Origin of the sequence: Janthinobacterium agaricidamnosum NBRC 102515 = DSM 9628, assembly GCF_000723165.1 — a bacterium.
Lineage (GTDB): Bacteria > Pseudomonadota > Gammaproteobacteria > Burkholderiales > Burkholderiaceae_D > Janthinobacterium > Janthinobacterium agaricidamnosum.
Window position 1 is genome coordinate 567,549 of the sequence record NZ_HG322949.1, and the last position, 56,901, is coordinate 624,449.

Sequence of the window (56,901 nt, forward strand, 5' to 3'; positions counted from 1 at the left end):
CTTACACAGAGGACAATAAACGATCCAGGCCGACAACGACTGAGTTATTGTCCGCTTTCAAAAATTCTTGCTGTTCGTCGGCAAAGTAGTTGCGGACGGGCGAATGCCTGGTTCTGGCCGAAATAATATATTCCCCCACATCCCTTGCAACGGTAGTGGGGGCTTTGCCCTGCAAGCCATTGGCAATCTGCTGAAGTTGATCGATGACGGTTTTTTGGGATGGGTCCGATGGCGGAATCAGCGGGGTGAACATCCAGTTCCAGCTCATATGAGGCTGGCCGAGCAATTTTCCGATGTTATTCGTATTCGCCCCCTCGTACACCGGGGGCATGGTACTTTCCCGAATTAACTCATGAAATACTTTTTTTGGTGCGCCGCCCAAGCGCAGCACCAAAAGCTGGCCTTTTGCCAGCGAGCGGATCTGTGCGATAGCGTTGTCGCTATCGTGCGCCGACACAATTTTGGTGGATGCTGGCAAGTCTGTCAGCGCTGAATCCTTGCAGTTGCCGGTGATCAGTAAAACCGTTCCCAGTGTATTGCTGTGTTTTTGCGCATATTGAATCCCTGCCGCCAGCGCCGTGATGGCGACTTTAAAGTCTGCGCCGTAAGTCGTCATCATATCGACTTTACCTTTGCGAACGCCGGTTAACAGGGTATTGAGCGTTTCGCCGCAAGCCGTCCTGTCGAATGCTTTTTTGCGCAACAGGGAAGCTTCTTGCGGGTGTCCGGATGCCGACAACTTTGCGGCTTGCGCATTTAAGGTGTCGGCTTCCTTTTGGTATTCCAGCGTCACCAGGAAATTCAAATTTTCCGGTTTTGCAACCAGCTGGGAAAAATAAGTCAGGCGGCTTTGACTTAGCGTTGCGGGATCCGGTCTTTGTGAGGAATGCGAGCGGCCTTGGCTTGAGTTTTCCGCGCCTAATGTTTTTGAGATAAAGTCTTGTGAAATCTTGTCAACACCTTGGATCTTGGGCCGTGTACTACCAACCCCGACATGATTCAGCAATTTTTTCTTCGGCACGATGCTGACAAAGCGCGGCGAATGCCATTGGTGGGGTTGTAAAACGAGGACTTTGCTGGCATTCAGATTCTTGTGTAAATCGACATTGAGCGGGTTATCAAGCGCCGCGTAAATGCCTAATTCTGTTTTCTCATGTGATTCGATATTCTGTAGGACGCGTATTCTTTTATCCAGCAGTTCCTGTACGGCTTCGCCATTATCGATATAGCCAGGCAGCAGCGTCTCCAATTTTTTCGATGTCGCCTTATCATTGTTTTCGGGAATAAGTTCAATTATTTTATTAAACCCCAAATCGCGTAGCTCTTGCACCATGGTCAAGGTCGCTGCCTGATGTCCTAAACCCGGTGCTTTGGGTACGCCAATACGAATCTTGTCCAATGTCCCCAAATATTGTCGCACCTTGGCGATGCGGGCCTTGTCAGCCTCATTTAATGCGATGCCGGCATTCGGCAATCTCGCACGCGTGACGGTATTTTCGGCAGACGATGGCGTGTTGTTAATGACATGACGCATGGTATTGGAACCTTGCGCAAGCGCCAGGTTTGATGAGCGAGACTTGTTGCCGCCAGTTACGGAAGCTTTGCCAGCATCGCGCTCATTTGTTCTGATTGTTCGTTCAAGATCCTGAGGATTGTGATGGCCAGAGATTTGCTGGTTGGGCATTGTATTTGTGTAATTATATTTATACATATTTTAATAATATTCAAGGAAATAATTAATATTGTTGAAAAATATATTTCACAATTGACGGACAATTCGTGAAATGATGTGATGTCATTGCTGTGAAACGTACTGAAGAAGAAACGCATCAGTTATTTTTGGTGCGTGCGGTAGGGAATTGGTTCCTATTTGGGTGTAAAGGAATTTCCAGCGATCTTATAAAATCGCATCTAATTGGTTCTGTGTTTCCAATTAAAAATAGCTATTTCCCCAAATGCTGTACAGTAAGGCATGGCTTAATTGAGATTGGTGCAAGATTGGTGCATATGCTGGTCCCAATTCCAGGCACCATCACTGAACGGAGATAAATCATGCGCCGTCCCATTGTTATTGTTCCCGCCTGCGCTAAGCCGATCGGCGCGCATGCGTATCACACGGCGCAAGACAAATATGTGCAGGCGGTCGTCAACGGCGCGCGCTGCATGCCGCTGGTCTTGCCGGCGCTGGGCCGCGACACCGACCTGGAAGCGGTGCTGGCCACCGCCGACGGCGTGATGCTGACCGGTTCGGCATCGAATCTGCACGCCGGCCTGTACGGCGAAGAAGTGCGCGATGCCAGCCTGCCTCTGGACCCGGCGCGCGACGCCACCACCTTGCCGCTGATCCGCGCGGCGCTGCGGCGCGGCATCCCGCTGCTGGCGATTTGCCGCGGTTTCCAGGAGGTCAATGTGGCGCTGGGCGGCAGCTTGCACCAGGCGGTGCACGACGTGGCCGGCATGCACGACCACCGTGAAAACGAAGAGTTCGACCTCGAGCGCCAGTACGCTCCGGTCCACCGCGTATCGCTGCGGGAGGACGGACGCATGGCGCAGATCCTCGATGGCGCGGCCGAGATGATGGTCAATTCGCTGCATGGCCAAGGCATCGCCCGGCTGGCGCCGGGATTGGCGATCGAAGCGGTGGCCGACGACGGTTTGGTCGAAGCGTACCGCGTGGCCGATGCGCCCGGCTTCAGCCTGGCGCTGCAATGGCATCCGGAATGGCGCATCGCCGACAACCCGCAATCGATGAAATTGTTTGGCGCATTCGGCCAGGCATGCCGTGTTTACCAAGGTAAAAGAAAGGGAGGACTATGACTACCTACGAACGGTGGGCGCGGCGGGTTCCTTAGTTATCCCGCGCCACGCAGCACTCCCCACAGCACCTTCGGCGCGCCAGCGAGCCCAGAGCCCGGCGCTTGATCAAGACTTAAGAGAGAAGTACATGGCAATTCGCGAAAATTTTACCTATACCGACATGGATTTGTGGCTCAATGAAAAACGGGTCACCGAAATAGAATGCCTGGTGCCGGACTTGACCGGCGTTGCGCGCGGCAAGATCCTGCCACGCGGTAAATTCACCCAGGAGCGCGGCATGCGCATCCCGGAAGCGGTGCTCGGCATGACCGTCACCGGCAATTATCCGGTCGACGACGGCGGTTACGACCGGGCCATTTCCAGCACCGACCGCGACATGATCTTGAAGGCCGATCCAACCACCATCACGATGGTGCCGTGGGCCACCGATCCGACCGCGCAAGTGATACACGACTGTTATTTCGCCGATGGCATGCTGGTCGATTTCGCGCCCCGTTCGGTGTTGCGGCGGGTGTTGAAACTGTATGCCGACAAGGGCTGGAAACCGGTGGTGGCGCCCGAGCTGGAGTTTTACCTGACCGCGAAGAACACCGATCCCGACTTGCCGCTGCGGCCGCCGGTCGGCCGTAGCGGGCGCGCCGAAACCAGCCGCCAGGTGTACAGCATCGACGCCGTCAACGAGTTCGATCCGCTGTTCGAGGATATCTACGATTACTGCGAGCTGATGAACCTCGACGTCGATACGCTGATCCATGAAATCGGCGCCGGCCAGATGGAAATCAACTTCCTGCATGGCGACCCGCTGGGCCTGGCCGACAAGGTATTTTTCTTCAAGCGCACGCTGCGCGAAGCGGCGCTGAAGCACGATATGTACGCCACCTTCATGGCCAAGCCGATGGCCGGCGAACCGGGTTCGGCGATGCATGTGCACCAGAGCGTGGTCGACGCCAGGACCGGCTTGAATATCTTCAGCAATGAAGACGGTTCGGCGGCGGCGATCTTCAAGCATTACATCGGCGGCTTGCAGCGCTATATGCCGGCGGCGATGGCGATCGTCGCGCCGTACGTCAATTCCTACCGCCGCATCGTGCGCCATACGGCCGCGCCGATCAATATCCAGTGGGGCGTGGATAACCGCACCGTCGGTTTCCGGGTGCCGGAATCGGGCGTGCAAGACCGCCGCATCGAAAACCGCATCATCGGCGCCGACGCCAATCCCTACCTGGCGCTGGCGGTGACGCTGGCCTGCGGCTACCTCGGCATGGTGGAACAGCTGGAACCGACGCCGATGATGGGCGGCAGCGCCTACGACATGAAGTTCGAACTGCCGCAAGGCTTGCCGGAAGCGCTGCAGGCGCTGCGCGCCGAAGACAAATTGCGCACCGTGCTGGGCGAGCGCTTCATCGATGTCTATGCCGCGATCAAGGACCTGGAACACCAGGAATTCATGACCGTCATCAGCCCCTGGGAACGCGAACATCTTTTGCTGCACGTCTGAGAGAAAGGAAGACCATGTCGAATAATCCATTGGCGCCCAGCGCCTCTTTAGTCGCGTCGGTGCGCCACAGCGCCAGCCATCAGCAGCTGTACGATACTGCCGCGATCCAGCAGCTCGACTCGGCGCATTATCTGCATCCGTTCACCGATTTCCAGGAATTGAACGCCAGGGGCGCACGCGTGATGGTGCGCGGCGACGGCATTTATTTGTGGGATTCGCACGGCAAGAAAATCCTCGACGGCATGTCCGGCCTGTGGTGCGTCAACGTCGGCTACGGCCGCACCAGCATTTCGGAAGCGGTCTACCGGCAGATGGAAACGCTGCCGTTCTATAACAGCTTTTTCAACACCACCAACCTGCCGGCGGTGCAACTGGCGGCCAAGCTGGCGCAGATCTCGCCGCCGCAATTCCAGCACGTGTTCTTCACCAGTTCCGGTTCGGAAGCGAACGACACCAATCTGCGCATGGTGCGCCGCTACTGGGATTTGCTCGGTTATACGGAGCGCCACACCGTCATCAGCCGCCACAACGCGTATCACGGCAGCACCGTGGCCGGCGCATCGCTGGGCGGCATGGATGGCATGCATGCGCAGGGCGGCTTGCCGATCCCCGGCATCGAACATATCGGCCAGCCGAATTACCTGGAGGCGGGACACGGCATGACGCCGGAGGCATTCGGCTTGAAGGCGGCCTCGTGGCTGGAAGATAAAATCCTCGAAATCGGCGCCGACAAGGTCGCCGCCTTCATCGGCGAACCGGTGCAGGGCGCCGGCGGCGTGGTGATTCCGCCGGCCACCTACTGGCCGGAAATCCAGCGCATCTGCGACAAATATGGCGTCTTGCTGATCGCCGACGAAGTCATTTGCGGTTTCGGCCGCCTCGGCACCTGGTTCGCGTCCGAACTGTTCGGCATCAAGCCCGACCTGATCACGTTCGCCAAGGGCGTCACGTCCGGTTACGTGCCGCTGGGCGGGGTGCTGGTCGGCGACCGGGTGGCGAACGTGCTGATCAGGCAGGGCGGCGAATTCGCCCACGGTTTTACGTACTCCGGCCACCCGGTGGCGTGCGCCGCCGCGCTGGAAAACATCCGCATCATCGAAGATGAAAAGCTGGTGCACAAGGTGGCCGACGATACTGGCCCCTACCTGAAGCAGCGCTTCGCCACGCTGGCCGACCATCCGCTGGTCGGTGATGCCGACAGTTGCGGCTTCGTGGCCGGCCTGAACCTGGTGCGGCGCAAGGGGGCGACGCTGCACGACCATGTGCCGTTCAGCGACGAGCAGAATATCGGCATGATTTGCCGCGGCCATATGTTCGACAACGGCATGATCATGCGCGCCGTCGGGCCGCGCATGATCGTCGCGCCGCCGCTGGTGATGAGCCGGGCGCAAATCGATGAAATGGTGGCGCTGATCCGGCTGTGCCTGGACCAGACTTATGACGATGTCAAGGCGCGCGGCTGGTTATAAACGGCGCGAAAACAGCGGGCGGAACTTGTGTTGGATTCAGCCGACAAACCCGGATCGGGACAAGTTTTGGACCGGATCGCGGACACATCCGCTAAACTTCGGGGTTTGGCCGGTTTTTAAGCTGATGCCGCCCGCTTTTTTCGATCAATTTTTATTTGCACAACCATGACGACTGCACCATCCGCCGCACCGGCCAGTGAGAACAGCCCGCCTATTCCGCCGATTGCCCCCTTCCTGTCGATCAGTCACCTGGTCAAGGCGTTCGACGGCGTGCGCGCCGTCGACGATATTTCCGTGACCATCAACAAGGGTGAGATTTTTGCGCTGCTGGGCAGTTCCGGGTGCGGCAAGTCGACCTTGCTGCGCATGCTGGCCGGCTTCGAAACGCCGACCTCCGGCCAGATCACGCTGGCCGGCCAGGATATCGTCAACGTGCCGCCGTACCAGCGGCCGATCAATATGATGTTCCAGTCGTACGCGCTGTTTCCGCACCTGACGGTGTGGGACAATATCGCCTTCGGCTTGAAGCGCGACGGCTTGCCGAAAGATCAAGTGGCGGCCCAGGTCGACAAGATGCTGGAGCTGGTGCAATTGTCGAGCTATGCCAGGCGCAAGCCGCACCAGCTGTCGGGCGGCCAGCAGCAGCGCGTGGCGCTGGCGCGCAGCCTGGCCAAGCGGCCGCAATTGCTGCTGCTGGACGAGCCGCTGGGCGCGCTCGACAAGAAGCTGCGCGAACGCACGCAGATGGAGCTGGTCAACATCATCGAGCAGGTCGGCGTGACCTGCGTGATGGTGACCCACGACCAGGACGAGGCGATGAGCATGGCGACGCGCATCGCGGTGATGAGCGAAGGGCGCATCCTGCAAGTGGGCGCGCCGGGCGAAATCTATGAAACCCCGAATTGCCGCTTCGTCGCCGACTTCATCGGCAGCGTCAACCTGTTCGACGGCCATATCACCGTCGACGAGCCGGACCATGTGGTGATCGATACGCCGCAAGGCCAGTGTTATGTCGCGCACGGCATCACCGGCACCATGGGCATGCCGGTGTCGGTCGCGGTGCGGCCTGAAAAAATGGCGCTGCAAGTCGCGCCGCCGGCGGCCGGGGAACGCGCTTCGCCGGCCGAGCATGGCTACAATTGCGCGCCCGGCGTGATCACCGCGATGGCGTATTTTGGCAATGAAACGCTGTACCACGTGCGGCTCGACAGCGGCATGCAGGTCAAGGTGTCGCGCACCAACGCGGCGCGCCACGAAAGCGCGCGCCTGGAACGCGAGCAGCGCGTCCACGTGTGGTGGGACGGCGCCGACATGGTCGTGCTGACCAGCTAAGGAAATCATCGATGAAATCCTTGCCGCTCCCGTTGCGAAATTTGGTGGCCCTGCGCTGGGCCAGTGGCCGCAACGTCGTCATCGCCGTGCCGTTCCTGTGGCTGGCCATCGCCTTCCTGGTGCCGTTCCTGATCGTGCTGCGCATCAGCCTGTCCGACCTGGACGGCGGCAGCCCGCTGGGCGGCTTGCTCAGCTACGCCGACGGCGTGCTGCAACTGAAGGTCAAGGTGGCCAATTACCTGACCATCTTCAGCGACGACTTGTATGTGCTCACTTACCTCAGTTCGCTGAAATACGCCGCCGTCACCACCGCCATCTGCCTGTGCATCGGCTACCCGTTCGCGTATGCGATGGCGCGCGCGAAACCCGCCGTGCGGCCGGTGCTGATGATGCTGGTGATGCTGCCGTTCTGGACCTCGTTCCTGCTGCGCGTGTATGCGTGGAAGGGCATCCTGGCCAACCACGGCTTGCTGAACGACTTGCTGCTGACGCTGGGTGTGATACAAGAGCCGCTGCACATGATGAATACCGCGTTTTCGCTGGTGGTCGGCATGGTCTACGCGTATCTGCCGTTCATGATACTGCCGCTGTACGCCAACCTGGTGAAGATGGACATACGCTTCCTGGAAGCGGCGGCCGATCTCGGCGCCACGCCGCTGCAGGCGTTCTGGCGCATCACGGTGCCGCTGTCGAAGTCCGGCATCATCGCCGGCTCGATGCTGGTGTTTATCCCGGCGGTCGGCGAATACGTGATCCCGGAATTGCTGGGCGGCCCGGAAACGCTGATGATAGGCCGGGTGCTGTGGGATGAATATTTCACCAATAACGACTGGGCCATGGCGTCGTCGGTGACGGTGCTGGTGATCTTGCTGATCCTGGTGCCGATGGCGATCTTTAACAAATACAAGGCTGGCCAGGAAGTAGGAGCGCGCGCATGAACGGAGCCACTTTCCTGCAACGCTGGTTCGGCCGCGGCTGGCTGTCGCTGGGTTATCTGTTCCTGTACCTGCCGATCGTCGTGCTGATCGTTTTTTCCTTTAACGAGTCGCGCCAGGACATGGTGTGGAGCGGCTTTTCGCTGCGCTGGTACCATGAGCTGATGAACGACACCGAAATCATTTCCGGTTTCGGCCTGTCGCTGAAAATCGCCTTCATGTCGGCCACCTCGTCGGTGATCCTGGGCCTGTTCGCCGCGTTCGCGCTGACCAGCTACCAGCGCTTCAAGGGCCGCACGGTGTTTTCGGCGATGGTCAGCGCGCCGCTGGTGATGCCGGAAGTGATTATCGGCCTGTCGCTGCTGCTGATGCTGGTGTCGATGCAAAAAGTGTTCGGCTTCCCGGAGCGCGGCACGTTCACGATCTGGATCGGCCATACCTTGCTGGGCATGGCCTACGCCGCCGTGGTGGTGCAGTCGCGCCTGCAGGAAATGGGCAAGTCGCTGGCGGAAGCGGCGATGGACCTCGGCTGCCGGCCGCACCAGGTGTTTTTCCTGGTCACGCTGCCGAATATCACGCAAGCGCTGGCGTCGGCCTGGCTGCTGACTTTTACGCTGTCGCTGGACGACGTGGTGCTGTCCGCGTTCCTGTCCGGCCCCGGTTCGACCACCATGCCGCTGGTGATTTTCTCGCGCGCCCGGCTTGGCCTGGACCCGCGCGTGAATGCGATCGCCGCGCTGACCATATTGGTGGTGACGATCGCGGTGATCGTATCGAGCGTGATGCTGGCGCGCGCCGAACGGCGCCGCCGCAAGCAGATTTCCGCAGCGTTTTCCGCTGACGGTTCGGAGTAAAAACAACCTTTGAGGAGACGATAATGACAACGGCGACATGGCATGAACGCGCGCGGGAACTGACAATCGACGGCCGCGCCGTGATCAACGGTCAGCGGGTGTGGGCCCAATCAGGACAGCAGTTCGACGACCTGTCGCCGATCGACGGCCGCAAGCTGGGCCTGGTGGCGCGCTGCGACGGCGCCGATGTCGATGCCGCGGTGGTGTCCGCGCGGGCCGCGTTCGACGACCGGCGCTGGGCCGGCAAGTCGCCGGCGCAGCGCAAGCGCGTGCTGCTCAAGTTCGCCGACCTGGTGCAGCAATACGGCGCCGAGCTGGCGCTGCTGGAAACGCTGGACATGGGCAAGCCGATCAAATACAGCCAGAGCGTCGACGTGGCCGCGACCGCCAACTGCCTGCGCTGGTATGGCGAGGCGATCGACAAGATCTACGATGAAATCGCGCCGACCGCGGCCAGCAGCCTGGCGCTGATCACCCGCGAACCGGTCGGCGTGGTGGCCGCCATCGTGCCGTGGAATTACCCGATGATCATGGCGGCGTGGAAGATCGCCCCGGCGCTCGCGGCCGGCAACAGCGTGATCTTGAAACCGTCCGAAAAGTCGCCGCTGACGGCCTTGCGGCTGGCCGAGATCGCCCTCGAAGCGGGCTTGCCGCCGGGCGTATTGAATGTCTTGCCGGGCTACGGCCACGAAGCGGGCGCCGCGCTGGCGCTGCACATGGATGTCGATTGCATCGGTTTCACGGGCTCGACCCGGACCGGCAAGCTGATCCTGCAAATGGCCGGCCAGTCGAACCTGAAGCGGGCCTGGACCGAGTTGGGCGGCAAGTCGGCCAATATCGTGTGCGCCGATTGTCCCGACCTGGACCAGGCGGTGGCGGCGGCGATCGGCTCGATTTATTTCAACCAGGGCGAAAGCTGCAATGCGCCGTCGCGGCTGTTTGTCGAAGAATCGGTCAAGGAACAATTCCTGGAAAAGGCGCTGGCCATGATGCCGGCATTCCAGCCCGGCGATCCGCTGGCCGAAGCGACCGTGATGGGCGCCATCGTCGATGCGACGCAGATGAACACTGTGATGGGCTATATCGAAGCCGGCAAGGCCGATGGCGCCAGGCTGCTGTCGGGCGGCGCCCAGGCGCGTGGCGACAGCGGCGGCTTTTATGTGCAGCCGACCTTGTTCGACGGCGTACATGGCGGCATGCGCATCGCCCGCGAAGAGATTTTCGGGCCGGTGTTGTCGGTGTTCGGTTTCAGCGATATCCACGACGCGGTCAGGCAAGCCAACAGCACGCCGTACGGCTTGCAGGCGGCGGTGTGGACCTCGAATATCAGCAAGGCGATCCAGACCGCGCGTGCGCTGCGGGCCGGCACGGTGCACGTCAACCAGTACGACGGCGACGATATCACGGTGCCGTTCGGCGGCTACAAACAATCCGGCAATGGCCGCGATAAATCCTTGCATGCGTTCGATAAATATACTGAACTGAAAACTACCTGGATCCAGATCGCTTAGAGCCTATCGCAGTAGTGAGCGTCTTGTTCTGGCCGCGCATCAGGAGCGCGGACCAGGCGTGAGGAGCAAGCGTGGCGAGCCACGCGACGACGATCAACGCAGTCCCCGTTCCTGAGGGGCGCCAGAAGAGGGCGTATTCATCTACTGGGATAGGCTCTTAATACGACAACTTCGGATACCAGTCCTCGCCGCGTTCGCCCGGCGTCAAGTCCAGCAGATTCCATAACGGCGCCGGGTCGGGCGCGCCGCGCGGATCCTGGCCTGGATCCTGGGTGCCGCCCAGTTCCGCGCCGCAGAAATGGCAGACCTTGCCGCCGCTGCCAGCGTGGCGGCGGATTGTAGAGTGCTCATGCTGTGCTCCCTGTCTGAGTGGTTCAAGCAAATGACACGCTACGCCGTTCGCCACGCGCCGGATGTGCGCTGTTTCACGCATGCGCCGGGCTTCTTAATTTTCTGATATTTTGCTCTGTGGATACTTTTTCCATGTAGAATTATTTTCTTTATAGCAATCTTATAATTTGGGAGAAACGGCATGAAGGTCAGGTTTCATCACGTAAAAAAAATGGTATTGGCATTATTGATGGCAAGCAGCATTCCGGCGCTGGCCCAGTCCAGCGCCGCGGCAGTGCCATGGACCGGCACGTGGGCGGTCACGCCGTGGACCACCGGTGACGCCGGGTTTAACAACCAGACCATCCGCCAGATCGTCTACACCAGCATCGGTGGCTCGGCGGCGCGGGTGCGGCTGTCGAATCTGTTTGGCGGCGAGCCATTGCAAATCGGTAACGTCCATATCGCGCTGCGCGACAAGGACGCCAGGATCGTTCCCGGCAGCGACCGGCTGGCGACATTCGGCGGCCAGACCTCGATCACCATCCCGCGCGGCGCGGAGGTGCTCAGCGATGCGGTGGCGCTGAATGTGCCGGCGCTGGGCGATGTCGCCGTCAGTATTTATTTGCCTGGACGCACCGGCAATAATTCGACCGGCCATGCCGGTTCGCTGCAAGACGTGTACATCGCGCCGGGCAATGTCAGCGCCACCGTCGATTTGCCGGGTGGCAGCGCCAATTCGGTCAGTGGTCAGGCATATTATTTCCTGACCGGCCTGGACGTGCAAAACCCGGCGGCGACCGGCGCCGTGGTGGCGTTCGGTGCGTCGATCACCGATGGCATCGCGTCGCGCGGCAATGTAAACCGGCGCTGGCCGAACGACCTGGCGCGCCGCTTGCAACAAGCCAATATGACGGTCGGGGTGTTGAATCAGGGCATCAGCGGCAATAACTTTTTCTTCGATGGCGCCGGCCAGGCCGGCCGCACCCGCTTCAAGCGCGACGCCTTGCAGCAGGCTGGCGTGAAATGGGTGATCGTGTCGGATGACGCGGTGAATAGCCTGAACAACGGCAATCCGCCATCGGCAGCCGAGCTGATCGCCGTGTACAAGGAATTGATTGCCCAGGCGCACCAGGCCAACGTCAAGTTCCTGTGCTCGACGCTGACGCCATTCCACGGCACGCCGCAATGGACGCAAGGCGCCGAGAATACCCGCGCCCAGCTGGCAGCGTTCATGAAAGGCCCGGACAGCGGTTGCGACGGCATCGTCGACCAGGCGCTGGCGACCAGCGATCCGGCCGACCGCACCCGCTACTTGCCGGCCTTTAATGCCGGCGACAGCCTGCATCCGAATGAAGAGGGGTTGCAGGCGATTGCCGACGCGGTGCCGCTGAATAAATTGCGTTTGTTGCCGGCCGTGACGAAACCGCTGGTCTGCGGCCAGTTGCTGGCTGGGGAAGGCTTGTTGCGCGGCGAAACGCTGACCTCGTGCGACGGACGTTTTACGCTGCACCTGGGCCAGGATGGCAACCTGACGATTGCCGATGGCGATACCCAATTATGGGCCAGCGGCACGGCCGGCAGCAGCGCGGCAGAGGTCTTGCTGCAAGACGATGGCCGCCTGGTGCAATACGATGCGCAAGGGACTGTGCTGTGGCAGAGCGTCAGCGCCAGCCATCCGGGCGCCGTGACGTTCTTGCAAAATGACGGCAATTTGGTGACCTACAGTAACAACCAGCCGGTGTGGGCGTCGAATACCTGCTGCCACTGAGTGTAATGCGAACGGTGCGGCCGGCGTATCAGGCGGCCGCACCAAATTGTACGATCAGAAGCAGTGTTCCGGCGCCGGGAAGCTGCCGTCTTTTACCGCGCGCACGTAAGACGTGACGGCGGCGTCGATGCTGGTTTCGCCGTCCATGAAGTTGCGCACGAAGCGCGCCTTGCGGCCCGGGAATACGCCCAGCAAGTCGTGCATCACCAATACCTGGCCGGAGCAATCCGGACCGGCGCCGATGCCGATGGTGGGAATGGCCAGCAATTCGGTGACTTCCTGGCCCAGTTGCGCAGGGATCGCCTCGATCACCAGCAGCGATGCGCCGGCCGCCTGCAGCGCCAGCGCGTCCGATTTCAGCAAGTCGGCGCTTTCGGTGGTCTTGCCCTGCACCTTGTAGCCGCCCAGCTGGTGCACCGATTGCGGCGTCAAGCCCATGTGGGCGCATACCGGGACGGCCCGCTCGGTCAGGAACTTGACGGTCTCGGCCAGCCAGGCGCCGCCTTCCAGCTTGACCATGTGGGCGCCGGCCTGCATCAATTGCACGGCGTTGTGAAAGGCGGTTTCCGGCGTGCCATAGGCGCCGAACGGTAAGTCGGCCACGATCAGCGCCGACTTGGCGCCGCGTGCCACGGCGGCGGTGTGGTACGCCACTTCGGCCACGGTGACCGGCAGCGTCGAGTGATGGCCGTTGCACACCATGCCGAGCGAATCGCCGATCAGCAGCACTTCCACGCCGCAGCGCTCCATCAGCGAAGCGAAGCTGGCGTCGTAGCAAGTGAGCATGGTGATTTTTTCACCGGCGCCGCGCAGCGCGGCCAGTGCCGGAATGGTGACGGCCTTGGTGAGGACTGGCTTGGCAGGCGCTGGTGCTGGAGCGGCCTTGTCTTTTGCAGCCAGTTCGGTTCCTTGCAAATATGCGGACATAAGGGTTCTCTTGGTTATAAGGGGAGACGACGCCGCTAGTGTAGTACTTTATGGCGGCGCGCGCCGGAGCGGCATTTTAACCGCAGGGGGGCGTCAGGTGATTTTGCTGATCGCCTGATCGGCTACCGCCGCTGAAAACTGCCGCGCCGGGCCGAGGCCGGGAATGTCGATCCGCGGCGCCAGTTCCAGCAGCGGCACCAGCACGAAGGCGCGCTGCTGCAGGCGCGGGTGCGGCACTTGCAGCAGCGGCGTGCCGATCTGCTGTCCGTCGTACAGCAGCAAGTCGAGGTCGAGCGTGCGCGGCGCGTTGCGGTACGGCCGCTCGCGGCCATGTTCGGCCTCGATGCGGTGCAGCGCGGCCAGCAATGCATGGGCTTCCAGGCCGGTGACGATGCGCACCACGGCGTTGATGTAGTCGTCGCCGCTGGAATCGATCGGCGCGGTACGGTACAGGCTGGAGACCTTTTCCACCGCGCTGTCCGGCATGCGGCCCAGCCGCAGCACCGCTTCGGCCACATTGGCGCGCGCGTCGCCGAGGTTGGCGCCGATACCGATATAGGCTATCAATGCATTACTCACGCATTACTCGCCGCTGCTGCCGCCAGTCGTGCCGGTAGCGCTCTTGCCGCGGTTGCTGCGCCGTGGCGGACGTTTTTTCCTGGCGCCGCCCGGCGCCGCGTTGGCGCTGGCCAGCAGCGCTTCGCGGGTTTCTTCGTCGCCTTCATAAAATGCGGTCCACCACTCGCCCAGTTCGGCCTCGATCTCGCCGGAAGCGCAGCGCAGCAGCAGGAAGTCGTAGCCGGCGCGGAAGCGCACGTGTTCCAGCAATTTGTACGGCGACTTGCCGACCCGGCGCTCGAAGCGCGGCTGCATGGCCCAGATGTCGCGCATGTCGGAACCGATCTTGCGCTGCAAGGCCAGTTTTTCGGTTTGCGAATCGAGCACGTCGTCGGCCGCCAGGTGCAGCGCCGGAATGGTCGGTTCGCCGGCCGCGCGGTAGGCGGTCCATTTTTCCAGCACCTGGTGCCACAGCAGCGACGCGAACAGGAAGCCCGGCGACACGCCCTTGCCGGCGGCGATGCGCTGGTCGGTCGAGTCGAGCGCCAGCGTGACGAACTTGACGCCCAGCGGCTGTTCCAGCACCACGTCCAGCAGCGGCAGCAAGCCGTGATGCAAGCCTTCCTTGCGCAATTGCTGCAGGCAGGCCAGCGCGTGGCCGCTCATCAGCAATTTCAGCATTTCGTCGAACACCCGCGGCGCCGGCACGTTGTTGATCAGCGGCGCCATCACGGCGATCGGCGCGGCGGTATCCGGTTCGATGCTGAATTTCAGCTTGGCGGCGAAACGCACCACGCGCAGCATGCGCACCGGGTCTTCGCGGTAGCGCGCTTCCGGCTGGCCGATCATGCGCAAGGTCCTGGCGCGGATATCCTCGACGCCGCCGTGGTAGTCCAGCACCTGCTGGGTGGCCGGGTTGTAGTACATGGCGTTGATGGTGAAGTCGCGCCGCAGCGCGTCTTCATGCTGCAGGCCGAAGGTATTGTCGCGCAATACCCGGCCATGCTCGTCCTTCGGCGCCGAATCGGCGCCGGCGCCGCGGAAGGTGGTCACCTCCAGCAAGTCCTGGCCGAACATCACGTGCACGATCTGGAAGCGCTTGCCGATGATGAAGGCGCGGCGGAACAGGCGCTTGACCTGTTCCGGCGTGGCGTTGGTGGCGATGTCGAAGTCTTTCGGCTTGACGCCCAGCAGCAGGTCGCGCACGGCGCCGCCGACCACGAAGGCTTCGTAGCCCGCTTCCTGCAGGCTGCTGGTGATGCGGATCGCGTTCGACGACACCAGCTTCGGGTCGATGGCATGCTGGTCCGGCCCCAGCACCACCGGCGCGGTGGTGTCGCGCTTGGCGGATTTCTTGGTGCCGAGGATCTTGCGGATGAATTTTTTAATCATTGAATAAATGGAGTGATGGCCAGCCGTGGATCGATGCATGTGCGCTCAAAGCGGCGTTGGGATTGGTCGCGACCGGATGGGTGACAACCGACATCAGCGGAATGTCGTTATGCGAATCGCTGTAAAAATAGCTGCGCTCGAAGCCGCCCAGCGTCTTGCCGAGCTTTTCCAGCCACGCGTGGGTGTGGGTCAGCTTGCCGGCGCCCAGCGTCGGCGTGCCGTTGAGCCGGCCGGTGACGTTGCCTTCGGCGTCCAGCTCCGGCATTGCGGCGATCAGGTGTTCGACGCCCAGCGCGTCGGCGATCGGCTTGGCGATGAAATGATTGGTGGCGGTGACGATCGCCACCAGGTCGCCGGCGTCTCGGTGTTTTTGCAGCAGGGCCAGCACCGACGGCAAGATCGCCGGCTTGACCACTTCTTCCATGAATTGCAGGTGCAGCCGGTCGAGCTGGGTGCGCGGGAATTGCGACAGCGTGCCGAGCGCGAATTCCAGGTATTCGACGGCGTCCAGCGTGCCGGCCTTGTATTGTTCATAAAAGGCGGCGTTGCGGCTGGCGTACTGCGCGGCGTCGATCAGGCCGGTGCGTACCAGGAAATTGCCCCACTCATTGTCGGAGTCGATGGGCAGCAGGGTATGGTCAAGGTCAAACAGGGCCAGATTCATCATTCTTTCGCTTCCGCCTGCAGCAACTCGCGCAACAAAGGCAAGGTGATCGGGCGTTGGGTTTCCAGGGAATATAAGTCAAGAGAGTCCAGCATCGTCGACAGCGAGCGCATGTCACGCCGAAAATGGGACAGCAGATAGGGTAACACGCCGGGCGACAGCGTCAAGCCGCGGGTGATCGCGGCCTGGGTCAGCGCCGCGACTTTTTCATCGTCGGTCAGGCTGTGGATCTGGTAGATCAGGCCCCAGCCCATGCGGGTGCGCAAATCCTCGCGCACCGGCAGCACGGCCGGCGGCACGGCGCCGCTGCAGACCATGAAAGCGCCGTTGGCGCGGATTTCGTTGAACAGCGCAAACGCGTCGATCTGCGCCAGCGGCGACAGCTTTTCGCAATCGTCGAGCAGGTACAGGTCGATTTCCGGCGAATAGACGAATTCGGATTCGATCGAAAACGGCGAAATGTAGCGCGCCCGCTCGGTGCTGGCCAGCGCCTTGAGCAGGTGGGTCTTGCCGGCCGCGAGTTCGCCCCACAGGTAGGTAAAATGTTCGCGCGAGGTACGCGCGGCGAAGTGGCGCATCAGCTGCGCCACTTCGGCATTCTGTCCCACCTCGAAGGTATCGAGGCTGTGCGCCTGGTCTGCGCCTAAATCGAGCACCAGTTGTTTCATGGCGTTCGCCTTGTCCTGTTTTTAGGTATTACGTTGTTACTGATTGCCAGCGCTCAGTTTACCACCGAGCTTTGCGCCGAACTACGCATTATAGAAGCTGCTGCTCAGGTAGTGGCGCCGAAGATGCTTAAATGCCACCATCAAGATGGCCGACGCCGGCAACGCCAGCAGCACGCCGACAAAGCCGAACAACTGGCCGAACGCCAGCAAGGCGAAGATCACCGCCAGCGGATTGAGGCCGATGCGCTCGCCGACCAGCCGCGGCGTCAGGAAAAATCCCTCGAAGACCTGGCCGCAGCCATAGATCACGGCCACCGCGACGACCCCGCTCCAGTCGGCGAATTGCAGCACGGCGGCGATCAGCGCCAGTATCAGGCCGAGACCGAAGCCCAGATACGGGATAAACACCAGCAAGCCGGTCAGGATGCCGACCGGCAGCGCCACGTCGAAACCGGCCAGCGCCAGCGCCGCCGAGTAATACAGCGCCAGCACCAGCATCACCAGCAACTGGCCGCGCAGGTATTGCGCCAGCAGCGTGTCGACTTCCTCGGCCATGCCGACGGTGTGGCCGATCCAGCGCCGCGGCACCGCGCCCGCGATCCGCGCCAGCATCGGGTGCCAGTCCAGCAGCAGGTAAAACAATACCACCGGGATCAGCACCAGTGTCGCCAGCCAGCCGATCACGAACGTGCCGCCGATGCGCGCCGACGACAGCACGGTGCCCCAGATTTCATCGCCGCCGGCGGTGATTTGCTGCGACAGCAAGCGCCGGATGCCGGTGCCGTCGAGGCGCACCTTGATGCCCATTTCGCGCAGCCGGGGCGCCAGGAAATCGTTGGCCTTGTTCAGGAATTGCGGGATTTGCGCCTTCAGCAGCGGAATTTCCTTTTGCAGCACCGGCAGCACGATCAGTACCAGCGCGGTAATCGCCAGGAAAAACAGCACGATCACGATCAGCGCCGCCACCGGCCGCGCGATGCCGAGGCGGGGAAAGCGCTTGAAGCGCAGCCGGTCGAGCCGGTCGACCAGCGGATTGAGGGCGTAGGCCAGGATGGCGGCCGTCAGGAACGGCGTCAGCACCGGGCCCAGTGTGATCAGCAAGAGTAAAAATGCCAGCCAGACCGCGACCCAAAATGCCGTTTGCTTCTGTTCTGCTGTGAAGGGAAAAGGCATGAAGTGAGTTGTTTTTATTAAAAAAAGGCAGGTTGACGGGGCATTTTGATAAAATAGCGGATTGACCGGTTTTCACGCGTGCGTGCAATTTTGGTCTACGCCTTCTATTTTACCGCCTTCGCTGCCACCACACCATGAACCAGACCTCTAATGTTTCCCTGTCCTACCGCGATGCGGGTGTCGATATCGATGCCGGCGACGCCTTAGTCGAAGCAATCAAGCCGTTTGCCAAGCGCACCATGCGCGAAGGCGTGTTGAAGGGTATCGGCGGCTTCGGCGCGCTGTTCGAAGTGAGCAAAAAGTTCAAGGAGCCGGTGCTGGTGTCGGGTACCGACGGTGTCGGCACCAAGCTGAAGCTGGCGTTCGAACTGAACCGCCACGACACGGTCGGCATCGACCTGGTCGCGATGAGCGTCAACGATATCCTGGTGCAGGGCGCCGAACCGCTGTTCTTCCTCGATTATTTCGCTTGCGGCAAGCTGGACCTGGCCATCGCGACCGACGTGATCAAGGGCGTGGCCAAGGGCTGCGAACTGTCCGGCTGCGCGCTGATCGGCGGCGAAACCGCTGAAATGCCGAGCATGTACCCGGCCGGCGAATACGACCTGGCCGGTTTTGCGGTCGGTGCGGTCGAAAAATCGAAAATCATCGACGGCACCACCATCGCCGCCGGCGACGTGGTGCTGGGCCTGGCTTCGTCGGGCGCCCATTCGAACGGTTATTCGCTGGTACGCAAGATTATCGAAGTGGCAAAACCGGACCTGGAAGCCGACTTCCACGGCCGCAAGCTGGCCGACGTGCTGATGGAGCCGACCCGCATCTACGTCAAGCCATTGCTGGCGCTGATGGAAACCATGGAAATCAAGGGCATGGTGCATATCACCGGCGGCGGCCTGGTGGAAAACGTGCCGCGCGTGTTGCAGCCTGGCCTGGTGGCCGAGCTGGACTCGAAGGCATGGACCATGCCGCCGCTGTTCCACTGGCTGCAACAGCACGGCGGCGTGGCCGACGCCGAAATGCACCGCGTGTTCAACTGCGGCATCGGCATGATCGTGATCGTCTCGCAAGAAAACGCCGACGCGGCGTTTGCGCAATTGAGCGCGGCCGGTGAAACCGTGTCGCGTTTGGGCGTGATCCGCGCCCAGGTGGGCGATGAGCATCAGACCATCGTGGTCTAAAAGTTAGCCTACGCAGAGATGTAAAAATGGCGCCTGGTGCGCCATTTTTTATGCCCTCAGGCAGGTCGGACTGGTGCGCAGCGCGTCATCCGCCGCCTGGATCACGGCTTCCATCGCTTCGCCACCGGCGGCGCGCGCAGGCGGAACGCGTCCGGCATGCCGGAACCGAGCAGCGGACGCAGGTAGAGACGGAAGGCGTCGGTCACGTCGGTGCCGCTAGCGCTGATGAACTCGTCTTCCATGGTGCGCGTCTTGCCGGCCACGTCGGTCAGCGGCAGCAAGGCATAATCGACCGAGTAAAAACCGGTGCGCTTGATGGCGACCGAGCCGTCGGCATCGCCCCACATCGCGAATTGCACGGCTTTTTCGCCGACTTCGCGCGCCTCGCGCTGATCCACGTCGGAGACGCAGCCGATGAAGGAGCGCTGCAAATAACCGAAGGTGTCGCCGCGCACGCGCTTGATGCCCAGCGTCGATTTGATTTCATCGCACAGCAGATCGGCCAGCGCGCCGGTGCCGGACAATTGCACGTTGCCATGGGCGTCGCGTTCGACTTCCTTCGACAGCAGGCTGGCGATCGCCTCGCCGGACGCGTCGTGGATGCCTTCGGACACCGCGATCACGCAGCGGCCATGGCGTTCATAGGTTTCCTTGACGTCGGCCAGGAATTTATCCAGCGAAAATACCCGTTCCGGCAAGTAAATCAGGTGCGGGCCGTCGTCGGGGAATTTCTTGCCCAGCGCGGCGGCGGCCGTCAGGAAGCCGGCGTGGCGGCCCATGACGACGCCGACATACACGCCAGGCAGCGCTGCATTGTCGAGGTTGGCGCCGGCGAATGCCTGCGCGACGAAACGCGCCGCCGACGGAAAGCCCGGCGTATGGTCGCTGCCGACCAGGTCGTTGTCGATGGTTTTCGGGATATGGATGCAGCGCAGCGGATAGCCGGCTTTGCGGGCTTCTTCGCTGACGATGCGCACCGTATCGGACGAGTCGTTGCCGCCGATATAGAAAAAGTGTTCGATTTGGTGGGCCTGCAACACCTGGAAAATTTGCTGGCAATACGGGATGTCCGGTTTGTCGCGGGTCGAGCCGAGCGCCGACGACGGCGTGGCCGCCACCAGTTCCAGGTTGTTGCTGGTTTCCTGGGTCAGGTCGACAAATTGCTCGTTGACGATGCCGCGCACGCCGTGCAGCGCGCCATAGATGCGCGTGACGTTGCGGAAGCGGCGCGCTTCCAGCACCACCCCGACCAGCGACTGGTTGATGACGGCGGTGGGGCCGCCGCCTTGGGCGACAAGAATTTTTCCAGACGACATAGCGACTCCTAGAGGTGAGCGAACCTCAGCCTACTCCAAAAACCGCCGTGCCGTCATGGTGTGCCGATATTTCTTGCCAAAAATTTCTCGACCCGGCTCCAGAAATCGATGCGGTTTTTCGGCAAGGTCCAGCCATGTCCCTCTTCATCGTAGACCACCCATTCCACATCCTGATTGGTGGCCTTGATCGCATCGCGAAACTTCTTGCCGTGATACAGCGGCACGCGCCGGTCGGCTGCGCCATACGCCAGCAGCAGCGGCTGCTTGATGCGCGCCGCTTGCTGCACGGGCGAAGTCGCCTTGAATTGTTCCGCATCCTTGACCGGATCGCCGATCAATTCCGGCATGCCGTATTGTTTCCACTCTTCGCTCAGGTCGGAAGCGAAACTCCAGTGGCCGCTGTACATCAGGCCGATATCGGTGACGCCGAGCCAGTTGATGCCGCAGCGGTACAGATGCGGGTCATTGACCAAGCCCATCAAGGTGGCGTAGCCGCCATAACTGGCGCCGGCGATGCAGATCCGCTGGCTGTCGGCGATACCCTCGGCGATCGCCCAGCGCGTGCCGTCGGCGATATCGTCCTGCATCGTCAATCCCCATTGTTTCCATCCTGCCTTGAAATGCTTCTCGCCAAAACCGGTGCTGCCGCGGTACTCCGGTTGCAGCACCGCATACCCGCGCGACGCCAGGAATTGGGCTTCCGGATCCCAGGCCCAGGAACCGCCGCGCAGATACGGCCCGCCATGCACCAGCACCACCAGCGGCAAGTTTTTGCGATCTTTACGCGCCACGCCATGCGGCAAGGTCAGCCATGCGGGAATGTCCAGCCCGTCGCGCGCCTGGTAATGCACCAATTCCTGGGTCGCCATCTGCGCTGCCGTTATCTTCGGATAAGTGCCGCCAACTTTTTGCCATTTGCCGTTATCGGTATTAAACAAGCGATACACATCCGGTTGCTGGTCGGAATAGGAGCGTACCAGCAGATGGGGCGCGCCCGGCTGCGCAGGCACGCTGATCAGGTTGATCGTATCCGGTAGCGCGGCATCGACGGTTTACTGGACCGCTTGCATCGGCTTGGAAAACCAGTTGGTCGCTACCGCGTCGGCCAGGAAGCGTATGCCCAGTATGTCATGCTTGTTCGTGATCAGGCTGCCGTCGAAATCGTAGTCGCTGATTGTCACCAGCGGCTGGTCGGCGATCTTGCTGTTTTGCAGGTCGTAAGAATAGATCGCACTCTTGTCGCCGATGACGCGTGCGCTGACATATAAGGTGCCATTCGGGCCGAAGGCGAATGGCACAAAGTTGCCTGGACCGCCAAAGTAAGTCTTGAATTCGGCGAGTTTGCGCCACTCTGCCTTGCCTGGATCGCGATAAAAAATTTGTTCCATGTCGCGCTCCCCGGTGACCGCAAGCCGCGGCTGGCCTTGATGATCGAGCAGCCAGCGGCGCGTCTTGCCGGGCCGCGGCACGATTTCGCCGTGACCGGTCAGCGTGTTCAGGCGCAGCAAGTCGACATAGTCAGGCCGCTGCAAGCTGTTGTAGTGCTGGCTGAGCACATACACGTATTCCGTATCCTGGGCGCCCTTTTGCTGCATCATGAACGTATGCCATGGCAACATTTTGGCGACGCCCAGGTTGTTGCGGTGAGTCCCGCTACGGCTGGCCAATTGCTTGAACGCGCTGCCGTCGCGATTGACGGCATACAGACCCGGTCCGTATTCGAGGTCGGCTCTGCCGATCTGACGGTCGCGGGTATTGTAGATCAGCCGCTGTGGGTTGACCCATTCAAACTCGCCGATATCGACATCGGCAAACTCGGCCACCACCTTGATTGAATAATCACTCAAGTCCACCACGGCCAGCCGCTCGCGTTGTTGCGGGCCATTCATGCGCATCGCCAGCCAGCGCCCATCCGGCGACAACAGGGCGGCGCTGAATTCCGGGTTATCGAAAAAATCGGCGATCGGCGGTGGTATTGCGGCTTGCGCCTGGGCGGTTGCGCCGATGCTGGCGGTCAGCACACCGGTCAGCAAAACCAGGAACAACAGCAGGGACGACTTGAAAGTGCGCAGCAGCATGGTTTTTGGATGATATTAAGCGAAAGGTAATATATTATCATTCGCTCAATATCTTCACGATCATTCCGGCGCCCGGATATGATCGACCAGGCCCAGCGTGCGGCGTCCCGGCGGCGGCGTCAGCCAGCTGACCAGCGCCATCGCCAGCAGACCGGCCGGCACGCCGAAGATCCCGGCCGAGATCGGCGCGATGTGCCACCACTGGCCGGCTTCACTGCCGCCCAGCATGGTACTGGTGTGCAGCATGTAATACAGGCACACGGCAAAGCCGCTCAGCATGCCGGCAATCGCCCCGTAATGATTGGCCCGTTTCCAGAACACGCCCAGCACCAGCGCCGGGAACAGTGTCGAGGCGGCCAGCGAAAACGCGGCGCCGACCAGCGACAGGATGTCGGCCGGTTTTTGCGATGCGGCATAGGCGGCGATGAAGGCCACCGCCAGCAGCAGCAGCTTGGAAATGGTGACCCGTTTCTGGGTCGATGCGGCTGGATCGACGATCTTGTAATAGATATCGTGCGACAAGGCGTTGGAGATCGCCAGCAGCAAGCCGTCGGCGGTCGAGAGCGCGGCCGCCAGTCCGCCCGCCGCCACCAGTCCCGAAATTACGTACGGCAAGCCGGCGATTTCCGGCGTCGCCAGTACCAGCACGTCGGCGTCGATCGAGATCTCGGCCAGTTGCACGATGCCGTCGTGGTTGACATCGACGATGCTGATCAGCGGCGTCACTTTGTCGACATTCGACCAGTACGACACCCAGGTCGGCAAATGCGAAAATTCGCTGCCGACCAGTGCGGTGTAGATATCGTATTTGACCAGCACCGCCAGCGCCGGAATGGTGAGGTAGATCAGCAAGATGAAAAACAGGGTCCAGAACACCGATACCCGGGTTTCATGCACCGAGGGCGTGGTGTAGGCGCGCATCAATATATGCGGCAGGGCGGCGGTGCCGAGCATCATGCAAAACACCAGCGCCAGGAAGTTGTTGCGTTTGATATCCGATTGTTCACGGTCCGGCGCCGGAAATGGCAAGGCGTGCGGGGTGATCGGTTCGGCCCGCTTCAAATTCATGGCCTTGGCGGCCGACCACAGGCTGCGCGCTTCCTCGGCGGTTTTGGGATAGGCGATCAAGGCCCGCTCGGCATTGCGTATCTCCAGCAAGCTGGTATTGGACAGCCGTGTGCGGTCGAGCTGGCGCTGGGCGTCCTGCTTGCCCCGTTCCCACGAGGCCGGCAAAGCTTTCAGGCGCGCATCATACATGGCGGCGCGTTCGCGGAAGATGGCGCGTACTTGCTGTTCTTTAGGATCATGTTGCAGTACTTGTTCGCGCGCGCTCAGTTCCGGCAAGACGGTGCCGTAGGCCACTTGCGGCACCGGATTGTCGCTATGCTTGACCGATAGCCACATGGCCGGGATCAGGAAGGCCACCAGGATGATGATGTATTGCGCCACCTGGGTCCAAGTGATGGCGCGCATGCCGCCGAGGAAGGAGCAGACCAGGATGCTGGCCAGGCCGAGGAAAATACCGACCGAAAAGTCGACCCCGGTAAAGCGCGACGCGATCAGGCCGACCGCATAGATTTGCGCCACCACATAGGTGAACGACACGATGATCGTGGCGCCCACCGCGAGCACCCGCACCGCGCCGCCGCGGCCGGATGGTCCGCCATAGCGCGCCGCGAGGAAATCGGGAATCGTGTATTGGCTGAACTTGCGCAGATAGGGCGCGATCAGCAAGGCCACCAGGCAATAACCGCCGGTCCAGCCCATGATGTAAGCGAGGCCGTCGAAACCGTTCAGGTACAGGCCGCCGGCCAGGCTGATGAAACTGGCCGCCGAGATCCAGTCGGCCGCCGTGGCCATGCCGTTGAACATGGCCGGCACCCTGCGTCCGGCGACATAATATTCGGTGACGTTCGAGGTGCGGCTGATCACGCCGATACTGGCGTACAAGATGATGGTGGCGAACATGAACAGGTAGCCGATCCAGATGCGCGGCATGCCTTCCTGTTCCAGCAGGCTCAGGGCCAGCAGGAAGATGGCAAAGCCGCCGCTGAACAGCAAATAATAGCGGCTCAGGCGCTGGAAAAAAGTGCGCGCCGCTTTCATGGCGATTCCCCGGCCTGGCCTTCCTGATCCATGCGGCGCAAGCGCCACGCATAAAAACCGATGATCAGCAGATAGATCAGCGATGAACCCTGGGCCGCCATGTAAAACGAGAACGGCCAGCCGAACAGATTCAATTGAACTAGTTCCCGCGCGAAAAATACCGTGAAAAATCCGGTAAAAAACCAGATCGTCAGCAAAATCACCGTTAATTTTCGGGTCTTGCGCCAGTGTTCCTGGCGCCGTCCGGCCTCGGCGGCTGGCGGATTATTGGCCTCGTCCATGGTTGGCTTCTCTCTCGTCAGGATTTTCCGGGATTTGTTGCGGGAAACTCAGGCGCAGCAAAGTGCCGGGCCATTTCGGCGTGGCGGCGCGCGGGTTGTGATAAATGTCGATCTCGGCGCCATGTTGCTGAGCAATTTCGCGCACGATCGCCAGGCCCAGGCCGCTACCCTCGGCATTGCTGCCGAGGATGCGGTAAAAACGCTCGAATACCTGCAAACGTTCCGATGGCGCAATGCCGGGACCGGTATCCTCGACTTCCAGGATCGCCGAGTCCGGCTCGCCGCGCACCCGCACCGTGACGCTGCCGCCGGCCGGCGTGTAACGCAGCGCATTGTCGATCAGGTTCGACAATAATTCGCGCAACATCATCGGGTTGCCGGAAATCGTGATCGGATATGGCGCCTGTTCAAACCCCAGGTCGATGCGATTGGTAAACGATACCGTAACCCAGTCTTGCACCAGGCCGCGCGCCAGTTCATTCAATTCCAGCGCGATGAAGGCGGTACCGGCTTGCGGCTGGTTTTCGGCGCGGGCCAGCGCCAGCAACTGGTTCACCAGCCGCGTCGCCACTTCCGAACTTTTCGCCAGTTGTAATAAGGAACGGTGGATTTCCTGCTGGTCGGTCTGGCGCAGCGCCAGCTCGGATTGCATGCGCATGCCGGCCAGCGGCGTTTTCATCTGGTGCGCCGCATCGGCGATAAAGCGTTTTTGCATGTCGATCGACAAGGACAGACGCGCCAGCATGTCGTTCAGCGAACCGACCAGCGGCGTGATTTCTTCCGGCACCTGGCCCGGTTCGATCGGGCTGAGGTCGTCCGGCGGCCGGGCCCGTATGCGCTCCTGCAATTGCGCCAGCGGCGACAGGCCGCGCGCCAGCGCAAACCAGACCAGCGCCAGCACGATGGGCAAGATAATAAATTGCGGCAAGATTACGCCTTTGATGATGGCGTTCGCCAGTTGCGCGCGCTTTTCCAGCGTTTCCGCCACTTGCACCAGCGCGCGCCGTGGTTCGTCCGGCGCGCCGGGCGGCAAGTCGAGATAGGAAAACGCGACCCGGATCGGCGTGCCGTGGATGGTGTCGTTGCGGAACAGCACTGTGCCGCTGCGGAAACGGTCTTCATCCAGCGGCGGCGGCAAGTCGCGGTCGCCGTCGATATATTCGCCGCGCCGGCCCAGGATCAGGAAATACACATTGTCGCTATCGTCGCCGCGCAAGAAATCGCGCGACGAGCCGGGCAGCGGCTTGACGGTCTGGCCGTTGACCTCCTTGACTTGCTGGGCCAGCACGGTGACATTTTCTTCCAGCGCGTGGTCGAACGGCTGATTGGCGATGGCCTTGGCCACCAGGTAAGTGATCACGATGCTCATCGGCCATAACAGCAGCAGCGGCGCCAGCATCCAGTCGAGGATTTCGCCGAACAGCGAATGCTGGATGGTTTCATCCTGCTCACTGTCGGGCGGCTGGAAATAGTCGCTGTCGAGCGTGCCGTGCTCTGGCTGGAGCGGGCTGCCGTCGCGCGGATTCACTTGCTGTCGGACGCTTCGGCTTGCTGGCGCGCCGCGTCGGAATATTTCTCCAGGCAATAACCGAGACCGCGCACGGTGGCGATGCGCACGCCGCCGACTTCGATTTTCTTGCGCAGCCGGTGCACATACACTTCGATGGCGTTATTGCTGACCTCTTCGCCCCATTCGCACAAATGGTCGACCAATTGCTCTTTCGATACCAGCCGGCCTGTGCGGCCCAGCAAGATTTCCAGCAAGCCCAGTTCGCGCGCCGATAAATCCAGCATCTGCTCATTGATATAGGCGCTGCGCCCGACCTGGTCGTAACTGAGCGGGCCATGCCTGATCACCGTGGCGCCGCCGCCGGCGCCGCGCCGGGTCAGCGCGCGCACCCGCGCTTCCAGTTCCGACAGCGCAAAGGGTTTGGCCATGTAATCGTCGGCGCCAAGGTCGAGCCCGTTGACCCGCTGCTCGATCGAATCGGCGGCGGTCAGGATCAGCACCGGCAGCAGCGACGAACGGGCGCGCAGCCGGCGCAGCACATCCAGACCGGACATTTTCGGCAAGCCCAGGTCGAGTATCAGCAAATCGAATTCCTGGGTCGACAGCGCGGTGTCGGCTTCCTGGCCGTTTTTGACGTAATCGATCGCATAGCCGGACTGGCGCAGCGAACGCGTCAATCCGTCGGCCAGCACACTGTCATCTTCGGCAAGTAGAATACGCATAAGGCACCCGATATCGTAAGCTTGTATTGTGTTTCATTTCGCGCAAGGTGGCGAGTGTTTGTGCCAAAACGGCAGTGACTTTGCGCGATTTCAAAACAAATCAAAACAAATTCAGCGCACGCTTGCATTAAGCACTGTTTTTTTATACAGTATCGCTTGTGACGAATTTTACCCACGCGTTGTACAAAGCGTTATTCAAGGCCGAGCAGGCCGACAAAGGCTGAAAGAACATCATGGACGACAAAAAAGCGGTAGTACCCGCATCTGAAAAGGCCAAGGCGCTTGCCGCCGCACTGGCGCAAATCGAGAAGCAGTTCGGCAAAGGTTCGGTCATGCGGATGGATTCCAGCGCGCCGATCGAAGAAGTGCAAGTCGTATCGACCGGTTCGCTCGGCCTGGATATCGCGCTGGGCGTCGGCGGCTTGCCGCGCGGCCGCGTGGTGGAAATCTACGGCCCTGAATCGTCGGGCAAGACCACGCTGACGCTGCAAACCATCGCCGAAATGCAAAAGCTGGGCGGCACCTGCGCCTTTATCGATGCCGAGCACGCGCTCGATGTCGGCTATGCCCAAAAACTGGGCGTCAACCTGCATGAATTGCTGATCTCGCAGCCGGACACCGGCGAACAGGCACTGGAAATCTGCGATGCGCTGGTCCGTTCGGGCAGCGTCGACCTGGTCGTCATCGACTCGGTGGCGGCCTTGACGCCACGCGCCGAGATCGAAGGCGACATGGGCGATTCGCTGCCAGGCTTGCAAGCCCGTTTGATGTCGCAAGCATTGCGCAAGCTGACCGGCTCGATCAACCGCACCAATACGCTGGTCATCTTCATCAACCAGATCCGCATGAAGATCGGCGTCATGTTCGGCAGCCCGGAAACCACTACCGGCGGCAATGCCTTGAAATTCTACGCTTCCGTGCGCCTGGATATCCGCCGCACCGGCTCGATCAAATCGGGCGATGAAGTGATCGGTAATGAAACCAAGGTCAAGGTCGTCAAGAACAAGATCGCGCCGCCATTCAAGGAAGCGCATTTCGATATCCTGTACGGCGCAGGCACCTCGCGCGAAGGCGAAATCCTCGACCTGGGTTCGGACGCGAAAATCGTCGAAAAATCCGGTTCGTGGTACAGCTACAACGGCGAACGCATCGGCCAGGGCAAGGATAACGCCCGCGCCTTCCTGCAAGAGCGTCCGGCGCTGGCGCGCGAAATTGAAAACAAGGTGCGTGCTTCGCTGGGCGTGCGCGAACTGCCGCCGCTGGCTGCCGACAAGGCGGATAAAGCGGACAAGGCCGACAAGGCGGAGGCCGCCGCCAAACTGAAAGCGGTGGAATAAACCTGCCAGTTTGCCCATTCGTTTGAATGCGTGACACCGGTCGTTGCAGCTTGGCCGGGCTAGAATATCAATCGCCGCCTTGCTCACGCACGGTGGCGATTGTGCTATCTGAACTATCTGAGTTTTGAGCTATTTGTATTATTGAGGGCAGGTTTATGGCAGCGGTACAACTGAGCCTGAAAGGGCGCGCGCTGCGGTTTTTATCGATGCGCGAACACAGCCGGATGGAATTGAAGCGCAAGCTGGAGCGTCATGCGCAAGAGGGCGACGATGTCGAAGCCTTGCTCGACAATCTGGAAGCGAACAACTGGCTGTCGCAAGAGCGTTTTTCCGAGTCGCTGATACACCGCCGTTCCGCGCGCTTCGGCAATAGCCGCATCGTCGCCGAATTGCAAAGCCATGGCATCGGCGGTGAGGCATTGCAAGAGTTAAAGGCTGGCCTGGCAGAAGACGAAACCGCGCGCGCCTGCGAGGTCTGGCGCCGCAAGTTCGGCACGGTGGCCAAGGATGCGGAACAGCGCAGCAAGCAAATGCGCTTTTTGATGCAGCGCGGCTTTTCGCAGCGCGCGGTACAAGTGGCGCTCAAAGGGCTGGAACCGGAAGACGAATAATACTTATTTGGCCGTCAGGGCATGGAATCGGATATTCTTGGTTGGGGTAATGCTGATCCATCATGCTTAGCCAACACATCTGTCTCCCCAAACCATGACAGGAGCCGCACATGACTGACTGGCGCGCCGGTTATACCGCCGATATCGGCTATACCTATGGTTATTACAGCGAACTCAACCCGCTGCGGCTGCAACTGGTGTTGCTGGCGGCCGGCCTGGTCCCGCCGCAGAACGGCACGGCTTGCGAACTCGGTTTTGGCCAGGGTATCAGCGTCAACATCCACGCCGCCGCCTCTGCCACACGCTGGTTTGGCAACGACTTCGATCCGGCTCAAGCGGCTTTTGCGCAAGAACTGGCAGCCGCCTCGGGCGCTGGCGCTGTTCTGTCCGACGAATCGTTCGAGCAATTTTGCCATCGTCCCGATTTGCCGGACTTCGACTATATTTGCCTGCATGGCATCTGGAGCTGGATTTCCGATCACAACCGGGCCGTCATCGTCGATTTCCTGCGCCGCAAGCTGAAAGTGGGCGGCGTGGTGTATATCAGCTACAACACGCAGGCGGGTTGGGCGGCGATGACGCCGATGCGCGACTTGATGGCGGAACATGGCCGCACCATGAGCGCGCCGGGCCAGCCGCTTGCCGGCCGGGTCGATGGCGCGCTGGACTTTATCGAACGCATGGCGGCAATCCAGCCGCGCTACCTGTTGGCCAATCCGCTGCTGGCCGAACGGCTGGCCAGGCTCAGGCAGCTGGATTCGACCTATCTGGCGCATGAATATTTCAACCAACACTGGCAGCCGATGTCGTTTTCGGCGACTGCGCTCATGCTGGAATCGGCCAAGCTGACATTTGCCGTGTCGGCGCTCTACACCGACCATATCGAGATGCTGAACCTGACGCCCGAGCATCAGCAATTCCTGTCGGGCATAGCCGACGCCAACTTTCGCCAGACCACGCGCGATTTCCTCGTCAACCAGCAATTCCGCCAGGATTATTGGGTCAAGGGGGCGCGCCGCTTGAGCGAGATCGAGCAAATGGCCGCCCTGCGTCAGCTACGTTTCTTGCTGGCGATGCCAAGAGAAAATATCGTGATGACGGTGCAGGGCGCGCTGGGCACCGCCGCGATGGACCCGGCCGTGTATGGGGCGCTACTCGATGTGCTGCAAGATCACCGTATCCACAGCATCGCCGAACTGGAGCAGGACTTGCGCGGCAGCCAGCTCGACTTCCGGATGCTGTTGCAGGCGATCGTTATCCTGGCCAGCAAAGGCTGTCTGCTGGCGGTGCAGGATGACGAGCTGATCAAAAAAGCCTGGGGACCGTCGGAAAAATTGAACCGGTATTTGATTGGCAAGGCGCTGGTGCGCAGCGATTTGACGACTTTGGCCAGTCCGGTCACCGGCGGCGGTTTTGTTGTATTGCATCTGCAACAGCTGTTTTTGCTTGCAAAAGACCAGGGCCGCCAGACACCCGAGCAGTGGAGCTTGTTTGCGTGGCAGGCATTGTCTGCAATGAAACAAACCATGGTCGTTGATGGTGTGGTCTTGTCGACCGAGCAAGAAAACCTGGCTGAAATCCGCTCCCATGCGCAGTATTTTAGCGACACTGTCTTGCCGGTCCTGGGCGCGCTGGGTATTGCTGCCTAGCCATATTTTACGGTCATGGCCTGACACTATGCTGCGCTGCCGTAGCCCTGAAATAGCGCGTGCTTGCGGGGTGTACTCGGGGTTTGCCAAGGTCTTGCCAGCGCATATCTCTTATCATTTTCAGTGATGAAGGATGGTTGATTCATTTATTTCATCTATAATTTGAAATGCTTTTATCAAAGCAATAAAAAATTATGTTGCGGCGCAACCTGCGCCGCTTGTGCTACACTTTTGGGGTTTTTGCAGCGCCGCAGGTGCGGTTGTTGTTCGTAGAAGCTGCGAACAACGTGCTTTACGCACATGGCTGCTTACTAATTATCGCCGCGTTAAGCGGTATCGGTCTTATGCCCCTGTCCAGTCCAGTTTCCCGGCGCGCCCTACGGCACACCCGCGTGATTGACGTCCAAGCGTTTTCGCGCGACGACGGCTTGTGGGATATTGACGCCCATCTTACCGATATCAAGCATTTTGACGCCAGGCTGGCATCGGGCCCGCGCGCCGCAGGTCTGCCGCTGCACGATCTCCATTTACGTATCACCGTCGATCTGGACATGACCATCGTCGATGCCGAAGCCGCATCCGAGGCCGTGCCTTATCCGGGTTTTTGCGATACCATCGGCCCCGCTTACAAGGCGCTGATCGGTTTGAATCTATTGAAGAATTTCCGCCGCGACTTGAAACAGCGCCTGGCGGGAATCGCCGGCTGTACCCATCTGACCGAACTGGCGCAAGTCTTGCCGACTGCGACAGTACAGGCATTTGCCGGCGATGTCTGGTCGACCCGCGACGGCGCGAATGCTGAATTGCCGCATGAACAGCCGTTTCAACTCGACAAGTGTCACGCCTTGCGCCTCGATGGCAAGGCGGTGGCGCAGTATTACCCGCGCTGGGTAGCCAAAGAGTGACCCTGGCGTATTGTTTTTCCTGTTTTTTTAGCACTATTAACCGTATTTTTACAAATCAGCATCAGAAGGGAAGCCAGCATGAAAATCCATGAGTATCAAGGCAAAGAAATCCTCCGGAAATACGGAGTGACGGTACCACGCGGTATCCCGTGCTTGTCCGTTGAAGAAGCAGTCAAGGCTGCCGAAACCCTGGGCGGTCCGGTATGGGTCGTCAAGGCCCAAATCCACGCGGGCGGCCGCGGTAAAGGCGGCGGCGTCAAAGTTGCCAAGTCGCTGGAACAAGTCAAGGAATATGCTGAGCAAATCCTGGGCATGCAGCTGATTACGCACCAAACCGGTCCTGAAGGCCAAAAAGTACGTCGCCTGCTGATCGAAGAAGGCGCGGACATCAAGAAAGAACTGTACGTGTCGATGGTCACCGACCGCGTTTCGCAACGCGTGGTGTTGATGGCTTCCTCCGAAGGCGGCATGGACATCGAAGAAGTCGCTGAATCGCATCCGGAACTGCTGCACTCGATCGCCATCGACCCTTCCGTCGGCCTGACCGATGCCGAAGCCGACGCGATCGCCGCCAAGATCGGCGTGCCTGCCGAATCGATCGTCGATGCGCGCGTGAACCTGCAAGGCCTGTACAAAGCCTACTGGGAAACCGATTCGTCGCTGGCCGAAATCAACCCATTGATCTTGACCGGTTCGGGCAAGGTCATCGCGCTGGACGCCAAGTTCAACTTCGACGCGAACTCGCTGTTCCGCCAGCCAGACATCATGGCTTACCGCGACCTGGACGAAGAAGATCCAGCTGAAGTCGAAGCATCGAAATTCGATCTGGCTTACATCTCGCTCGACGGCAACATCGGTTGCCTGGTGAACGGCGCCGGCCTGGCCATGGCGACCATGGACACCATCAAGCTGTTCGGCGGCGAGCCTGCCAACTTCCTCGACGTCGGCGGTGGCGCCACGGCTGAGAAAGTGACCGAAGCGTTCAAGATCATGTTGAAAAACCCAGGCTTGAAAGCCATCCTGGTCAACATTTTCGGCGGCATCATGCGTTGCGACGTGATCGCCGAAGGCGTGATCGCCGCGTCGAAAGCCGTTTCCCTGCAAGTACCGCTGGTGGTGCGCATGAAGGGCACCAACGAAGATCTGGGCAAGAAGATGCTGGCTGAGTCCGGTTTGCCTATCATCGCGGCCGATACCATGGAAGATGCAGCGAAAAGTGTTGTCGCCGCTGCTGCAGGTCAAGCTTAATTAAGGAATCAACATGTCCATTCTGATCAATAAAGATACCAAAGTCGTTACCCAAGGGATTACCGGCAAGACCGGCCAATTCCACACCCGCATGTGCCGCGACTACGCGAACGGCAAAGCCGCTTTCGTGGCTGGCGTGAATCCGAAGAAAGCCGGCGAAGATTTCGAAGGCATTCCTATTTTCGCCAACGTGACCGAAGCGAAAAAAGAAACCGGCGCCAACGTGTCGGTGATTTACGTGCCGCCAGCAGGCGCGGCAGCGGCGATCTGGGAAGCCGTCGAAGCTGAAATGGATCTGGCCATTTGCATCACCGAAGGCATTCCCGTGCGTGACATGATGGCGTTGAAAGACCGCATGGCGAAAGCCGGCAGCAAAACCTTGCTGCTGGGCCCTAACTGCCCAGGCCTGATCACCCCGGATGAAATCAAGATCGGCATCATGCCAGGCCACATCCACAAACAAGGCCGCATCGGCGTGGTATCCCGTTCGGGCACCCTGACCTATGAAGCTGTCGGCCAATTGACCGCGCTGGGCCTGGGCCAGTCGTCGGCAGTCGGCATCGGCGGCGACCCGATCAACGGTCTGAAGCACATCGACGTCATGAAGATGTTCAATGACGATCCTGATACCGACGCGGTCATCATGATCGGCGAAATCGGCGGTCCGGACGAAGCCAACGCTGCGTATTGGATCAAAGACAACATGAAAAAACCGGTGGTCGGCTTCATCGCCGGCGTAACCGCTCCTCCGGGCAAGCGCATGGGCCACGCCGGCGCGCTGATCTCCGGCGGCGCCGATACCGCACAAGCCAAACTGGAAATCATGGAAGCTTGCGGCATCACCGTCACCAAAAACCCGTCCGAAATGGCGCGTCTGTTGAAAGCGATGCTGTAATCACGGCATGCTGGTAAGGCAGTGACAAGAAGGGGAGCCAGGCGCTTCCCTTTTTTTATGCGTTGGCCGGGTTGGCGCTGACAAAATTTGTCAGCCCTGCCAATTTACGGCGATGAGTGACATTTTACGGCGGCTGCATGTGACGAAAAACGTCAGTGGTGGAGCTTTTTCCGCGCTTTATGCCTGCGAAAAAGGCTGGCACGCTGTTTGCTAATACTCCTGTGATACAGCAGTTCCCTGACCTCACACTGGAGTAACACATGAAATCGATGAAATCCTTTAAGCAACAATCCCAGGCCGGCTTTACGCTGATCGAATTGATGATCGTCGTGGCGATTATCGGTATTCTGGCTGCAGTTGCGATTCCACAGTACACCAATTACACCACCAAAGCCAAGGTCGGCAATGCATTGGCCGCTGCTGATCCGTTGAAAACTGCGGTGGCGATGTGCTTGCAAGAAAACGGTGGTACCAAGACTGCTTGTAATACCCCTACCGATGCAACGGCTCCTTCCACTATTCCTTTATTCAGCGCAACCAAGGAAGTTGCTAGCGCCAAGGTAACCAATAGTGTCATCGAACTGACTTTCGCGGCGGACGTTGGTACCGGCGTAAGCAGTTCGACAGTTACTTTTTCGCCTAATATCGGCACCAGCAGCGTAACGTGGGAAATTGCTACCACCGCTACTAATCCAGCGGCCGTGGATGCAATCAAGAAAAATAGTGTAGCTGCTGCAGGCGCTGGCGGTGCGGGTGGTTAATAGCAAGTTTGGCATGTAGCTCTTTGCCAAGTACAAAAACCAGGCCAATCCAGCCTGGTTTTTTTTCGCCCATTTAAATGAGCTGGATGAGCTAAACGATCTTTTGCCGATCCGCAATCAACGCTTCATACGTCAAATTCTGCAGCATCGTGTAATGGGTCGGCTCCAGGTCGATGAATTGCACGCCATAGGTAAACACTTCTTGTTGCCTGGAACTGGCGGTTTTGAGTACGCTGACGTTCTGGGCCGTGGCGCGTGCGTGGGTGCGGATTTCATGGCCATTCGGCGGCTCCAGCATGTGCGGCGATTCGATCAGGCGCCGCTATCCGCGTCCGTATCCGGCAGCGCGCTCCAGTCGCCCGACTTGCCGCCGTGTTTTTCCAGCACCCGGATATTGCTCATCACCATGCCGCGGTCGACCGCCTTGCACATATCGTAAATCGTCAGCAAGCCGATCTGCACCGCCGTCAGCGCTTCCATTTCGACGCCGGTCTTGCCGCTGGTTTCGACCTGGGCGCGGCAATGCACGCTGTTGTTGCCGATGTCGGTGTCGAAATCGACCGTCACGCGTGTCAGCGCCAGCGGGTGGCACAGCGGCACCAGGTCGCTGGTGCGCTTGGACGCCATGATCGCGGCGATGCGGGCAATCCCCAGCACGTCGCCTTTTTTTGCCGTACCGCCGACAATGATGGCCAATGTCTCCGCTTGCATGCGGATGCTGCCGGCCGCCACCGCGATGCGCCTGGTGTCGGGTTTGCCGCCGACATCGACCATATGGGCCTGGCCGGATTGATCGAAATGGGTCAGGTGCTGGGCTGCGCCGCTATCGTTGCTGTCGTTTGTACTTGTCATGAAAGAATAGGAATCGTAGGATCGGCGGCAACTGGTAACAAAATATTTCACTTGCCGCAGAGGGGAAAGTGGGTCCGCTTACAGGGTATCATAGCATCGTGAAATCAAAACCGACCCTTATCCGCGCCAAGTTTTCATCCAGATCGGGCGCCTTCCTTTCCTTGCGCGCGCCGCTGACGCTGGCCGCGCTGTTGCTGGCATCGCCAATCGCGCTGCCGGCGCAAACCCGTCCGGACGCGGCGCCGCCGCCAAACCTGCCGGCGCTGGGCGATACCGAACGGCAGGATTTGTCGCCCGCTTACGAGCGCAAGGTCGGCGAGGAAATCATGCGCGATTTGCGCGGCGACCGCGATTACATGGACGACGCGCCGATCCTGGAATACCTGAATAATTTCGGCAATGGCCTGGTGGCGGCGCGGCCCAGCGTGCGCGGCGAGTCGAATTACGATTTCTTCTTTTTCGCGGTGCGCGATCCGCAATTGAATGCGTTTGCCTTGCCCGGCGGCTTTATCGCGGTGCATTCGGCGCTGTTGCTGGCGGCCCAGAGCGAAGCCGAACTGGCGTCGGTGCTGTCGCATGAAATCGGCCACGTGGCGCAGCGCCATATCGCGCGCATGCTCGGGCAGCAACGGCAGGACGCGTTGCTGCCGCTGGCCAGCCTGTTGCTGGCGGCGCTGGCGTCGCGCGCCGGCGGCGATGTGGCGATCGGCGTGTTTGCCGCCGGCCAGGGGCTGGCGATCCAGCGGCAACTTAATTTCGGCCGCGACGCCGAACGCGAGGCGGACCGGATCGGCTTCCAGATCATGGGCGAGGCCGGTTTCGACACTACCGGCATGGTGGCGTTTTTCAGCCGCATGCAGGCCGCCAGCCGTTCGTATAGCGATTTGACGCCGGCGTATCTGCAAACCCATCCCTTGACCACCGAGCGCATCGCCGATATCCAGGCGCGCATCCGCGAACAGCCTTATAAGCAACGTGCCGACAGTCTCGACTTTCATTTGGTGCGCGCCCGCGCGCGGGTGTTGCAGGATGAAAGCGCGCAAGCGCTGGTCGATGCGGCGACATTTTTCGATACCCAGTTGCAGCAGCAAAGCCGCTTCCAGGTGGCGGCCGCACAATATGGCCTGTCTTTCCTGGCCCTCAAAAAGGGCGACCTGGTCAAGGCGCAAAGCTTGCTGGACGCGGCCCGCAACACGCTCGATAAAGCGCCGAGCCCGGGTACCCTGGGCATGGCGGCCAAACCGGTGGCGAATGCGACCTTGACCGGACTGGGACTGGAAATCTTGCTGGCGCCGGGACAAAAGCCGGAAGTGGCGCAGCAAGCGCTGAAAGCGGCCGATGCGGCGCGCCAGCAATTTCCCTTGTCGCGCGGCATAGCGCGGCAATACGCGGAAGCGCTGGTCAATGCCGGCCAGCTGGAAAATGCGGAACGTTATTTGCGCGAGCAGGTGCAGTCGTACAAGGAAGAGCCGAAGCTGTTTGGCTTATTGGCCAAAACCTATGCGGCGCAAGGCAAGATAGCCTTGCAGCACATCGCGCTGGCGGAATCGTATGCCTTGAGCGGCGGCACCATGTCGGCGCTGGATCAATTAAATATCGCGCGCAAGAGCAAGGATGCGACTTTTTACGACATGGCGGTGATCGATGCCCGCGAACGCGAGTTGCAGCAGCGGCACCGCGACCAGGTCAAGGATCAGAAGTAGTTCAATCGGGCTGGAGCGGCTTGGCGACAAAACCGAAATGCCGCGCTACCTGGCCGCTATCGAGATGTTGCACAGCGATATCCCGGCCATGATCCGACAAGGTCAGCAGTGTGTCGGCGCCGTCCAGCCATGCCATCAGCGCGTCGTCGCCGGCCGGCTGGCCATCGATGCGCAGCAGCGCCATCGCGTGCGCCATGTCGCGGTCGTCGAGCTGGGCCACGATGTCGCCCTGGCGCAAGATCAATTCGCCGCCATCGCATAAAAACGCCTCATCGACCGGGCCCAGCGCCGCGCCGGTATGCAGCATAAAACCGTGTTGCGGATCGGTGCGCGCGATATACGGCGTCGCTGCCAGGTTCAGGTAGACCCGTTGCGGGCCATTCTGGAAAAACCAGCAGCCGCGCTCGTCATGCGTGTAATTGCGGGCGATGAACGCCAGCAGGGCAATGTGGGCGATTTTATCGCCCGGCAAGTTCAACGCTTGCGCGCGCTGGTCGCGCATGCGCCAGTGGCCGCGCGCATCCAGGCCCAGCCAGCCATAACAATGTGGTACGTTCGGCCATTTGGCCATGGCTTGCTTGACGATGTCGTCCATATTATGTTCAGCCGGCAGGAAATCAGTTCAGATGGCGACAGCGTCGCATATTCGGGGGACCTGTGGCGCGCCGCTGTCGTCGCCGTGTTGCAATCGTCGCCATCCGGCGCTGCCCAGCGTTCGCGGTGGAACCCCACGGCCGGTTTGGCGATGCGGATGGCGGGGCAGATGGTGTGCAAATAGCCGTTCGGCAACCCTGGTAGCACGTTATCAGTGCAGGATTTGCGCCCCGGGGTCCAGCGGCACGCCGCCCTGCGCGATCGAGACGTGATGCAGCACAATTCTCCAGCCGCGCGGTGTCTTGATGTAGACGTTGGTCGCCAGTAGATGAGCGGGGGCGCCTTCGCTGGCGCTGACGCCTTCGATCACCGTATGCACCGAACTCATCAAATTATGCGTTTCGTGCAATTGCGACGGCCGCACATGCAAACCGCCGCCGCCGCGCTCGAACAGGTCGGCCCATGAAGCGCGGATCGCCGCATGGCCGATCAGGCGCGCGCCGCCCGGATGAATACAGACGATTTCTTCATCATCGGCCCACAGCGCCATCAGCGCATCGAGGTCGGCACGGTTCAGTGCATCGTAAAAAGCGCTTTCCACTTCGGCTGCGCTGCCATTCAACTGTTTTTGACGTTTCATGACTACTCCGGCTGCTGGAAGAAGAAACGGCGCGCCAGGTATGCTGGCCGCGCCGTTCATTATGGTCTGGTATGTGTGACAAAACCGTAGCGAGCGGCCGGAACCCGGGTTGCGCAGCAGGTTTGGTCGAACATACTTAGAGCCTATCCCAGTAGTGAGCGTCTTCATCTACTGGGATAGGCTCTTAGTGGTGGGCTACCACGGCGCCCGGTTTCAGGCGGTAGGCGGTGCCGCAGTATGGACACTTGGCAATGCCTTCTTTGTTGAATTCCAAGAACACACGCGGATGCGACGACCACAGCGGCATAGCCGGGTTAGGGCAGTGGGCTGGCAGGTCTTTACCGTCGAGTTCGACCGCTGGCGTGGTGGTGTTTGTCATCTTGTCATGCTCCGTGAGGCTGGTAAGTGAGGGGAAGGGGAGGTACGTCAAGGCGTACCAAACCACGATTTTAACGGATTCAGGCAGGCAGTAAAATTCATCGGTAAAATGACGGCTTAATAAGCTATGGCTGGCGGCGCATTTGTTTGTAAAACTTGCACGCCCGGCAAAAAATGATCCCGTTTTCGATGCCAGCGGCCGAGACAGCCGCGCAAATTGCACTATTTCGCGCTATCCGCTACACCACTTACGCTCAAGCCATGCCAGGCCCCTGTGTGACTGTTGCGAAAAAACAACATGGGCGGCGCTGATGATACCAGCCGACCAGATCTCGCCACAAGAACCCGCGCACTTGCCAGCGTCTTACGATGAGCATCATCCGCCATCCTGGCGCGCCGGCCTGAAAACCGGCGCGCCTACGCTGTTCGGCATCGCCGCCTGGGGCATGGTGGTCGGCATCGCGATGATCAAGGCCGGCTTGTCGGTGCCGCAAGCGCTGTTCATGACCTTGCTGGTGTTTGCCGGTTCGGCGCAACTGGCGTCATTGCCGCTGATCGTCGCGCATGCGCCGGTGTGGGTGATCTTTGTCACCGCGCTGGTGGTCAATTTGCGGTTTGTCATCTTTTCCGCATTGCTGGCGCCGCATTTTGGACATTTGCCATGGCGCCAGCGCTTCTTTCTCGGTTATGTGACCGGCGATATGTCGGTAGCGCTGTTCTTGCAGCGTTATCCCGATGAAACGCCGCAAGTCGGCAAGCTGTCGTTCCTGAAAGCGTTGTTGCTGCCTAACTGGCTGTCGTGGCAAGCCGGCTCGATCGCCGGCATCTTTCTCGGCACTGCCGTACCGGTCGCATGGGGGCTCGGTTTTGCCGGCACGCTGGCGATCATTTGCGTGATGATACCGCTGGTGGCTGGCCGCGCCGCGCTGTGCGGCGTGCTGGTGTCGGGTGTCGTGGCGGTGCTGGCGGCCGGCTTGCCGTACAAGCTGGGCTTGCTGGCAGCTGTGCTGGTCGGCATGTTTGCGGCGATGGCGGTGGAAGAGTTGTCAAACAAGCTGGTCAACAAGGGATAACAATCATATGGCTCAATGGGAAATCTGGCTCACCATCCTGGTCCTGGGCGTGGCCACCGCCGCCACCCGTAGTTCGTTCTGGCTGATCGGCCATCACATCACCATCCCGAAGCGGGTCAATGAAGTGCTGCGGTTTGCGCCGGCCTGTGCGCTGGCAGCCATCATTGCACCGGATTTGTTGCTTGATGGGCAAGAAATTCACTTCGGGTTGTCGAATTGGAAATTATTGTCCGGCGTGGCCGCCGCCGTGTTTTATGTCATCGGCCGCAATATGCTGCAAACCATCGTCTTCGGCATGCTGGTTTTCACCGGCTTGCGCCTATTGCAGGTTTTTCAGTAAACGGGGTTGGCCGTGCCGGGCTTGCGGTAAAATAGCGCTCTTCCTTCCACTCGTCATTTGGATCGCCATGTCTGCTGTTCTGAACTTCATCCGTTTGCAAGATTTGATCGCCAGCAATGCGTTGCAAGGCAAGCGCGTATTTATCCGCGCCGACTTGAACGTGCCGCAAGATGACGCCGGCCATATCACTGAAGATACGCGCATCCGCGCTTCGGTGCCGGCGATCCGCGCCGCGCTCGACGCCGGCGCCGCCGTGATGGTCACGTCGCACCTGGGCCGTCCGACCGAAGGCGAGTTCAAACCGGAAGACAGCCTGGCGCCGGTGGCCGCGCGCCTGGCCGAGTTGTTGGGACAAACTGTTGAATTGAAACAAAACTGGGTCGATGGCGCCGGCCTGGAAAACCTGGCCGCCGGCCAGGTCGTGTTGCTGGAAAACGTGCGCGTCAACCAGGGCGAAAAGAAAAACAGCGATGAACTGGCGCAAAAAATGGCCAAGCTGTGCGATATCTACGTCAACGACGCGTTCGGCACCGCGCACCGCGCCGAAGCATCGACCCACGGCATCGCCAAGTTTGCGCCGGTCGCTTGCGCCGGTCCGCTGCTGGCCGCCGAACTCGATGCGCTGGGCAAGGCGCTGCACGCGCCGGCCCGTCCGCTGCTGGCCATCGTGGCCGGCTCGAAAGTGTCGAGCAAGCTGACCATTTTGAAAGCGTTGTCCGACAAGGTCGACAACCTGATCGTCGGCGGCGGCATCGCCAATACCTTCATGAAAGCCGTTGGCTTGAACGTCGGCAAGTCGCTGGTCGAAGCCGACCTGGTCGGTGAAGCCAAGGCCATCATCGACATCATGGCGGCGCGCGGCGCGCAAGTGCCGATCCCGGTCGACGTGGTGTGCGCCAAGGAATTCTCGCCAACGGCTGCCGCCACCGTCAAGGATGTCGCCGACGTGGCCGACGACGACATGATCCTCGACATCGGTCCGCAGACCGCCGCCTTGCTGGCGCAGCAGATCGGCGCCGCCGGCACCATCGTCTGGAACGGCCCGGTCGGCGTGTTCGAATTCGACCAGTTCGGCAACGGCACTAGGACGCTGGCGCTGGCGATTGCCGCATCGACAGGGTTCTCGATCGCCGGCGGCGGCGACACCCTGGCGGCGATTGCAAAATACGACATTACCGATAAAATCAGTTATATCTCCACCGGCGGCGGCGCCTTCCTGGAATTCCTGGAAGGAAAGACCTTGCCAGCTGTGGAAATATTGACGCAGCGCAGTAAGTAAGCGAATAAAACCAGATATAAGCATCAAGCGCAGCCTCACCGCTGCGCTTTTACGTTGGCTGTAGGGCAATGCCCGCAGTCCTGCCTCATAGACCCGTTGTTCTTTTCGCACAAGGAATTTTATGTCCCGTGGTACAAAAATCGTCGCAACTATCGGCCCTGCTTCTACCGACCTGGCTGTTCTGATCAAAATGATACGAGCGGGTGTCGACGTAGTACGTTTGAATTTTTCCCACGGTAAAGCGCAAGATCATATCGACCGCGCCGCGCTGGTGCGCCAGGCCGCCGCCGAATGCGGCAAGGAAGTGGCGATCATGGCCGACATGCAGGGTCCGAAGATCCGCGTCGGCAAATTTGAAAATGGCCGTATCCACCTGGAAAACGGCGACCGTTTCATCCTCGATGCCAAATGGGGCGAAGAAGGCGAACTGGGCAACCAGGAACGTGTCGGCCTCGACTACAAAGCATTGCCACGCGACTTGCGCAACGGCGACGTGCTGTTGCTGAACGACGGCTTGATCGTGCTGATCGTCGAGCGCATTTCCGGCAGCGAAATCCACACCATCGTCAAGATCGGTGGCGAATTGTCGAACAACAAGGGCATCAACCGCCAGGGCGGCGGCTTGACCGCGCCGGCGCTGACGTCCAAGGATATGGAAGACATCAAGACGGCGATGAGCTTCCAGGCCGACTACCTGGCGATCTCGTTCCCGAAAAGCGCGACCGACATGGAAATGGCGCGCCAGCTGGCCAATATCGCCGGCGAGCCTTACCACCACAAGCCGATGATGATCGCCAAGATCGAGCGCGCCGAAGCGATTCCTGTATTGCAGGAAATCCTCGACGCTTCCGATGGCATCATGGTCGCCCGCGGCGACCTGGCGGTGGAAGTAGGCAATGCGGCGGTGCCGGCCTTGCAAAAACGCATGATCAAGATGGCGCGCGCGTCGAACAAGCTGGCCATCACCGCCACCCAGATGATGGAATCGATGATCGTCAACGCCGTGCCGACCCGCGCCGAAGTGTCCGACGTCGCCAACGCGGTGCTGGACGGCACCGACGCCGTGATGACCTCGGCTGAAACCGCGTCCGGCAAATACCCGATTGAAACGGTGGAAATGATGGCGGCGATTTGCGTCGAAGCCGAACAGTCCGAGTACAACAAACTCGACGCCGATTTCCTGAACGTCACCTTTACCCGCATCGACCAGTCGATCGCCTATGGCGCGCTGTTCACCGCCCACCATTTGCGCGTCAAGGCCATCGTGGCGCTGACCGAATCCGGTTCCACGCCACTGTGGATGAGCCGCCACAGCATCGATACGCCGATTTTCGCGCTGACCCCGAGCATCACCACCCAGCGCAAGGCCGCCTTGTACCGCAATGTGCGTTCCTACCACCTGACCCAGGCCGGCGAATCGTCGGCGGTGCTGAAACAAGCGGAAGATTTGATGGTTGCCAACGGCATCGTCAAAAAAGGTGACATGATCGTTGTAACGTGGGGCGAACCGATGGGACAGGTCGGCGGCACCAATGCATTGAAGATCGTCAAGGTCGGCGAATTCAGCTAAAGTTTTAAAGGGCCGGCGCGGCGTCAGCCGCCCGCCCTGCAGCGGTTTTTTTATTGTTTGGAGTATTACCATGTCTCTCGTATCCATGCGTCAATTGCTGGACCACGCCGCTGAAAACGGCTACGGTTTGCCTGCATTCAACGTCAATAACCTGGAGCAAGTGCAAGCCATCATGGCCGCCGCCGATGCCGTCGGCAGCCCGGTGATCATGCAAGCGTCGGCCGGCGCGCGCAAGTACGCCGGCGAAGCGTTCCTGCGCCACCTGATCGATGCGGCGGTGGAAGCCTACCCGCACATTCCGGTCGTCATGCACCAGGACCACGGCCAGTCGCCGGCGGTCTGCATGGCCGCGATCCGCTCCGGTTTCACGTCGGTGATGATGGACGGCTCGTTGGAAGCGGATGGCAAGAGCGTTGCTTCGTATGAATACAACGTTGAAGTGTCGCGTGAAGTCGTGAAATTTTCGCACGCCATCGGCGTCACGGTGGAAGCCGAGCTGGGCGTGCTCGGTTCGCTGGAAACCATGCAGGGCGACAAGGAAGACGGTCACGGCGCCGACGGCGCGATGACCCGCGAGCAATTGCTGACCGACGTCGCACAAGCCGCCGACTTCGTCGCGCGCACCCAGTGCGACGCGCTGGCGATCGCCATCGGCACTTCGCACGGCGCCTACAAGTTTTCGCGCCAGCCGACCGGCGACATCCTGGCGATCGACCGCATCAAGGAAATCCACGCGCGCATCCCGAACACCCATCTGGTGATGCACGGTTCCTCGTCGGTGCCGCAGGAATTGCTGGCCACCATACGCGAATTCGGCGGCGACATGAAGGAAACCTACGGCGTGCCCGTCGAGGAAATCCAGGAAGGCATCCGTCACGGCGTGCGCAAGATCAATATCGACACCGATATCCGCCTGGCGATGATGGCCGCGACCCGCAAATTCCTGTTTGAAAATCCATCCAAGTTCGATCCGCGCGACTTCCTGAAGCCTGCCCGCCAGGCCGCCACCGACATTTGCAAGGCGCGTTTCCTCGCCTTCGGCTGCGAAGGCCAGGCGTCGAAGATCAAGGCGATTCCGCTGGACAAGATGGCTGAGCGTTACAGCAAAGGCGAGCTGTCGCAGATTGTGAAGTAAAATCCTGTCTGGAACGGGCCGGATGCGTGCTTCCGTGCCCGATATTCTCGACCGGCGGGCCAGTTCGCTGCCTGCCGGTTTCGTTTCATCAAATCATTCCTCTCCCGCTATGAACAGCCTCTATCAGACTTCCATCCACTCCCTGCCACTGCTGGGCCACGGCAAGGTCCGCGACAATTATGCCGTCGGCGACGACAAGATACTGATCGTCACCACCGACCGCCTGTCGGCGTTCGATGTCGTCATGAACGAGCCTATTCCCGGCAAGGGCAAGGTGCTCAACCAGATGAGCGACTTCTGGTTCGAGAAACTCGGCCACATCGTGCCGAATCACCTGACCGGGGTGGCGCCGGAATCGGTGGTGGCGCCGGATGAAGTTGCACAAGTGCAAGGCCGTGCCGTGGTCGCCAAGCGTCTCAAGCCGATCATGGTCGAGGCGGTGGTGCGCGGTTACATCATCGGTTCGGGCTGGAAGGATTACCAGGATACCGGCAGCATCTGCGGCATCGAGCTGCCAGCCGGCCTGCAACAGGCGGAAAAGCTGCCGCAGCCGCTGTTCACCCCGGCCGCCAAGGCCGAGCTGGGCGAGCATGACGAAAACATCAGCTTTGCCGACATGGAAAATCGCATCGGTGCTGAACTGGCCGCCAAGATGCGCGATGTCAGCATTGCACTGTATAAAGCCGCCGCCGATTACGCGGCCACGCGCGGCATCATCATTGCCGACACCAAGTTCGAGTTCGGCCTGGACGACAATGGCGTCATGCATTTGATGGATGAAGTGCTGACCGCCGACTCGTCGCGCTTCTGGCCGGCCGATTCGTATCAGCCTGGCATGTCGCCGCCGTCGTTCGACAAGCAATTCGTGCGCGATTACCTGGAAACGCTGACTTGGGGCAAAACCGCACCGGCGCCTGCGCTGCCGGCCGATGTCATCGACAAGACCCAGGCCAAGTATTTCGAAGCCATCGAGCGCCTGACCGGCGAAAAGCTGAAAGCCTGATATGAGCGATCTTCAACAGCAGCCGCTGGTCGGCGTCATCATGGGCTCGTCCTCCGACTGGGACGTGATGCAAAACGCGGTCGCCATCCTGCAGCAGTTTGGCGTGCCGTTTGAAGCGCAAGTGATTTCGGCGCACCGCATGCCCGACGAAATGTATGCGTATGCCAAGAGCGCGCGCGCGCGTGGCTTGCGCGCCATCATCGCCGGCGCCGGCGGCGCCGCCCACCTGCCCGGCATGGTGGCCGCGATGACCATCGTGCCGGTGCTGGGTGTGCCGGTGCCGTCCAAGTATCTGCGCGGCGAAGATTCATTGTTGTCCATCGTGCAAATGCCCAAGGGCGTGCCGGTGGCGACCTTCGCCATCGGCGAAGCGGGCGCCGCCAATGCCGCGCTGACCGCGGTGGCGATGATCGCCGCCAACGACGAGACCCTGGCCGAGCAGCTCGAAGCGTTCCGCGCCAAGCAAACCGCGGCCGCCCAGGCCATGGTATTGCCGCTTGAATAATATGTTTGAAAATAATGAATAGTAAATTGACTTCTCCATTGCTGCCCGCCGCCGATCCACCGGCGTGGCTGGGCGTGATGGGTGGCGGCCAGCTGGGCCGCATGTTCGCCCAGGCCGCACAAGGCATGGGCTACCAGGTGGCGGTGCTGGAACCTGCCAGCGACTGTCCCGCGGGACAGATCGCCCAGCGCGTGGTCGAAGCCGGCTACAGCGATGTCGCCGGCCTCGATGCGCTGGCCGCGCAATGCCTCGCGGTCACCACCGAATTCGAGAACGTGCCGGCCGACAGCCTGTCGCGGCTGGCCCGGCAAGTGTTTGTCGCGCCCGACGCCGATGGCGTATCGGTGGCGCAAGACCGGATTGCCGAAAAGCGCTTCTTCGTCGCTTGCGCGCCCGCCTCGGGCGTGCTGCCGGCGCCGCACAAGGTCATCGCCACGCAGCAGGATATCGATGACATCGGCGATGAGCTGTTGCCCGGCATCCTGAAAACCGTGCGCATGGGGTATGACGGCAAGGGCCAGTTCCGGGTGCGCAGCCGCGACGACGTGCGCGCCGCCTTCGATCAGATGGGCCAGGTGGTCTGCCTGCTCGAAAAAATGTTGCCGTTGGCCTATGAAGTATCGGTGCTGACCGCGCGCGGCGTTGACGGCGCCTCGGTGGTGTATCCGATCGCCGAAAATGTCCACCGCGACGGGATTTTGTTTACCACCACCGTGCCGGGCCCGAACGTCTCGGATGACTGCGCCGCCCGGGCGCAACGGGCCGCGCAAGTCATCGTGGCCGAGCTGGGTTATGTCGGCGTGCTGTGCATCGAATTCTTCGTGCTGGCCGACGGTAGCCTGGTGGTCAATGAAATGGCGCCGCGTCCCCATAACAGCGGCCACTACACGATGGACGCCTGTATCACCAGCCAGTTCGCGCAACAGGTGCGGGCGATGGCGCGCTTGCCGCTGGGCGACGTGCGCCAGCATTCGCCGGCGGTGATGCTCAATATCCTCGGCGATGCCTGGTTCGATGGCGCGGACGATGCTGCGCCGCGCGAACCGGCCTGGGACCGCATCCTGGCATTGCCGGGTGCCTGTTTGCACCTGTATGGCAAGAACGCCCCGCGCCGTGGCCGCAAGATGGGCCATTTGACGCTGCTGGCCAGCACCCTGCAAGAGGCCCAGCGCCGCCTGCATGAAGCTTGCCAGATCCTGGGGATCGCACCGTGAGCCAGGCCGAACCAGACCTGAGCCACGACTGTGCCGGCCAGGCCGCGATTGCGGCCGCCGCGACCGCGCTGGAAGCGGGCGCGTTGGTGGCGTTTCCTACCGAAACCGTGTACGGCCTGGGGGCGGACGCCGAAAACCCGGCCGCCGTGGCCCGTATTTATCAAGCGAAAGGCCGTCCCGCCGACCATCCGGTGATCGTGCATGTGGCGCCGGGCGCCGACTTGTCGTATTGGTCGGACCATGTGCCGGCGCAAGCCGGTTTGCTGGCGAAGGCGTTCTGGCCCGGCCCGCTGACGCTGATCGTCAAGCGTGCCGCCCATATTCCCGACGCCGTGTCCGGCGGCCAGGATACGGTCGGCTTGCGTTGTCCGTCGCACCCGGTGGCGATCGCCTTGTTGCAGCAGTTCAAGGGCGGCAAGGGCGGCTTGGCGGCGCCGTCGGCCAATAAATTCGGCAATGTCAGCCCGACCACCGCCCAGCATGTGCGCGACGAGTTCAGCGATGAGTGCGCCAGCGGCTTGCTGGAATTGGTACTCGACGGCGGCCAGAGCCAGGTCGGCATCGAGTCGACCATCGTCGATTTGTCGCGCCTGGAAAGCCATGGCCCGGTATTGTTGCGTCCCGGCCATATCAGTGCCGCGCAAATTGCCGCGGTGATTCAGCAACAGCTGGCTCAACCGGATGCGGCCGCGCCACGCGCGTCCGGCACGCTGGAATCGCATTATGCGCCACATACACCTGTTGCGATGCAGCATGCGGATGACTTGGCCGGCACGCTGAACAGCTTGCTGAATGTCGGACGCCGTGTTGCTTTGATTCATTATTCAGACTTGCCGCCGGCCAGCGCCAGCGTACGGCTGGCGGCGCAGCCGGAAAGTTATGCCCATGCGCTGTACGCTTCGCTGCGTACGATGGATCAAGTCGGCGCCGACCTGATCCTGGTCGAAGCGCCGCCGCAAGACGATGCATGGATGGGCGTCAACGACCGCTTGCGACGCGCCGCATTTGGTTCCAGCGGTATTCTCGAGCAATTCCTGAGCGAGTAAACCATGGTAAAAAAAAGCCCCGCCGGGGCTTTTTTTTATTGCATAGCAACAAAAAATCTTGCCACGAATTCACTAAAATAGTTAATAATAAAACCAGCATTCCAAGGCGTTGCTCAAGCGTCCATGATATTGATTCATATCGAGAAATGTTGTTATTTAGCGAGCTTTTTTCTATACAAGTCCGGTGAACGATGGCATATTAGTTGGGTAGCGAATAGCACGCCCGTTCGTTTAGAAACCAAGAATAGACCCAAGGAGACAAAATGCATCAAACAAAATTCGCGCTGGCCGTGCTGGCCGCTGCTGTCCTCGCCGGTTGCGGCGGATCCAGTAACGGCGATCAGACGCTGAAAGCAAAATACAGCGCCCAGGTATCGTTTGGCGACAGCCTGTCCGACGTGGGTTCCTATGCCGTCGGCACGATCGCTGCATTAAAAGGCGGAAAATTCACCATCAATGGCGACAATACCGCGACCAATGGCGCGTTGACCGGCTCCAACTGGACCGAGCTGATGGCCGCGCAATTCAGCTTGCCAGCACCGTGCCCGGCACAAACCGGGCTCGATGGCGATGCCAGGCAAGGTTTTTCGGTACCGGTCAAATTTAACGCCGGCTGCTACGGCTACGCCATGGGCGGTTCGCGCGTCACCAATCCGGTCGGTCCGAACAATAAATTGACCGGCAGCGCGCTGGGTGCGTTGACCGTGCCGGTGGTGACCCAGATCAAGAATCACCTGGCAGCTGTCGGCGGCAAGTTCAAGGGCGATGAAATCGTCTTCGTGATGGCCGGCGGCAATGACGCGCTGTTCCAGCTGGGCGCCTTGCAAGCGGCCGCGACCGCCGCCGGCACCGCTGCCGGCAAAGATGCCGGCGCCAAGGCATTCGCCACCAACCTGACGCTGGCGCTGGCTGCCGGCGCCCCCAATCCAGCCACCGCCGCGCAAGCCATCGGCGCCGCGCTGGCCGCTGAAAATGCACGCCCTGGTCATACCGACGCATCGGTGGTCGGCGCCGCCGTGACCGCCGCCGTCCAGGCCGGTAATACGGCGGTTGCTGCGCCGGCCGTCTACGGTCCGCTGGTCGCCAAGGCGCAAGCCGACGCCACCGTCACCGGCAATGCCGCCGGCGCCAAGGCTGGCGCCGATTACGCCGTCGCGCATGGTCCTGAACTGGTGACCGCGATGGCGACCGCCGGCACGGAGCTGGTGGCGCTGGTGAAAACGCAAATCGTCGGCAATGGCGCCACCCGCGTGGTCGTCAATAACCTGCCGGATATCGCCAATACGCCTTCCGGCCTGAGCAAGGACGCCGCGACCAAGGCTTTGATCAACGCCATGGTCAGCGCTTACAACGGTGCGCTGAATCCGTTGGCGACCGAGCCGAACGTGCTGCTGGTCGATGTGTTTGCCGTCAGCCACGATCAAGCCGTCAATCCTGGCCCCTATGGCTTGACCAATGTGACCGATACCGCTTGCGACTTGACTGCGGCCAAGAATCCGCTGGGCAGCTCGCTGGTATGTAACGGCAGCAACCTGAAAGCCGGCGACGTGAGCCACTACTCTTATGCCGATGATGTGCATCCAACCCCGTTCAACAACCTGTTGCTGGCGCGTTATGTGTCCAAATTCATGGTCGTGAGGGGCTGGCTGTAAGACATCCGTTCCCCTTTGCATGCCAAGGGGGAACTTCAAGACGTAATCAGGGGCAACCCCGGACATAATGAATCAGGAGACAAGATGAACATTCGTTTGAACAGCGCATTAAAAGTATTGGCGGTGGCTGCCGCGATGGCGGCCGCGTCGAGCGCATCGGCGCAAAGCGCCGGCACCTGGACCTTCAAGGTTGGCGCCAACAAGATCACGCCGAAAGTCGACAGCGGCGACCTGTCGGCGCCGGCATTGCCAGGCACCAAGGCCGATGTCAAATCCGACACCAAGCCGATCTTCACCTTTGCCTACATGCTGACCGATAATATTTCGGCTGAACTGGACCTGGGCGTACCGTATAAGCATGATCTGATCGGCGCCGGCTCGATTGCCGGCACCGGCAAGCTGGGTTCGGCCGAAGTCTTGCCGCCGACCGCATTTATCCAATACCGCTTCTTCCAGCCGAACGCGGTGATACGTCCGTATGTCGGCGTCGGCATCACCTACGCATATTTCCAAAAGGAAACTGGTTCCGGCCAGATGACGGCCTTGCTCAATACCGGCGGTTCGGGCGAAAGCTACAAGCTGGATAATAAAGTGACGGCCAGCTTCCAGGTCGGCGCGACCTGGGCCTTTAACGAACGCTGGTTCGCCGACGTTGCCGTGGTCAAGACGCCGCTGAAAACCCGGGCGCATTTCTCGACCGGCCAGACGCAAGACATCAAGCTCGATCCGCTGGCGGTCAGCATCGGTGTCGGCTACAAGTTTTAACTGGGGATGCCTGAAAAAATCCGCCGTCAGGCGGATTTTTTTGCCGATACGGAAACTTAAGCGGTCTGCAGCGTGCCGAACTGGCCGTTGTGGAAAATCAGCGGCGCTTGCGGCGCAAACGCGCATTGTTCGACTTCGCCGACGAAGATCACGTGGTCGCCTTCCGGATAGCGGCTGCGGTTATGGCATTCGAACCAGGCCGATGCGCCTTTCAGGATAGGCTGGCCGGTGCGCGACAATTCGTACTCGACCCCGTCGAAGGGATTCGGCGTGCGGCGCGCGAAACGCAGCGCCAGTTCGGCCTGCTCGGCGCCCAGCACATTGATCACATAATGCGAGTTGCCGCTGAAGATCGGCAGGCTGCTTGCGACGGTGCCGAGACTCCATAACACCAGCGGCGGCGTCAGCGATACCGAGTTGAAGGAGCTGGCAGTCAAGCCACGGAAGCTGCCGTCGGCCAGGCGCGTCGTGATGACGGTCACGCCGGTGGCAAATTGCGATAGTGCTTGCCGGAAATATGTAGTGTCGAATTCGCTTATTGGAGCGCGGGGAGAGCGTGTGTTCATGGGGGACCTGTCAATTTGCATCCATTATGCCAAAAATAATCGTAATCTTGCTGATTACAGCATTTTTCCGCAACGGACAGGCGCCTACAGCGCGTTAACACCAGCCTTGGGCACTTGCCTGTGCATCTTGCGCCGGTTTGCGTTACAGTGGCCCTCATCAAGAGATTTCTTTTTGCCGGGAGAGCAAGATGACAATGAATCACAAGACTGAAGTGGCGCTACTTGGTGGCGGCTGTTTTTGGTGCGTCGAAGCGGTGTACCTGGAAATCCGCGGCGTGACGGCGGTGGAGTCCGGCTACAGCGGCGGCCAGCAAGCGCATCCGACCTATGAACAAGTGTGCGCCGGCACCACCGGCCATGCCGAAGTGGTGCGCCTGGAATTCGATCCGGCGGTGATCAGCTACCGCGATTTGCTGGAAGTGTTTTTCACGATACACGATCCGACCACGCTGAACCGCCAGGGCAATGATGTCGGCACGCAATATCGCTCGGTGATTTATTACCAGACGCCGGAGCAGGAAGCCGTGGCGCGCCAGGTGATCGCCGAAATGGCCAATGTGTGGGATGCGCCTATCGTGACGCAATTGCAGCCGGCCCAGACCTATTACAAGGCCGAGGATTACCACCAGGATTATTTCCGCCAGCATCCGCAGCAAGGATATTGCGCGATGGTGGTGGCGCCCAAGGTCGGCAAGTTTCGCAAGATGCATATGAACCGCTTGAAGTAATAGCGTTCAGGCGGATCGCTCAGCAACAAGAGGCCCGGTGCCTCTTGTTTTGCTTCTGGCGACGGTTAATGGGCGCCCAGGCTGGGCGCAGCGGCCGCTTTGTCCTGGTACATATAGTCGCGCGACCATGGCAGCGCCGCCGAGCTTCGTCCGGCCTTGCCGCAGACGATCTGGTACAGGCTGATCCAGTCTTGCTCGAAGGCATAGCTACAGCCGGCCAGGTACACATGCCAGATGCGGAAGCGCCGTTCGCCGGCCAGCACGCGGATGTCGTCGGCGTTGGCTTCGAAATTGTCGGTCCACAGCGCGCAGGTCAGCGCGTAATGGCGGCGCAGGTTTTCGACGTCGAACGCTTCCAGCCCGCCTTGCTGCATGGCTTTTAATACGTGGCCGATATGCGCCAGTTCGCCATGCGGGAACACGTATTTTTCAATGAATTCACCGCCGCCATACGGGGTTTCGCCATTGTCCGGGTCGGTCGAGGTGATGCCGTGATTCATCACCAGTCCATCCGGCGCCAACAGATTATTGACCCGCTCGAAATATTGCGGCAAGTGTTTCAAGCCCACGTGCTCGAACATGCCGACGCTGGTGATACGGTCGAACTGGCCTTGCACGTCGCGGTAGTCTTGCAGGCGGATTTCAATCAAATGTTCCAGGCCGGCCTTGGCCACCCGTTCCCTGGCCAGCGCGAACTGGTTTTCGGACAGCGTGACGCCGAGGCATTTGGCGCCGTATTGCCGGGCCGCGCGTATCACTAGCGCGCCCCAGCCGCAGCCGATGTCGAGCAGCGTCTGGCCCGGCCGGAGCTGGATTTTTTTCAGGATGTGGTCGATTTTCCGGATCTGCGCCACTTCCAGCGATTCATTGCCATGCTCGAAATAGGCGCAGGAATACACCATGTTCGGGTCGAGAAACTTGGTATAAAAATCGTTGGAAACGTCGTAGTGATAGCGGATCGCCTCGGCGTCCTTGCGCTTGTCGTGGCCGATGCTGCGCACCACGCGGGCAAACTTGCCTTCGGCTTTCAGGCTGGTGCGGGCCAGCGCATTGACGATGGCGATCATGTCCTTGGCCGCGCCCTTGACTTCGATCGCGCCTTCGACATACGCGGCGCCGAGGTTGGACAGCGATGGCGTCAGCAGGTAGCGCGCCGCCGAGGCGCGCGGCAGGCGTATCGTGACGCGTGGCGGTTCGGACGATAAGTCCACGTGCTTCCCATTCCATAACTCTATCCGCAGGGGCAGGGAGATTTGTTGGCGGATGCCGGCAACCCAGTTGTTAAGTCGGTTTTGAACGAACAAAATAGCCTCCAGTGAACGGCAGCGGCTGCTGTCGTGTTTCAGAAACAATCAGTGCGAAACAGCCTGAGAAAGCGACACGCAGCAGCAGTCCTGCTCATGCTGTTACCCCAGGCTTAAGCGACCTCTAGACTACACCTTTACGGCTAAGGCTGCAGACGCTGCATCGTCCAGTGTCCGTCGCTGCCTAAAGTGTAGGCAATCCGGTCATGGAAGCGCGATCTGCGGCCTTGCCAGAACTCTATGTATTCAGGCAGCAAACGATAGCCGCCCCATTCCTGCGGCCGCTGCGGATGGTCGCCCTGGCTGCTCGCCACGGCCGCGTAATTGGCTTCCAGCGCATCGCGGTCGGCAATCGGCGCGCTTTGCTGCGAGGCGATCGCGGCCAGCCGGCTTTTTAATGGACGGATATGAAAATATTCGTCGCTTTCGGCGGCCGAGGTTTTGACGACCCGGCCTTCGATGCGTACCTGGCGTTCCAGTTCGCTCCAGAAAAACAGCAGCGCCGCCTGCGGATTGGCGTCCAGTTGCCGGCCCTTGTCGCTGCCGTAATTGGTGAACCAGGTAAAACCGCGCGCATCGAATTGCTTGATCAGCACGATGCGGGAACTTGGCTTGCCTGCGCTGTCGACGGTGGACAGGCTCATCGCATTCGGTTCGCGCACTTCGGCCTTGACCGCTTCGTCGAACCACTTGCCGAATTGCGCCACCGGATCGGCCAGCACATCGGTTTCCAGCAAGCTCGACTGGAGGTAGTCGGTGCGCAAATCGGCCAGCGTCGTCGCGCCGGCCCTGGCCGGTATGACTGCCGCGGGCGCAGCAGCCGGCAAGCCGCGCCGCTGCTGCATCGCGGCGCCCAGCGTGGTCATCTGCTGCGGGCTGAAAATCCGTTTTGCCATCGGCGCCAGCGTCGATTCCTCTTTCACCATATGGGCAGTGTAAGCGTCGGTGAACAAGGCCACTTCGGCCCGCGACAGTTGCGCCGCGGTTCCTGCCGCGATCGCTTCCAGCTGGACTTTCAACAGCAGCCACGCCTGGTCCATGCGCTGGTGGTCGGCCTTGATTTCCGGCACCAGGGCGCTCAGCAAGGCCGCGTCGTCGCCGCTGGCGGTCGCCTGCAGCATCGGCATCAAATCCTGCTCTTCATCTGCGTGATGGAGATGGGCAGCCTTGTCAAAGTACTTCAGTACCGCCTTGGCGGCTTGTTGCGCGTCAGGCGAAGCGCCATGCAGGGCCAAATGATCCGGCAGGTTTTGCAAGGTGGAAATTTGCTTGCGGATTTTGTCGTGGCAATGCTTCAGCACGGCGATCGGCTGGTCAAAGCCGGGAACAGTATCGAACAGGGGTGCGGTCATGGGGGGCTCTCGTGGATGCGCTAAAAGTGTGGTGCAAAGCACAATACATCGGATTGTCGCTCTGTTTGCCAGATGGTCATGAAGTTATTTTAGAATATCCTGGACGGCCGCGTCCGTTAAAATGGCGGGATGAATACATCCAGTAAACAACTATTTTCCACGGAATTGGGCGAGATTGATTTTGAGCGGCGTTTCGGCGGCATCGGCCGCCTGTACGGCGCAGCGGCGCTGGAGCGCTTTCGCCGCGCCCATGTCTGTGTGATCGGCGTCGGCGGGGTTGGTTCCTGGCTGGTCGAGGCGCTGGCCCGCAGCGCGATCGGCCATTTGACGCTGATCGATCTCGACAATGTGGCCGAATCGAATATCAACCGCCAGATCCAGGCCTTGAGCGACACCCTCGGCCAGGCCAAGATTGGTGCGCTGGCCGAACGCATCGCATTGATCAATCCGTTTTGCACGGTCACGCAAATCGAGGATTTCATTACGCCCGACAATCTGGAGCAGATGATCGCCGGCCGCGGCTACGATTATGTGATCGATGCGATCGACAGCGCCAAGGCCAAGGCCGCGGTGATCGCCTATTGCCGCGACCAGGCGATACCGTTGATTACCATCGGCAGCGCCGGCGGCCAGACCGATCCGACCCGGATCGAGGTGCGCGACCTGGCGCGGACGGAACAGGAACCGCTGCTGAAACGGGTACGCAAGCTGTTGCGCAACAATTACGGTTTTCCGCGTGGCATGAAAAACAAATTCAACGTCGATGCGGTGTTTTCGATGGAACCGCTGACCTTCCCCGACACCGGCGAAGTGTGTTCGGTCGATGGCGATGAGCGCGGCGGCGGCGTGACCGGCTTGAATTGCGCCGGTTTCGGTTCCAGCATGGTGGTCACGGCGACGTTCGGCATGATCGCCGCCGCGCACACGCTGCGCAAGCTGGCCGACCAGGTGAAACCGGTCGCGGCCGTGGCCGATGCTAGGCCAGCTGGCGCGACCCGATAATGCGGTAAGTGCCGCTGGCGGTCAGCGATTCGGCCAGCACCAGCTGGTCGGTGCGCCAGTGCAGCGGCGCCATCTCGCCGCCGACAGGCGCCGGCACCTTCCTGGCCAGCGTCACATGCGGCGTGAAGCTGTCGTATTCGAAGGCGGGGCAGAATTGCTGCCCGGCCAGCGCCGCCATCAGCGCCGCGCGCAAGGCCAGCAAGGCTGCCGGCGGATCGCCTGGACCGGCCCAGGCCAGTTGCTGAGTGGGAAAATAACCGTAGCGGTCGATCCGCAGCTGCAGCGCCGGCGCCGGCAGGTGTTGCAGGATGGCGCACAGCGCGGGCACGTCGCCGGCCGGGCGCTGGCCCAGGAAGGCCATGGTCATGTGCAACTTTTCCGGGGGCAACAGTTTGCCGGGCAAGCCGTTTTGCAGGCCGGCCAAGGCCTTGCGCACGGCGGCATCGGGCCATAGCGCAAAAAAAAGCCGCGGCCGCTGTGTCTCGTAGCGCATTTCGTGCGAGGGGTTTGTTATCATGGCGGCGTACTCTGCTGAGATACGAAATAGCAGGGATCTTACTGAACTTCATTGAAAGAAGACATTATGACGCGTGTTTCCGCTTTATTCGCTTTCGTTTGCGCCGTGTCGGGCGCCGTCTCGGCGTCGCTGGTGCATGCCGCCGACGCCGTCAAGGCCACCGCTCCCGCTGCGACCGCGGCGGCCGCCGTGACGCCGGGGTCCGCGTCGCCGGGTCCGGCCGCCGATAAACTGATCATCACCGACGTCAAGGTCGGCACCGGCAAGGAAGCCGTCGCCGGCGCCACCGTGGTGGTGAATTACACCGGCTGGCTGTACCGTCCGCTGGCCAAGAATTCGCATGGCAAGCAATTCGACAGCTCGATTGGCCGCGGTCCGTTCGACTTTCCGTTGGGCAAGGGCATGGTCATCAAGGGCTGGGATCAAGGCGTTGCTGGCATGAAAGTGGGCGGCAAGCGCACGCTGATCATTCCTAGCGACCTGGCATACGGCCCGCGCGGCGCGGGCGGTGGCGAGATTCCGCCGAATTCCCCGCTGATTTTCGATGTGGAATTGCTCGACGTTAAGTAAGTAGCCAAAATGCGGGCGGCGCAACCAGCCGCCGCCCGCAGTTTCCGATAAAACGGGTAGACTGGGGTTTCATGGAACGCGTTGCGGAGATATGCATGAAAATTGCCAACGACGTCACCGAACTGATCGGCAACACGCCGCTGGTTCGCATCAACCGCATGGCAGGCGGCGCCTCCGCCACCATCCTGGCCAAACTCGAATTCCACAATCCGGCGCACAGCGTCAAGGATCGCATCGGCTTGTCGATGATCGCGGCCGCCGAAGCCGCCGGCCTGATCCAGTCCGATACCATCATCATCGAACCGACCAGCGGCAATACCGGCATCGCGCTGGCGATGGTGTGTGCGGCGCGCGGCTACCGCTGCGCCCTGGTAATGCCGGACACCATGAGCCGCGAACGGCGCATCTTGCTGCGCGCCTATGGCGCCGAGCTGGTCTTGACGCCGGGTAGCGAAGGCATGCTGGGCGCGATCCACAGGGCCGAACAGCTGCTTGCCGCCGACCCGCGTTATTTGATGCTGCAACAATTCAATAATCCGGCCAACCCGGAAATCCACCGCCGGACCACCGCCGAAGAAATCTGGCGCGACACCGACGGCCAGGCGGATATTTTAGTG

Annotated in this window: 55 protein-coding genes and 1 pseudogene (1 of these 56 cut by a window edge); 32 read left to right on the plus strand and 24 right to left on the minus strand. The window is 60.6% G+C overall.

From position 1 onward, the window contains the following. Window position 1 precedes the first annotated feature (1 nt). The gene (locus tag GJA_RS02345) at window positions 2-1,684 is read right to left on the minus strand and encodes a hypothetical protein (RefSeq protein WP_144241407.1); all 1,683 of its coding nucleotides are present in this window, start codon (window positions 1,682-1,684) and stop codon (window positions 2-4) included. A 368-nt stretch (window positions 1,685-2,052) separates the two neighbouring features. On the opposite strand from GJA_RS02345, the gene GJA_RS02350 reads away from it, so the two are divergent. The 7 genes from GJA_RS02350 to GJA_RS02380 all read left to right on the plus strand — a co-directional run bounded on the left by GJA_RS02350 (window position 2,053) and on the right by GJA_RS02380 (window position 10,416). After that, window positions 2,053-2,817 carry a gamma-glutamyl-gamma-aminobutyrate hydrolase family protein gene (locus GJA_RS02350; protein ID WP_038488358.1) on the plus strand — a complete coding sequence of 255 codons (765 nt, stop codon included), beginning with the start codon at window positions 2,053-2,055 and terminating at the stop codon, window positions 2,815-2,817. Between the two features lie 127 nt (window positions 2,818-2,944). Further along, a complete protein-coding gene (locus GJA_RS02355; protein ID WP_038488361.1) occupies window positions 2,945-4,315 on the plus strand; it encodes a glutamine synthetase family protein in 1,371 nt (456 codons plus the stop codon). A gap of 14 nt (window positions 4,316-4,329) precedes the next feature. Continuing rightward, window positions 4,330-5,784: an aspartate aminotransferase family protein gene (locus GJA_RS02360; protein ID WP_038488364.1), complete on the plus strand. Its 1,455-nt coding sequence runs from the start codon at window positions 4,330-4,332 to the stop codon at window positions 5,782-5,784. Window positions 5,785-5,949: 165 nt separating this feature from the next. Then, window positions 5,950-7,116, plus strand: coding sequence for an ABC transporter ATP-binding protein (locus tag GJA_RS02365; RefSeq protein WP_081905218.1), 1,167 nt, complete (start codon window positions 5,950-5,952; stop codon window positions 7,114-7,116). A gap of 11 nt (window positions 7,117-7,127) precedes the next feature. Further along, window positions 7,128-8,054: an ABC transporter permease subunit gene (locus GJA_RS02370; protein WP_038488367.1), complete on the plus strand. Its 927-nt coding sequence runs from the start codon at window positions 7,128-7,130 to the stop codon at window positions 8,052-8,054. Beyond that, entirely contained in the window at window positions 8,051-8,905 is an 855-nt protein-coding gene (locus GJA_RS02375; protein ID WP_038488370.1) for an ABC transporter permease, read from the plus strand. Before GJA_RS02370 ends, GJA_RS02375 begins: the two co-directional genes overlap by 4 nt. Window positions 8,906-8,928: 23 nt before the next feature. Then, a complete protein-coding gene (locus GJA_RS02380) occupies window positions 8,929-10,416 on the plus strand; it encodes an aldehyde dehydrogenase (RefSeq protein WP_038488373.1) in 1,488 nt (495 codons plus the stop codon). 157 nt (window positions 10,417-10,573) lie between these two features. Here the strand turns inward: GJA_RS02380 and GJA_RS02385 are convergent. Then, window positions 10,574-10,735, minus strand: a pseudogene (locus tag GJA_RS02385) (DUF899 domain-containing protein); the annotation flags it as partial. Window positions 10,736-10,996: 261 nt separating this feature from the next. On the opposite strand from GJA_RS02385, the gene GJA_RS02390 reads away from it, so the two are divergent. Then, the gene (locus GJA_RS02390; RefSeq protein ID WP_051781353.1) at window positions 10,997-12,517 is read left to right on the plus strand and encodes a GDSL-type esterase/lipase family protein; all 1,521 of its coding nucleotides are present in this window, start codon (window positions 10,997-10,999) and stop codon (window positions 12,515-12,517) included. Window positions 12,518-12,571: 54 nt separating this feature from the next. Here the strand turns inward: GJA_RS02390 and panB are convergent, their stop codons facing one another. The 6 genes from panB to GJA_RS02420 all read right to left on the minus strand — a co-directional run bounded on the left by panB (window position 12,572) and on the right by GJA_RS02420 (window position 17,899). Beyond that, window positions 12,572-13,444: a 3-methyl-2-oxobutanoate hydroxymethyltransferase gene (panB, locus tag GJA_RS02395; protein WP_144241408.1), complete on the minus strand. Its 873-nt coding sequence runs from the start codon at window positions 13,442-13,444 to the stop codon at window positions 12,572-12,574. Between the two features lie 93 nt (window positions 13,445-13,537). Continuing rightward, window positions 13,538-14,023, minus strand: a complete 486-nt coding sequence (folK, locus tag GJA_RS02400) for a 2-amino-4-hydroxy-6-hydroxymethyldihydropteridine diphosphokinase (protein ID WP_038488382.1) — start codon at window positions 14,021-14,023, stop codon at window positions 13,538-13,540. Between the two features lie 3 nt (window positions 14,024-14,026). Beyond that, window positions 14,027-15,394 (minus strand): polynucleotide adenylyltransferase PcnB, encoded by a 1,368-nt coding sequence (pcnB, locus tag GJA_RS02405; protein ID WP_038488385.1) that lies wholly within the window; start codon window positions 15,392-15,394, stop codon window positions 14,027-14,029. After that, the gene (locus GJA_RS02410; protein WP_038498435.1) at window positions 15,387-16,058 is read right to left on the minus strand and encodes a histidinol-phosphatase; all 672 of its coding nucleotides are present in this window, start codon (window positions 16,056-16,058) and stop codon (window positions 15,387-15,389) included. Before GJA_RS02410 ends, pcnB begins: the two co-directional genes overlap by 8 nt. Next, the gene (gene hda / locus GJA_RS02415; protein ID WP_038488388.1) at window positions 16,058-16,726 is read right to left on the minus strand and encodes a DnaA regulatory inactivator Hda; all 669 of its coding nucleotides are present in this window, start codon (window positions 16,724-16,726) and stop codon (window positions 16,058-16,060) included. The genes GJA_RS02410 and hda overlap by 1 nt, the downstream gene beginning before the upstream one ends. 81 nt (window positions 16,727-16,807) lie before the next feature. Beyond that, window positions 16,808-17,899, minus strand: a complete 1,092-nt coding sequence (locus tag GJA_RS02420) for an AI-2E family transporter (RefSeq protein ID WP_038488391.1) — start codon at window positions 17,897-17,899, stop codon at window positions 16,808-16,810. Window positions 17,900-18,033: 134 nt separating this feature from the next. Between GJA_RS02420 and purM the strand changes: the two genes are divergently transcribed. Further along, a complete protein-coding gene (gene purM / locus GJA_RS02425; protein ID WP_038488394.1) occupies window positions 18,034-19,077 on the plus strand; it encodes a phosphoribosylformylglycinamidine cyclo-ligase in 1,044 nt (347 codons plus the stop codon). Window positions 19,078-19,178: 101 nt separating this feature from the next. Here purM and GJA_RS02430 read toward each other — a convergent pair whose 3' ends face one another. The 7 genes from GJA_RS02430 to GJA_RS02455 are packed head-to-tail and all read right to left on the minus strand — an operon-like array spanning window position 19,179 to window position 27,090. After that, window positions 19,179-20,393, minus strand: a complete 1,215-nt coding sequence (locus GJA_RS02430) for a 6-phosphofructokinase (RefSeq protein WP_038488397.1) — start codon at window positions 20,391-20,393, stop codon at window positions 19,179-19,181. A gap of 53 nt (window positions 20,394-20,446) precedes the next feature. Then, a complete protein-coding gene (locus tag GJA_RS28130) occupies window positions 20,447-21,403 on the minus strand; it encodes an alpha/beta hydrolase family protein (RefSeq protein WP_242404427.1) in 957 nt (318 codons plus the stop codon). A gap of 42 nt (window positions 21,404-21,445) precedes the next feature. After that, complete coding sequence (locus GJA_RS28135) at window positions 21,446-22,471, minus strand: hypothetical protein (RefSeq protein ID WP_242404428.1); 1,026 nt, start codon at window positions 22,469-22,471, stop codon at window positions 21,446-21,448. Window positions 22,472-22,531: 60 nt separating this feature from the next. After that, window positions 22,532-24,577 carry a sodium:solute symporter family protein gene (locus GJA_RS02440; RefSeq protein ID WP_038488401.1) on the minus strand — a complete coding sequence of 682 codons (2,046 nt, stop codon included), beginning with the start codon at window positions 24,575-24,577 and terminating at the stop codon, window positions 22,532-22,534. After that, window positions 24,574-24,858 (minus strand): DUF4212 domain-containing protein, encoded by a 285-nt coding sequence (locus GJA_RS02445; RefSeq protein ID WP_038488404.1) that lies wholly within the window; start codon window positions 24,856-24,858, stop codon window positions 24,574-24,576. The genes GJA_RS02440 and GJA_RS02445 overlap by 4 nt, the downstream gene beginning before the upstream one ends. Further along, window positions 24,842-26,386, minus strand: coding sequence for a sensor histidine kinase N-terminal domain-containing protein (locus tag GJA_RS02450; RefSeq protein WP_038488407.1), 1,545 nt, complete (start codon window positions 26,384-26,386; stop codon window positions 24,842-24,844). Before GJA_RS02450 ends, GJA_RS02445 begins: the two co-directional genes overlap by 17 nt. Further along, window positions 26,383-27,090, minus strand: coding sequence for a response regulator (locus GJA_RS02455; protein WP_038488410.1), 708 nt, complete (start codon window positions 27,088-27,090; stop codon window positions 26,383-26,385). The genes GJA_RS02450 and GJA_RS02455 overlap by 4 nt, the downstream gene beginning before the upstream one ends. A gap of 233 nt (window positions 27,091-27,323) precedes the next feature. Here GJA_RS02455 and recA point away from each other — a divergent pair, with 233 nt between their 5' ends. The 7 genes from recA to GJA_RS02490 all read left to right on the plus strand — a co-directional run bounded on the left by recA (window position 27,324) and on the right by GJA_RS02490 (window position 34,496). Beyond that, window positions 27,324-28,427, plus strand: coding sequence for a recombinase RecA (gene recA, locus GJA_RS02460; protein ID WP_038488413.1), 1,104 nt, complete (start codon window positions 27,324-27,326; stop codon window positions 28,425-28,427). 155 nt (window positions 28,428-28,582) lie between these two features. Next, a complete protein-coding gene (gene recX, locus GJA_RS02465; RefSeq protein ID WP_038488416.1) occupies window positions 28,583-29,038 on the plus strand; it encodes a recombination regulator RecX in 456 nt (151 codons plus the stop codon). Between the two features lie 110 nt (window positions 29,039-29,148). After that, window positions 29,149-30,687: a methyltransferase regulatory domain-containing protein gene (locus tag GJA_RS02470; protein ID WP_038488420.1), complete on the plus strand. Its 1,539-nt coding sequence runs from the start codon at window positions 29,149-29,151 to the stop codon at window positions 30,685-30,687. Between the two features lie 392 nt (window positions 30,688-31,079). After that, on the plus strand, window positions 31,080-31,592 hold the full coding sequence (locus GJA_RS02475; protein ID WP_422567899.1) for a DUF2889 domain-containing protein: 513 nt from the start codon (window positions 31,080-31,082) through the stop codon (window positions 31,590-31,592). Window positions 31,593-31,670: 78 nt separating this feature from the next. Beyond that, complete coding sequence (gene sucC / locus GJA_RS02480) at window positions 31,671-32,840, plus strand: ADP-forming succinate--CoA ligase subunit beta (RefSeq protein ID WP_038488426.1); 1,170 nt, start codon at window positions 31,671-31,673, stop codon at window positions 32,838-32,840. A gap of 13 nt (window positions 32,841-32,853) precedes the next feature. Further along, window positions 32,854-33,735 carry a succinate--CoA ligase subunit alpha gene (gene sucD, locus GJA_RS02485; RefSeq protein ID WP_038488429.1) on the plus strand — a complete coding sequence of 294 codons (882 nt, stop codon included), beginning with the start codon at window positions 32,854-32,856 and terminating at the stop codon, window positions 33,733-33,735. Window positions 33,736-33,995: 260 nt separating this feature from the next. After that, window positions 33,996-34,496: a pilin gene (locus GJA_RS02490; protein ID WP_144241409.1), complete on the plus strand. Its 501-nt coding sequence runs from the start codon at window positions 33,996-33,998 to the stop codon at window positions 34,494-34,496. 91 nt (window positions 34,497-34,587) lie between these two features. Here GJA_RS02490 and GJA_RS02495 read toward each other — a convergent pair whose 3' ends face one another. Next, complete coding sequence (locus tag GJA_RS02495) at window positions 34,588-34,794, minus strand: hypothetical protein (RefSeq protein ID WP_038488432.1); 207 nt, start codon at window positions 34,792-34,794, stop codon at window positions 34,588-34,590. Between the two features lie 14 nt (window positions 34,795-34,808). Then, the gene (moaC, locus tag GJA_RS02500; protein ID WP_038488435.1) at window positions 34,809-35,348 is read right to left on the minus strand and encodes a cyclic pyranopterin monophosphate synthase MoaC; all 540 of its coding nucleotides are present in this window, start codon (window positions 35,346-35,348) and stop codon (window positions 34,809-34,811) included. Between the two features lie 161 nt (window positions 35,349-35,509). Between moaC and GJA_RS02505 the strand changes: the two genes are divergently transcribed. Continuing rightward, window positions 35,510-37,051 carry a tetratricopeptide repeat protein gene (locus tag GJA_RS02505; RefSeq protein ID WP_038488438.1) on the plus strand — a complete coding sequence of 514 codons (1,542 nt, stop codon included), beginning with the start codon at window positions 35,510-35,512 and terminating at the stop codon, window positions 37,049-37,051. Window position 37,052: 1 nt separating this feature from the next. Here the strand turns inward: GJA_RS02505 and GJA_RS02510 are convergent, their stop codons facing one another. The 3 genes from GJA_RS02510 to GJA_RS02525 form a co-directional block, all read right to left on the minus strand. Continuing rightward, window positions 37,053-37,646 carry a DUF2946 family protein gene (locus tag GJA_RS02510; RefSeq protein WP_038488441.1) on the minus strand — a complete coding sequence of 198 codons (594 nt, stop codon included), beginning with the start codon at window positions 37,644-37,646 and terminating at the stop codon, window positions 37,053-37,055. 210 nt (window positions 37,647-37,856) lie between these two features. Beyond that, window positions 37,857-38,285, minus strand: coding sequence for a YybH family protein (locus GJA_RS02520; RefSeq protein WP_038488447.1), 429 nt, complete (start codon window positions 38,283-38,285; stop codon window positions 37,857-37,859). Window positions 38,286-38,469: 184 nt separating this feature from the next. Continuing rightward, entirely contained in the window at window positions 38,470-38,664 is a 195-nt protein-coding gene (locus tag GJA_RS02525; protein WP_038488450.1) for a zinc-finger domain-containing protein, read from the minus strand. A 310-nt stretch (window positions 38,665-38,974) separates the two neighbouring features. Between GJA_RS02525 and GJA_RS02530 the strand changes: the two genes are divergently transcribed. From GJA_RS02530 to GJA_RS02580, 11 genes are all read left to right on the plus strand, one after another. Beyond that, window positions 38,975-39,736, plus strand: coding sequence for an AzlC family ABC transporter permease (locus GJA_RS02530; protein WP_051780186.1), 762 nt, complete (start codon window positions 38,975-38,977; stop codon window positions 39,734-39,736). A 7-nt stretch (window positions 39,737-39,743) separates the two neighbouring features. Next, a complete protein-coding gene (locus GJA_RS02535) occupies window positions 39,744-40,076 on the plus strand; it encodes an AzlD domain-containing protein (protein WP_038488453.1) in 333 nt (110 codons plus the stop codon). A gap of 67 nt (window positions 40,077-40,143) precedes the next feature. Further along, window positions 40,144-41,355: a phosphoglycerate kinase gene (locus GJA_RS02540; RefSeq protein WP_081905220.1), complete on the plus strand. Its 1,212-nt coding sequence runs from the start codon at window positions 40,144-40,146 to the stop codon at window positions 41,353-41,355. Window positions 41,356-41,476: 121 nt separating this feature from the next. Beyond that, the gene (pyk, locus tag GJA_RS02545; RefSeq protein ID WP_038488456.1) at window positions 41,477-42,925 is read left to right on the plus strand and encodes a pyruvate kinase; all 1,449 of its coding nucleotides are present in this window, start codon (window positions 41,477-41,479) and stop codon (window positions 42,923-42,925) included. 70 nt (window positions 42,926-42,995) lie between these two features. Next, window positions 42,996-44,060 carry a class II fructose-bisphosphate aldolase gene (gene fba, locus GJA_RS02550; protein WP_038488459.1) on the plus strand — a complete coding sequence of 355 codons (1,065 nt, stop codon included), beginning with the start codon at window positions 42,996-42,998 and terminating at the stop codon, window positions 44,058-44,060. Between the two features lie 109 nt (window positions 44,061-44,169). Then, window positions 44,170-45,063 carry a phosphoribosylaminoimidazolesuccinocarboxamide synthase gene (locus GJA_RS02555; RefSeq protein WP_038488462.1) on the plus strand — a complete coding sequence of 298 codons (894 nt, stop codon included), beginning with the start codon at window positions 44,170-44,172 and terminating at the stop codon, window positions 45,061-45,063. Window position 45,064: 1 nt separating this feature from the next. After that, window positions 45,065-45,568 carry a 5-(carboxyamino)imidazole ribonucleotide mutase gene (gene purE, locus GJA_RS02560; protein WP_038488465.1) on the plus strand — a complete coding sequence of 168 codons (504 nt, stop codon included), beginning with the start codon at window positions 45,065-45,067 and terminating at the stop codon, window positions 45,566-45,568. A 14-nt stretch (window positions 45,569-45,582) separates the two neighbouring features. Further along, on the plus strand, window positions 45,583-46,782 hold the full coding sequence (locus tag GJA_RS02565; RefSeq protein WP_038488468.1) for a 5-(carboxyamino)imidazole ribonucleotide synthase: 1,200 nt from the start codon (window positions 45,583-45,585) through the stop codon (window positions 46,780-46,782). Beyond that, window positions 46,779-47,828, plus strand: a complete 1,050-nt coding sequence (locus GJA_RS02570) for an L-threonylcarbamoyladenylate synthase (protein WP_242404429.1) — start codon at window positions 46,779-46,781, stop codon at window positions 47,826-47,828. Before GJA_RS02565 ends, GJA_RS02570 begins: the two co-directional genes overlap by 4 nt. Before the next feature lie 263 nt (window positions 47,829-48,091). After that, window positions 48,092-49,480 (plus strand): SGNH/GDSL hydrolase family protein, encoded by a 1,389-nt coding sequence (locus GJA_RS02575; RefSeq protein ID WP_038488471.1) that lies wholly within the window; start codon window positions 48,092-48,094, stop codon window positions 49,478-49,480. A gap of 84 nt (window positions 49,481-49,564) precedes the next feature. Further along, entirely contained in the window at window positions 49,565-50,245 is a 681-nt protein-coding gene (locus tag GJA_RS02580; RefSeq protein WP_174525990.1) for an OmpW/AlkL family protein, read from the plus strand. 56 nt (window positions 50,246-50,301) lie between these two features. Here GJA_RS02580 and GJA_RS02585 read toward each other — a convergent pair whose 3' ends face one another. Beyond that, on the minus strand, window positions 50,302-50,811 hold the full coding sequence (locus GJA_RS02585; protein ID WP_038488473.1) for a flavin reductase family protein: 510 nt from the start codon (window positions 50,809-50,811) through the stop codon (window positions 50,302-50,304). Between the two features lie 188 nt (window positions 50,812-50,999). Here GJA_RS02585 and msrA point away from each other — a divergent pair, with 188 nt between their 5' ends. After that, window positions 51,000-51,539 carry a peptide-methionine (S)-S-oxide reductase MsrA gene (gene msrA, locus GJA_RS02590; protein ID WP_038488476.1) on the plus strand — a complete coding sequence of 180 codons (540 nt, stop codon included), beginning with the start codon at window positions 51,000-51,002 and terminating at the stop codon, window positions 51,537-51,539. 65 nt (window positions 51,540-51,604) lie between these two features. Here msrA and GJA_RS02595 read toward each other — a convergent pair whose 3' ends face one another. Together GJA_RS02595 and pdxH are read right to left on the minus strand one after the other, a co-directional pair. Further along, the gene (locus GJA_RS02595; protein ID WP_038488479.1) at window positions 51,605-52,843 is read right to left on the minus strand and encodes an SAM-dependent methyltransferase; all 1,239 of its coding nucleotides are present in this window, start codon (window positions 52,841-52,843) and stop codon (window positions 51,605-51,607) included. 143 nt (window positions 52,844-52,986) lie between these two features. Then, window positions 52,987-54,195, minus strand: a complete 1,209-nt coding sequence (pdxH, locus tag GJA_RS02600) for a pyridoxamine 5'-phosphate oxidase (RefSeq protein WP_038488482.1) — start codon at window positions 54,193-54,195, stop codon at window positions 52,987-52,989. Between the two features lie 129 nt (window positions 54,196-54,324). Between pdxH and tcdA the strand changes: the two genes are divergently transcribed. Next, window positions 54,325-55,197, plus strand: coding sequence for a tRNA cyclic N6-threonylcarbamoyladenosine(37) synthase TcdA (gene tcdA, locus GJA_RS02605; RefSeq protein WP_038488485.1), 873 nt, complete (start codon window positions 54,325-54,327; stop codon window positions 55,195-55,197). Here tcdA and thpR read toward each other — a convergent pair. Continuing rightward, window positions 55,172-55,714, minus strand: a complete 543-nt coding sequence (gene thpR / locus GJA_RS02610) for an RNA 2',3'-cyclic phosphodiesterase (RefSeq protein WP_081905221.1) — start codon at window positions 55,712-55,714, stop codon at window positions 55,172-55,174. The two genes, tcdA and thpR, sit on opposite strands and share 26 nt — an antisense overlap. 66 nt (window positions 55,715-55,780) lie before the next feature. Between thpR and GJA_RS02615 the strand changes: the two genes are divergently transcribed. Both GJA_RS02615 and cysK read left to right on the plus strand, forming a co-directional pair. Beyond that, entirely contained in the window at window positions 55,781-56,284 is a 504-nt protein-coding gene (locus GJA_RS02615; RefSeq protein ID WP_038498453.1) for an FKBP-type peptidyl-prolyl cis-trans isomerase, read from the plus strand. A gap of 95 nt (window positions 56,285-56,379) precedes the next feature. Further along, on the plus strand, window positions 56,380-56,901 hold the 5' portion of the coding sequence (cysK, locus tag GJA_RS02620) for a cysteine synthase A (protein ID WP_038488492.1). The gene runs 411 nt beyond the window's last position; 522 of the gene's 933 nt are visible here — the first part of the coding sequence; its start codon is at window positions 56,380-56,382; its stop codon lies off the right edge, out of view.

Coding starts and splice junctions, on each gene's coding strand:
- GJA_RS02345 (WP_144241407.1), bottom strand. CDS start 1,684: ATGCCCAACCAGCAAATCTCTGGCCATCACAATCCTCAGGATCTTGAA.
- GJA_RS02350 (WP_038488358.1), top strand. CDS start 2,053: ATGCGCCGTCCCATTGTTATTGTTCCCGCCTGCGCTAAGCCGATCGGC.
- GJA_RS02355 (WP_038488361.1), top strand. CDS start 2,945: ATGGCAATTCGCGAAAATTTTACCTATACCGACATGGATTTGTGGCTC.
- GJA_RS02360 (WP_038488364.1), top strand. CDS start 4,330: ATGTCGAATAATCCATTGGCGCCCAGCGCCTCTTTAGTCGCGTCGGTG.
- GJA_RS02365 (WP_081905218.1), top strand. CDS start 5,950: ATGACGACTGCACCATCCGCCGCACCGGCCAGTGAGAACAGCCCGCCT.
- GJA_RS02370 (WP_038488367.1), top strand. CDS start 7,128: ATGAAATCCTTGCCGCTCCCGTTGCGAAATTTGGTGGCCCTGCGCTGG.
- GJA_RS02375 (WP_038488370.1), top strand. CDS start 8,051: ATGAACGGAGCCACTTTCCTGCAACGCTGGTTCGGCCGCGGCTGGCTG.
- GJA_RS02380 (WP_038488373.1), top strand. CDS start 8,929: ATGACAACGGCGACATGGCATGAACGCGCGCGGGAACTGACAATCGAC.
- GJA_RS02390 (WP_051781353.1), top strand. CDS start 10,997: ATGGCAAGCAGCATTCCGGCGCTGGCCCAGTCCAGCGCCGCGGCAGTG.
- panB (WP_144241408.1), bottom strand. CDS start 13,444: ATGTCCGCATATTTGCAAGGAACCGAACTGGCTGCAAAAGACAAGGCC.
- pcnB (WP_038488385.1), bottom strand. CDS start 15,394: ATGATTAAAAAATTCATCCGCAAGATCCTCGGCACCAAGAAATCCGCC.
- GJA_RS02410 (WP_038498435.1), bottom strand. CDS start 16,058: ATGAATCTGGCCCTGTTTGACCTTGACCATACCCTGCTGCCCATCGAC.
- hda (WP_038488388.1), bottom strand. CDS start 16,726: ATGAAACAACTGGTGCTCGATTTAGGCGCAGACCAGGCGCACAGCCTC.
- GJA_RS02420 (WP_038488391.1), bottom strand. CDS start 17,899: ATGCCTTTTCCCTTCACAGCAGAACAGAAGCAAACGGCATTTTGGGTC.
- purM (WP_038488394.1), top strand. CDS start 18,034: ATGAACCAGACCTCTAATGTTTCCCTGTCCTACCGCGATGCGGGTGTC.
- GJA_RS02430 (WP_038488397.1), bottom strand. CDS start 20,393: ATGTCGTCTGGAAAAATTCTTGTCGCCCAAGGCGGCGGCCCCACCGCC.
- GJA_RS28135 (WP_242404428.1), bottom strand. CDS start 22,471: ATGCTGCTGCGCACTTTCAAGTCGTCCCTGCTGTTGTTCCTGGTTTTG.
- GJA_RS02440 (WP_038488401.1), bottom strand. CDS start 24,577: ATGAAAGCGGCGCGCACTTTTTTCCAGCGCCTGAGCCGCTATTATTTG.
- GJA_RS02445 (WP_038488404.1), bottom strand. CDS start 24,858: ATGGACGAGGCCAATAATCCGCCAGCCGCCGAGGCCGGACGGCGCCAG.
- GJA_RS02455 (WP_038488410.1), bottom strand. CDS start 27,090: ATGCGTATTCTACTTGCCGAAGATGACAGTGTGCTGGCCGACGGATTG.
- recA (WP_038488413.1), top strand. CDS start 27,324: ATGGACGACAAAAAAGCGGTAGTACCCGCATCTGAAAAGGCCAAGGCG.
- recX (WP_038488416.1), top strand. CDS start 28,583: ATGGCAGCGGTACAACTGAGCCTGAAAGGGCGCGCGCTGCGGTTTTTA.
- GJA_RS02470 (WP_038488420.1), top strand. CDS start 29,149: ATGACTGACTGGCGCGCCGGTTATACCGCCGATATCGGCTATACCTAT.
- sucC (WP_038488426.1), top strand. CDS start 31,671: ATGAAAATCCATGAGTATCAAGGCAAAGAAATCCTCCGGAAATACGGA.
- sucD (WP_038488429.1), top strand. CDS start 32,854: ATGTCCATTCTGATCAATAAAGATACCAAAGTCGTTACCCAAGGGATT.
- GJA_RS02490 (WP_144241409.1), top strand. CDS start 33,996: ATGAAATCGATGAAATCCTTTAAGCAACAATCCCAGGCCGGCTTTACG.
- GJA_RS02495 (WP_038488432.1), bottom strand. CDS start 34,794: ATGCTGGAGCCGCCGAATGGCCATGAAATCCGCACCCACGCACGCGCC.
- moaC (WP_038488435.1), bottom strand. CDS start 35,348: ATGACAAGTACAAACGACAGCAACGATAGCGGCGCAGCCCAGCACCTG.
- GJA_RS02510 (WP_038488441.1), bottom strand. CDS start 37,646: ATGGACGACATCGTCAAGCAAGCCATGGCCAAATGGCCGAACGTACCA.
- GJA_RS02520 (WP_038488447.1), bottom strand. CDS start 38,285: ATGAAACGTCAAAAACAGTTGAATGGCAGCGCAGCCGAAGTGGAAAGC.
- GJA_RS02525 (WP_038488450.1), bottom strand. CDS start 38,664: ATGACAAACACCACCACGCCAGCGGTCGAACTCGACGGTAAAGACCTG.
- GJA_RS02530 (WP_051780186.1), top strand. CDS start 38,975: ATGATACCAGCCGACCAGATCTCGCCACAAGAACCCGCGCACTTGCCA.
- GJA_RS02535 (WP_038488453.1), top strand. CDS start 39,744: ATGGCTCAATGGGAAATCTGGCTCACCATCCTGGTCCTGGGCGTGGCC.
- GJA_RS02540 (WP_081905220.1), top strand. CDS start 40,144: ATGTCTGCTGTTCTGAACTTCATCCGTTTGCAAGATTTGATCGCCAGC.
- pyk (WP_038488456.1), top strand. CDS start 41,477: ATGTCCCGTGGTACAAAAATCGTCGCAACTATCGGCCCTGCTTCTACC.
- fba (WP_038488459.1), top strand. CDS start 42,996: ATGTCTCTCGTATCCATGCGTCAATTGCTGGACCACGCCGCTGAAAAC.
- GJA_RS02555 (WP_038488462.1), top strand. CDS start 44,170: ATGAACAGCCTCTATCAGACTTCCATCCACTCCCTGCCACTGCTGGGC.
- purE (WP_038488465.1), top strand. CDS start 45,065: ATGAGCGATCTTCAACAGCAGCCGCTGGTCGGCGTCATCATGGGCTCG.
- GJA_RS02565 (WP_038488468.1), top strand. CDS start 45,583: ATGAATAGTAAATTGACTTCTCCATTGCTGCCCGCCGCCGATCCACCG.
- GJA_RS02575 (WP_038488471.1), top strand. CDS start 48,092: ATGCATCAAACAAAATTCGCGCTGGCCGTGCTGGCCGCTGCTGTCCTC.
- GJA_RS02580 (WP_174525990.1), top strand. CDS start 49,565: ATGAACATTCGTTTGAACAGCGCATTAAAAGTATTGGCGGTGGCTGCC.
- GJA_RS02585 (WP_038488473.1), bottom strand. CDS start 50,811: ATGAACACACGCTCTCCCCGCGCTCCAATAAGCGAATTCGACACTACA.
- msrA (WP_038488476.1), top strand. CDS start 51,000: ATGACAATGAATCACAAGACTGAAGTGGCGCTACTTGGTGGCGGCTGT.
- pdxH (WP_038488482.1), bottom strand. CDS start 54,195: ATGACCGCACCCCTGTTCGATACTGTTCCCGGCTTTGACCAGCCGATC.
- tcdA (WP_038488485.1), top strand. CDS start 54,325: ATGAATACATCCAGTAAACAACTATTTTCCACGGAATTGGGCGAGATT.
- thpR (WP_081905221.1), bottom strand. CDS start 55,714: ATGATAACAAACCCCTCGCACGAAATGCGCTACGAGACACAGCGGCCG.
- GJA_RS02615 (WP_038498453.1), top strand. CDS start 55,781: ATGACGCGTGTTTCCGCTTTATTCGCTTTCGTTTGCGCCGTGTCGGGC.